Genomic DNA, 57,671 nt, shown 5'->3' on the forward strand with positions numbered 1-57,671 from the left:
TCCCGTGCGCATCTTGACCAGCCGTTCCCGCCACAACAGCCACCCGCGCAGCTCAAGCAACGCGCCCGAGGGCAGCCGGCTCGGGCGCAGCCGGTCGCGGAACCGCCAGCAGTATTCGGCCAGCCGCCCCGCATCAATCGGGTCGGTCTTGCCCCGCCGGATGCCCAGGGAGTGCTGGACCTCGGCCGCTGAGACCATCACATAGCAGGCCCCGGCCTGCTCAAGCATCGCTGCCAACAGCAGCCCGTAGGGGCCGGTGTGCTCAAAACAAATGATCATCTGCTCCAGGCCAATTCCCCGGCTGGTCCAGCCGCTCAACATCCGCGTGATACCCCGGGGACTGTTGGCTGCTAACCCCGCCCCCGCGGGCTGATTCCCGGAGGTGGTGATTTCCCAGTCCAGCTGCTTTTGTGATACGTCAATTCCTACCCAGTAATTCCCTTCCATCGGTTTTTCTCCTATATTACATCATTGATAGTAGACTGGATACGACCAACTCCTGGTACCTTTACTGGCTCCGGTGGAGCTTACATTCTAACTAGGGCTCTTGGTCGGTAAGCTGTCGGGGACGTATACCAAAAATAGCTCTTTAAGCTGGTTCGTTTTCTAGGTCACCCCGACAGCTCCAGTCTGTTACTTGTCCCTTCAATATAGAACGTTTTACTAACGGGAATCTAAAGGTTCGTTTTTTGGTCGTTCAAAAAATGAGCAAGGATGTTGGTGTCAATGGGCATAACTGCTTTATTTCGTTACATTTGGAACTAGTTGGAATAGGGGATTATTGCAAAACAGAAGGATCTCAATCTATCCCTTTTATAGCATTCTTAATATCCTGCTGACCTAAATGCTCATAAATTTGAGTCACATCTACAGTAGAGTGTCCCATAATTTTTTGAACAATATGGATCGGTACCCCTTTGCGTAAGAGGTCAGTAGCACAGGAATGCCGAAGACCGTGCAGAGTTACGGAGTTTGGGACTTTCTCGGCCAATTTGACAAACTTTTTAAATGACTTTGACAATGATCCAGCCGTCATCCCATGAAACCTGTTTAGCCCTGTAGAGCTTGGGAAAACGTATCCATCCGTTGGTTCACCTTGTTTCTTATGCCATTCCACCAACCAAGGCTTTAAAGGCTCTCTAATCGGAATTACGCGCTCCAGTTTTGACTTTGTGGTGTTATCATCTGAATTTATAATCAATATATGGCCATGATCATCTGAGTCATCGGGATTGCCTTCCAAATTAACCTCATTCCATTTGAGATTTACTGCCTCACTAGCCCTCATGCCGCAGTAGTACATGGTATTGATCATCGGTTTGAACCATAACCTCATTTGATGGGGTTTGGTCACATACCCTTTTTCTTTTTGTTCCTTATAAAACTTGTCGAAAGCTTTAAAAACCTCCTCCAGTTCTTTCCTGGAAATAGTCTTTTGAGCTATTTTTTGCGGGACTTTGGGCGGTTTAATATCGGCGGTTATATCTTCCTTTAGAATCCCCTTTTCGTGCATCCATCGGAAGAACACCTTCAGGTGCCGAAGGTAACTTGCCTGGGTTGCCGGGGCTATATCATCCCGAAAGCAAAATTCCCGAATGTCCTTCTCCAAAATTTCTGTCACGGGCATGGTGCGACCCAGCTGATCTTCCAGCATATTCAGATGTCGCCGGTAGTTATCTTTTGTCGTCTGATTTGCCTGGCTGCGTTCTTCAATAAATTGATCGGCCGCCTTGTGCAAAGGGATATATTTGCCACGTAATTTTTGTCGTTTTTTCTTGGCTTCTTTACGAGGCGTCCATCCATTAAAGGGATCGATTTCACCCCGCTGGTATTTATCCTCATATTCTATCAAAAGTTTCTGTGCTTCCCGCTTGATCTTCGTGCCCAGGCTCAGGGCCTTTTGCTTTCTCTTCCCGTTGATCTTCTTGAAAAACCGAATGTAATACGTTCCCTTTCTCTTTTTTAGACTAGCCATATGAGCAATATTGTGTATGAAAATTACGAGTTGGTACATAGTTGGTACACGATGTACCAACTCATTCATGTGCATTGGTTCGTGTCAATTGCTCCAATTAAGTAATTAATCTTAGTAACTGACTGTACCAATGTACCAACTTTTGTACCAACTATTTACATAAATCGTTGCAAAAAGTGAAATGTTTTCACGCAGGATTTTTTGTAGAAAAGAGTAGGAAAGGGCCTAAAAATACCGTTTAAATAGCTATATGGGCGATTTCGGAGGGGTCGAAAGGAGGGAAAAGAAAAGTGGGCCCGGCAGGATTTGAACCTGCGACCAATCGATTATGAGTCGACTGCTCTAACCGCTGAGCTACGGGCCCATATATTTTTTGTGCGAAAGTATCTGTTTCAAAAGAGCGCTAAAATTAACGGATTTAAGTACTCAAAACAAGAGAAATAATATAAACTCTTATTGATAAGGGCTTCTAATATTTATATTAGATTAGCGGTTTCCCTAAAATTTAATGCTTCAGTATGATCGTAGAATAGTGAGGTTACCATAGGAGTAGAATGCCCTAGTATTTTACTGACCTTATAGAGATCACCTCCATTTTCTAAAACGTGCGTTGCAAAAGAATGACGCAGACAGTGAAAGCTCAGTTCTTTTGGGAGTCCTGCATCATTCATCACCCTGCGAAACTTTTGCTGGATACTTCGTCGCGCATATTGTCCATGTCCACGTTCTTTTTGTAGTAGGAAACAATCCTCTTTTCGTCTGTTATTATAAATTTTAGTATTATTTTTCATTTTACTTTTTAAGACGCTGTTTAAAATATTTACGATGTTAAACGCCTTATCTCCAAGTGGGATCATTCGGTCTTCAGCGGTTTTAGTTACATGGGCTGGAATTGCTATTCGACGATTATCTAAGTCTACTTCTCCCCATGTCAGAGCACTCATTTCTCCAATACGCATTCCGGTGAAATAGGCCAAGCGAATAACTAGCCCAATCATCTTGCCCTCTGTATGTTTTAGCAGCCGTTTGACTTCCGATTTTTTGAATTCCCGTTTTTTGCTTTTTACATCAAACAGAAAGCCCAAACCCTTATAGGGATTATTGTCTAAGAAATCATTCTTGTAAGCCCAAGTGAAGGCGGTTTTAATAGAACGAAGTTCAATGTTGATGGTCGTTTTGCGAATACCCTCTTTGTCGTAGCGATGAAGTTTGTATTTATTAATATCACTACGTTTATACCCATCTAAGGGACGATTACTGCAAATCCTCGTGAAGTGATTTAAGGCTCCCTTATAACTCACGAGTGTCGATTCAGCACAATTGGTCCGTACACGAGGATAATAGTATTCCTCTAAGTAATCAGAGAGTACCATTGCCTGGTTTCCATTTGTTTGAACTTCAAGTTGTTCTTTGAAGTAGTTAAGAACTTTCTCTATTCCTGCTTGCTCAGCTTTGTCTTTGGCTTTTGAACGGGTTTGTTTATCTGCATTAAGCGAGCAATTTATGCCGGTGGAAAGAGTTTTAGGATTTCCATATTCATCCTCAAAGCGTACGTAGTATCGAATTTTTTTATATCGTTTAAATGGGTAGACGGCATACTTCATCTAAGTAGGATTAGGTTAAAAGTTGATTTGGAAAAGAGAAGTCGTTGCTGGTAGGACTTAGAAACCTGAAAATCGCTTTACGGATTTTCAGTGAAGTATGATATGCGATTGGGCATTTGGTAACAAACAGGTGACAAAATGAGGAAAAAACTCCACTTCGCTAAAATAATGTTTGTACCAATGTTTGTACCTAAAAAGGTAAATCCCTGTAAGCCAATGACTTACAGGGATTGTGGTACCCGAGGCCGGACTCGAACCGGCACGGAGGTTTAGCCCCCAAGGGATTTTAAGTCCCTCGCGTCTACCAATTCCGCCACTCGGGCAAGTATCGTAATTACTTGCTGGACAACGACTTATACCGATTTTATGTGCTTTCCTGTTTGCTGCCATATCGTACTTGTTACGGCCCCAAATGACCCTCATTTGGTAACGATTAGGTAACAACTAGGTAACTAAGTCCTGCCAACAATATTTAAATGAACAATGAATTTTCGAGACTGCAAATATAAGATATTAAGAATTACTTCTACAAAGTAATTTAGAATTTTAAATCGGATGGATGGGCTAGAAATATGTGGTAGTAAATTTAGGGAGTGAAACTGGGATAAGCTCTTATAATATTTAATTTGATAAAACCTATTGCCCAAAGGAAAGTTAATAGCGTAAAATTCTAAGGATGATTTAGCTCTATATGGGTTCCTAATATTTTTGGACTGTGTTAAAAAATAATCGATAGAGAGAGAGGTTGAATATGTCATATGAAAATAATTCAAAAGGTAAAGATGTTGTTCAGCGTGGTTATTCTGTTGAGAGTGAAAAGAAAAGTTTGAGACCCGGCTGGTGTAAGGAACACCAGATCCCTCCAAAAAATACTGGGGATGGTCCCCCGAAATACCTCAAAGACGTGCGTGAGGAACAATTGACTCTTTTTGGCCCAAACGATGAATATGTTGCAATTGCTACAAATAAGAAGATTGTTATCTTGGATTTTGACAATGTCGGTCAAACTGATGAGGCAAGCCGCCCCATAGCGGAAATACTGGTTAAAGCGCCTGCCACACATCTGGTCGCCTCGGGATCCCGAAATTATCTAGAAATTATTGTTGCTGATCAAAAGGGCAGGCTTTGGTCGTATGACTTTGCGGTCAAAGAATCTGCTATTACAGATAACCCGGATGCCACACTTCTGGCGGACGATATTGAGGAAAAGATCTATTGCTTGATCGCAACCCGCCGAAGCATCATAATACAGACCGAATCGTCGAAGGGAACCGGTTATAAACTGTATGAGCTGAACAGGCGAACACGTAGATTGCAATTCCTGGGGGATTTGAACCTGGATAAATCCCTTTCCCTGCTGCATCCAAACAATGACAAGCTGCTAGTGGGATTTGAGAAGGGAGAACTACGCCTGGTAGAACCGGATAGGACCGGAACTGGAGAAACGGCTAAGGTACACACGATGGATATACCGCGGGTAACTGCTGTAGCCATGCTTACGGGGCAACACGTCTTGGTAGCCCAAAAGGGTGGCTATATCACAAAGGTTGATGTGGCGAGGGCATCCTCGGCATCTTTCAGTAGGCAGCCCGAAGCAATCGCCCGTGCCTGCAAGCTGCTTTGTGAAATCCTAAGGCGTTGCGGCTGCTTGGACCCATGTGATTGCCGGGAGCCGGATGATGATTCTGGACGAGATCGGGATGACAACCTGCCCGGCGGTATCCGTGACGACGAACCATGCGAAGATCGTCACAGCACGAAATTGCAATGGACCCCCAAACGGCTTGCGATGGTTGGAGAGCACGTGGTCGCCTTTTCGGCCGGCAATCGCCGCATGGCGGTGATGGATCAGAAGTTAAACGTAAAGTTTGAGCGGTTTCTTGGACAGGGCGGGGTGGCCGTAGCCGCCGGGCAAGCCAAAACGCAGAAGATGATCCTTTATGATTCACGTAAACGCCGCCTGGAGACGTGGGCTCTGGCAGATTATGTTCCGACACTCCAGGGCTTGCTGCCAGACGATCTTACCTTCGAACCGGAGCCTCCATCTACTGTCACCTACTATGGAAGCCGGGTGCACCGGGCTACACCGAATCCGGAATTGAAGGTTTGCGTGTTCACAGTAATTGAACCAGGACAGAGTTTTACCGATCCGAACCAGAACAAGTTGATTGCACAGATAGAACCAAACGTTTTTGACATCGTAAATGATTATTATGATGAGAACAGCTATGGAGACTTGGATGTGCAGTTCTCAGCCTTTGGTTATGATTTCGGAGGAACACGAACACCGTTGGTATTGCCACAACCGATTTCCGACTATTTCTATGACGATTTTACTCCTGGGGGTGTACAGGCGGTGATGCCCGCAGATTGGACTAATCCGCTTGTGTTGGATGGAACGGAGTCGCTCGAGTTGCGTACAAATCCACGGGTGGGGACTGGTGAAGACTATCCTATTCCCTTTGCTGCACTTTGGACCGCTCGTGACCACACCAGCTATCCGGTAGTGGTGGATTTTGATGGTACCGAAACTCTCCAGTTAACAGTCGAAACTCAAGAGGGAGACACGCATGTTCTTGATCTGGAATTTGATGCTTTGTCACTCACGCACAATCAGGGCGATGACGAGTCTGCGTTTCTCGATGCCCTTGGGACTCATTTTACGGATGCTATCCGCGACGCAGAGAGTAGCCTGACTGATAGCCCAGTCACAATACAGGATGTTATCTTCCGCAGGATCCGGCTTAATGATGATGACACCCAATTTGGATTGCTTCAGGGACAGTTCAGGGTTTCAGAGGTAGCGCCTGCTGACTTTGTTCAAAAGGGAACGATCGAAATAACATCGATTGCTACTCCATTACCTGATGCATTTGAGGCGACCGGCTTCGGCACTTTTAATCGGGAGACTGGCGTACTTACGAGCAACAGCGTCACAAGAGATTATTTTGAAACCTGTCTCCGTGCGGCACAAGCCGATGCAGGAGAAGGGCCTGGCCAGGATGATCCACATTTTAATACAGCGGTCGACTCCTCGGAAGATACTGCAGCGCAAGAGTTGACGGTAACAATCGAGCTGACCAATAATAAGGGTGGGGCAGGTGCAAATATTGAGGTAATTAACAGCAGCGGACATAGTGAGTCTGGCTGGTCGGCAGCAATACCGTTGTCAGGTAGTGAGAGTAACGTCAATAATCAGAACACACTGCGATACTCCAGAAAATTAGCTGATGATGTATTTACAGCCGCAATGGATCATATTCGCACGCTGGGTCCGTGGAATCCTGATAATACACGAGCTATGTTCGAAGAGTTTGACGTTATGATGATCGGTTTTGTAGGAGAACCACCGTCATCCATCCCGTTGGCTGACCGGTGGGGAGCCGACGATCCAGCCGACTTTGGAAGACTGCGCATGTTCAGAAGAACGCACATTGCTGTTGATCTTAACAACCCGGATCCTGACGATACTCCGGTCAGTATGAATACCAGTGTTGTGATCGGGCAGGAGTTTAACGGTTTTTCGCCTGGTATAATGGCACATGAACTTGGGCATGCTATCGGGCTCCCTGATCTTTACAGTGCCTCTGGATTCAGAGATGATGTGCTTTATATCGACCGTTGGGCGATGATGGGGGGCGGTAACTGGCGCTTCAATCACTTTTGCGGATGGAGTAAATGGAAGCTCGATTGGATTGTTGAGGATGACGATGACGATCTGAACCGTGTGATCGAGGTCCCGATGCCGGCCCCTATGGACACCAGCGTTACCGAGGCATGGCTTGTGCCGGTTGAGTATTGGGATGGTAGCATGAAAACAGATGTAAGAGCGGTTGTAGGGGGTTCAGTACCGATTGGGCAACTGATGAAGATTCATCTGGGAAGTGACGGGGGTGTGATTAATTTTTTGGAGCTACATGCACCGGGTGTTCAATACTCGCAAAACCTTCCTCCATCTCCATCGGTAATCGCCACTAATGTTCTCGATCCGGAATCAGATCGGCGATGGGCAGTGAATGGGCTGTATCGCCGAAGTGTGCATCGACTTAACCAAGGGAACGAATTGATGTCAGCAGGTGACACTTGGGATTTCGCTTCGGGTGTCGAATTCCCTTTGAAAGGGACCACTGTCGAGGTAGTAGATGTACAATCTATTCGTGGGGGGAGTATTCCGGTATTTCATCTTCGGGTGGAACGAGAACAGGCAGAGTTCATTGACCTGCACTTTCAGGATCACGTGCCATCTTGGCGTAGTCCCGATATTTGGATTGACTGGCCCGGTGATAACCCAGACCCAGATGTGCCACGAGTATATCCTGAGGGAACACCGACAGATCAAGGAGAAACGGTACGATTTCCGTCCTCAGGATTTGAACGTCACTTCATGGTTGCACGGGTTCATAACGCAGGAAATATAAGAGCCGAGGACGTTAAAGTACGCTGGTTTATCTGTGATCCTCCCGGGTCGGGAGACGACGGGCGGTGGATCGAACGTGACACAATGACTATTGCTGAAGTTGGTCCAGATACGTCCGAAATAGCTCCTTTTGACTGGAATATAGACAACGCAACGAATGTACACCAGTGTCTTCGTGCGGAAATCATAGACTGGACAATCCCTTCTGAAGTTGATCCTTCAACTGGGGACACGATTCATCTTGCTAGCGATGATGTTAAACTCCAGAACAACAACGCGCAGCAAAACGTCTTCGACTTCGAGGCACTGGCTGCCAGTCCATATGATACAATTGAGTTTCAGATGCAAGTACATAATGACTATGTAGAGACAGAAGTTGCCGCACTGGTACCGGATGGCCTGCCATGGGGATCGAAATTAGAAGTTTCACCCGCAGAAGTCCATGTTAAACCTGGAACAAATCGGATATTTAACTGCAAACTTTCCTTGGATGATTCGATCATTCAGCCAGGTTGTGACAATGATAGTGGATTCTTGCTCACTATATGGCGAAGAGCTGAGGACTCAGATGAGAAATGGGGAAGTTGTTTCTATTTTATCCGGCCTCGTTACAAAACAGAATTAAGACTAGGCAAAGGGTATTGGATAAATAGAAGAATCGAACTGCACGGACAATGGAGGTTGTCTACTCAAGACAACATAGATATAACTGGTGAGTTTCCTCTTTTTGTCCGTATCCGCCTAGCGATACATACAGAAGGAGAAGATGAAATAATCTGGCGTACGGTCCAGATGGATAGTAACGGTAATTTCAGTATGAATATCGAACGGGATCTTGTAGCGAATGAGAATTCGCTCACAGCACAAGCGTGGTTCGATCGTACTGACCTTCTGGGTTCCAGTGTTTCTGAGCCTCTAGTGATTAATAGATCAGTTATTGAATGAATTAAATCTTAAGGTTGTAGCCAATCTGACAAATAGAACTACTGCCGGGATCACTGCAACCATGTTGCACTTGGGGAAGTACGTAACCTGCCAATGATTATTGGCGATAGTTTGAAGTTAGTTTAAAAAATATCAAATAAGTCTATATTTCCTTTACAACCCAGGCAGCAGCCAACTTTTTGGGCGTCTCACGACAGGATTTGGTCGATTTGCTGGAAGACGGTGAGATACCTTTCCACAAGGTGGCTAGCCATCGCCGCGTCTATTTCCGGGATTTAAAAGAATGCGCCGATCGTCGGGATTCGAAACGTCGCGAAACTCTGGATGATCTCTTTGATAAAGTAACTAAAGCTGATAAATAAGGGAGCGTACTATGCTTAAAAAAGTTTTTGCACCAGTTCTACGCTTCTTTACCCTTATTGCTAGTGCACTTGCGGGTATCAGTGCCGTTTGTACGGCGGTGGGATTCCTCGCTCACCGTGCTCATCTCAATATGCTGGGGGTCAGCAACATCCCTGTTGATTTGAACCAGTATATGTATACCGGTGCGCAATTCCTCGCTTATCTACCCTTTAAGTTAATTTCCATCATTGCGTTGAATATTCTGGATCTGGGGCGTACCTATTTTCTTGAGTTCTCCGTTACGTTAGTGGTGCTATTTATCATGTATTGGCTTCTACGCTTCAGATTGGTACGGCAATTCAGCCAGGAATTTCTTAATGACATTAAAAACTTTATTAGACATCATCGCAGCACCTTATGGTTAGTTATACTTATCGGTCAATTCATTGCGGTACACCAGCTGTTAAAAGCAAGCAGAATAACTAGTCTTCTTTTTGGCGACAATATACCAGCACCGCCTTCCCAATCTATTGAATTCCCTCTTTGGGCCGATGAAGGGGTACTAGCTTTTTGGATTTCTACCAACGAAAGTGGCGAACTTTTGCAGTTTTTGGGGTGGTTGGCATTGATCATAATTATTACAGCGGTCATCTTGTGGAAGATGATTGGCACCTACCGCAAGATTGAACTAAGAATGTCCCGTTTTTGGCAAACCTTTTGGCTCGGTGTAAATTTAATGCTTTTCTGTACTCAAATAATCCTGTTTCCAATCAATTATGGGATTCTACTTTTATCTAATGAGTATCCTCAAGTTGAGGTTGTAGTGGATGATTCTTTAAGGGGAAATCCGTTATGGCAGGGAGATGAGCGTTTGATATTAATAGATAGTCAGAATGGAAAGTTTTATTTTTATTCGAGATCAGAGAGACGTCTTTGGTATATTAAAGATAGCGATATCCATTCTATAAGCTACTTTGGGATGGTAGATATTTTCGAATCAGCTGATCAGGCTGATTTAAGGGAAAATTAAGGGGGCTCATATGTTAAAAAGGACAATCGGTGTTCTCTTTTCTCTGTTATTTGGGTTGTTATTACCGGAAGGATGGGCACAAGAGGAGGTTATAGGGCGTATTCAACGCATCGCTGATATTTCCAGTGCAAAGCCAGTTCTAATTGATGAGGAGACCGACAGGGTACAGATTCAACGGGAAGAATGGATAAACGCAAGACCTAAAATTGATTTGTTCAGGCGCGAGTTGATGCAAGTGAAAAAAAATATTCGTGCGGATCTTAGGATCAGGCTACCTGATCAAAAAGGTAACATTTTCTTGGTGCCTAACTCTCCCGATACCCTCCATATGATAAAAGAAGAGGGGATATATAGAATTACTGAAACCCCTGAGAAGCTGGGAGGATTTAAGCTTCTGGTTGTAAAGGGATCTCTGGTTTTTGATTGGTTATATGGTAAGCTCAGGGTCGATGCAGTGGGCGTTAGTATCGATATAAGTGGTACCAGTGCGGCAATCGTCGTGGATGATAGTGGTGATCAAGGCATCGTATTTCTGGAGCAGGGTACAATCAGTTTTCCAGAGTTCCCAAATATTCAAGTCAACTCCATGGAGGCCTTCCTCTTGCGGCGTGGTCTACCGCCAACGAAATTTGACCTGGGTGCACAACAGGCACAGCAGTTACAAGATTTTGTTCAATATAACGTGAAGGATGTATGGTCAAGATTCAGGCCCTGGTGGCAGAAACCAAAGTTTTATATCCCCGCTTTAGCGATTACAGTTGGAGGAGGGATAATTCTCCTTAGCGGGGACGGTGGAGGTAATGGTCCAGCATCTGGCAGTGTAATTATTGACATCCCACAGTGAACACAATTATTTGATATTTGAAAGGAGGAGCCATGATAATTCCCCGGTGGATAAACTGGTATTTTCTCATTAGTTGTTTTTTTGTAACATCCTGTGGTAATGAACAAATATCTGATTTCAAGGAAACCAGGCAGAGTCAGGTACAAATCGATCTTCGAGGATTGAAAACATTTTCAAATTCTGGAAACCTGCAAGACGTTGCCTCAGTTGTTGACTCATTGAACCTGAAGGTTCTACCGAGGGACGGGACAGATCAACTCCATTCAAGAAAATTGACACAGACGGATTCGATTATCACATTCGACATCGAAGTCGAGCGTGGACCAGTGGAGTTTAACGCTGAAATATTTAGCAATAATCAAACTTTGATCTATGCTGGAAGCGACGCTTTCGAAGTCAGAGAAGATGGTTTTGAGGTCCGAATTCAGTTAATGCCAGTTAACGCAATCCTAGCAGTTGAACCCGACTCTCTTTTTATGGGGGCAGATGGAGTGTTTTCAGTATTAAATAAAGGTACGAAGCAGTTGGAATGGTGGGTTGAGGAAATTATCCCAGAGCTAAAGTGCGGCAACGTTCTGTGTCTGCAAATTAGGCCTGAATCAGACTTTGTTCCTGCAAAAAGCTCGATGTCAGTAACAGCTATTTTTAATGGTGACACGCTGGGGACAAATTTCCTTGTGAGGTTAGCATCGCAAGTCGGACACGTGGAATTTAATGTACTAACTGCTGACTCAACCCAGTAATGGGCTACTATATTTTCTTTATTAAGGGCATATACAACCACATCCGCCAATCCCCCGCTGGTACTGCCAGTCGTATAAGATAATGCTATAATTTGCCCGGTAATCAGATACGGCTTCCCCAGAAATTCAAAGCTCTCATTTTTTATGATTTCATTTGCTTCTTTACCGTGCGGAACTGGGCAATGCCCTGCAAGTCGAGATCAAAGGCGATCAATTGTTACCGTTTTTTAAAAGCTCCATTGGCCAATTGCACTAGGCCACTTTCCTTATAGGAATGGCCTGCAGCGGTCAATCCCTGATCCACTAATTCTTTTGAGATCGCCAATGCAGTGGCTTCATCAACCACAAAATTATTGTCTACAGGTACCTTTAATTTCGCCTGCAGTTCACGCACCTTCTTGATGGTATTCTTTCCAGCAATGCTTTTGGATACTTCTTTCTGGGAAACAGAAAACCCCAAAGCAGCCAGTGCCTGATGCAGTAAACTTACGGTATGGTTTTGTTGGTTCCGGGTAATGGGTTTCAGTGGGGTTTTCATGATGTTGTTATTAAGTGTTACCGATAATAACTTTATTGGGTGTTAATTTGTTCTGTTGATGTTTTTTGCTTCAACTCAAACACCTTCTGAGTACTATGTGTGGAAGACTCGTGATAATTAAAACCGGATCGGACAAGTATGAATCGAATATCCTCGGGAATTCTGGTCACGTAAGAAAACTTCTGTACGATTCCAGGCTCTACAAACCATTCCCTCTTTTCATACCCCTCCTTGTCATTTTCTTTGACTTTCTTTTCCAGCACATTGGTTTTTACTATCTCCTCAGGGAAGCCGGCAATATTTATCGGTGATTCTGAATCCAGAAACAAACCGATATTTGTATTTTCTCTAATCCCTTTAATTGTTAGTAGAAGTTATTTTATTTTTTTCTTACCAGCCCCTTATTGGTTAGTACCATGATAATTTCAACGATATAATGGCCATTTTGCGGACCAAAATAATTTGCTGCTAATTCAAACTGGATACGATCTGCATGTAATCTGTTTTGCTCCGCCTGCTTAGCCTCTTCTTTTGCCGATAGCTCTTTCTGTTTTGCTACCTGTTCTTCCCTTCTCCGTTTATCCAGGCGATGTCCGAAATATAAAATCAAAAGAGATATGGTGGCGGCTATTAGTGTGTTGATTATATTAAGCATGGTTATAATTACTTAAGTAAATGGTCTGGACCCTATTAATATGAGTTTAAAGTTTCCTGTAACAAAGAATATCAAAAGGGATTAAAGTGTCTGCCAATATTGCCAGCGCTTTTCTCCATTTAGAAACCCAATTGGCTCATTTTTTCTTACCAGGATAACCCCATAGGCCGCTAACTTGACAGGTGCTTCTAAATACCGGAACGCAGCTGCTATGCACTAAAAAAAGACAAAGTCTGCTTCTTTATGCTGGATGTTTTTGAAAATATCGTCGGGCACAGTATATATCTTAGCCTGAGGTTATGGAAATTGATTATGAGTGAGATCATCAATCAATCTATTTGAAGGTACGGCGGAAATCCATCACTATTCGTTCAATAAACAGCTAATTTGATTCATTTTTTGAGCAAGAAGCTCCTAAATCATCAAAGATGATAAAGTGATTGAAATGTCAAGTCACTAAAAAAGGACGCTTCAAGTATCCACGAAACACCGGGAGTTCTTGATGTTTTTTAATGGCCAACTGTTGTTTATCAAACATGTAAGAATTGATCGTAAGTAACTCTCCAGACTAACCCAATTATACAAATATTAGTGTTAGATCCCCAAAAATAAAGGCAACTATTTGATTATATGAAATGTAAATTTCCAAAATCCACTTTCTTTTCATTCGCTATTTTACCAGCCTGTCGTAGCTGTATTCTCAGATAATCAGCACGGTGATAAATTTTTTCATTGTATTTGAAAAGATGCCTATTCTCTCCCAACCGATTAACAAGATATTTTGTTAGGGTATGATCTTTACCGATATCATCGAATAATTTAAGCCTTGGATCATTATGTGTACTTTCCAGTTTGATAACACCGCTTTTATATACTTTGGAAAATGTTATTGCCCAGAGGATGAATTCAAAATACCAAATTAATTGTTCTCTTGCAGTGTCCAGCGAAATCACCTCTCCTTGGTGACTTAGGGGGTGATGAAGTTCCTTTAACCGTTTAAAAATATCATTATAAGAGTCAGGATCGGAAAGAAGGTCCAACCTTATTACATTCTCTAGCTCATCGAACATAATATCATTTAGAACTTTCTGGTTCACAGCATACGCCATTGCTGAGTCTACAATTGAAATAGTTTCTGAAATTCCGAGTTTCCCTGAGCTGCTATTTTTCGATTTTCCCGCATTTGCCACTACTGCTCTTACTTTTGGAGCAAGCAACCCATTGTATGCCAGATTAGCCCCATACTGAATTCTTGAAATATTAGCCTTTTCAATTCGATGTGCTTTCAGAAAATCTGTGTAAGAATCAAAGTTAAGTCTCTTTGAAATACCGACGTTTTTATAAAGGATTATTGTATTAGACTTGTTACCTGCAGGAACAGTGTTCATGAATTTCCCTACAACAAATCGCGAGTTTACAACCCTACCTACCATTTTGCCTACCAATGACTTAACCAATGAGCTCCCAGCAGTATTAATTGCTATACCAACAAGGAAATCGAGAAAAATATCGATTGCTAAACTAGTCTTAGGTTGAGACTCTATTTGTCCTTTAACTTGCTCAAATTGCAAAAAAGCGATAAGAGCGGCGTTGGAGATTGTATCTAAATACGCATTTGAATTCCTGCGTGAATGTGATGTAAATCTCAGCAGATCGGCTTTGTCTTCAGGCGCTAAACTCATATATATTGAATTAACAATGGTGAATTTTTATACTAACTTGGGTGTATAATTTAAATCTGTCTTCCGGTTATTGGATCATACTCAACCTCCACCGGAACCGTCTGGTCCGTTGGCAAGATTTCAATCCACTGGTCAAATATCTCATAGTTTTCCCCAATGTTGGCCCTGAAGCTATCTTCCAATGGAAAAAATCCATGCTCATAAACCCGATCAATGGGTGTTGAAGTGACCCTGTTTTTATCATCTACTAAGGCAGGATCAGATACTTCACTTTTTTTAGGAAAATCATCTTTTTTGAGACCTTCTTTATGCTTTTTGTCTATTCTATTAGCAAGATCCATTAAGACATCCATCATCTTTTGACCATCTAAAGGATTACCATCCATATCCTTTTCCTCTGGATTGTTAGAATGATACAAGACATCTTCAGTAATGCCATTCATCCCCTCAACAGCTGTTAACCAATTGATAGCAGCTTTTTCTTTACCTGGCCTGATAGGCATAACTGCTTTGACCCAGGGAGAATTCAAAAAAGCGTTCCTTCTATTATCACCATCTATTTGCAGAAGCCAGCCCAAAGAACTGCCGAATTTTGCAGGAACAGAATCTTCAGTGATATAATAATTTTCACGCCTGGTTCCGATGGTATCCCCCCAACCCACGGTATTAGACACTAAAATTTTGGGGTCAACAATAGAAGGATCCTCAGCTTCACTTACAGCATCCAGTTCGTCGGTAAATTTGGCTGGAAAAGTACCTGCAAATGAAGTGCGAATAGCAGAAACGGAAGATGCTGAATTGTTTTGTAAAGATGAATTGCCAGAAGTTTCATAAAGCTGTTGTTTACTTTTGTGCAGCCTTGGCCGCCACCATTCGGGAGCAACGAAATACAGCATTTTGTCAACGTCAAAAATAGAATTGATTAATTCAGCTAACACGTGTCTGGTCTTGTCATCTGGAGTTGAGACTTTATTCAATAGCATCCCTTGTATTAAACGCCTGTAGATAACAATCCTTTCTTCTTCTCGTAACTCTTGAGTATTTCGTGCTGTAATATTACTTACGGCATTAATCCTGTCTTTAACAGTTTCTAAATACGCAGTTTCGTAGGCTGTTTTTTCTTCGGCTTTAAAATTTTCAACGTTGGCTTCGTTTTCTGCGTCAATTCGTTTATTTGCGATACTGTTGGGTTCCCAATGTAACGTCAAATTAACCTGGATGCCATTATTACCTTCAAAATTGACCGTATCCAAATGCAAGTCAAATGATGCTTGTCCGTCCATGCTGACCAGAGTGTCTTCTACTATTGATGCCGTTGCAACTTGGCCGAGTGCATCGAATTCCACCATTTTTAATTCGTGATTTGCAAAGGGTGAGGCAAAATTAAAAGGCCAAACCGCCTGAATAGTTTCAAAATTACCACTCCTTCCAAAACTACCTTCATTATTCCCATCACTTTCTTTACCATTTACATATACTTCATCCTTGTCGGCGCCTTCATCATTAGTTGCTCTAAAAGGGATGGTGACCGACTTCACTTCCTTGCTGGTTTGAAGTCTTGGTATTTCTTCCGGATGTTTTAATCCATCTAATTCTGGTGATTGTGCAATATGCATAAGATTCGCAAGGCCAAGATCTTGGCCAGCATCGTCTACATAGGTTTGCCAACAGAGATAAGTTCCAATATCCTGAACCTGGACACCTACTTGCCTCATTTTTCTTCTTAATTCGTAGTTGATTAATTTGTTGGTAGTATTGGAAAGCACATGTTCTGTACTACTAAATTCAGTAAGTTCTGTAACGGTTTTAAATGTGCTTTTAAAGTTTTTCCTGATTTCAGATGATAATTTTTGAGTTTGTTCTCGCATACTCTTATGCGTTTTTTCTCTTGCGTTATTTTGCGAGCTTTCGTAGTCAAAACTTGAAGTAGCTTCAATGTCAGTATATGAAGCTGTTACGCTTGCGCCAAAATTCAGAGTCTTTGAATTTTCACTACTAACCGCATCTGAAATTTCATCTTTAATTGTCGTTTCAGATTCTGATTTTGTAAATATGTCGAAGGAATTCTCTATTGTTTTTTCAACAACACTTCTTCGGGTATGTTCTTCTATAAGTGTTGCACTTGAACCGGGACTAAGCCAAACATGACTCTCAGGTGTGCCTAAAAAAGTATCTAGTTCAAAGAAATACTGCCTAAACAGATGCACAACACTTATTGGTGAAAGTGAGACTCCCTGAAGCTGTTCCTTTTCAGTTGGATCAAGGTTGTCAATATCAAGAAAAGCTTCGGTTCTATTATCCGAAGTAATCATTTTTATCAATGATTCTGCCTGCTCATGCCTATCCATTGATTTATAAAATAGTTCCTCCAAAATAGTATGTCTTTGTTCTTTTACTAAATAAAGCAATGCTCCAGCAATTGATGATTCATACTGTAATTGCTTTCTCAAAATTCCTATGGCTGCTGCTTCTGATTCAGCCGTTCTTTTTTCCCTAGGGAGATTTGAATATAGATCAGAATAAAATTTTGCAGCATCTTTTGTCAACATGGACTTAATGGACGAATTATTGATAATTCTGGGCCAAACTGATGAGTCATAGTCTTCAAATTTTGGAATAAGATTAGAAATTCTTTCAAGCACTAAACTTTTACTGTTTTTTAGTTCACCCCCCTTCAAGATACCTGGTTTGATATCTATAATGAGTTCATTTTTATTACTGAGTTTTAGGTTTACAAGATCTGAAAATTGATTCTGCAATTTTTTTAGAAGAACTGCTTTTTCTTCTTTAAACCCTTTATTAAATCTTTTTTCTAATCGCTTAGATCTCCACCCAAGAAGGGGTTGATAAACACCAAATAACTCACTGGCATATGGCAACACATTTGTGTATTTGGTTAAATCGGTAATTCGTTTTACTGTGCTCATGATCTTATATAAATGAATGATGTTTGAATTCCGGCGCGAAACCATCTCGTCCGGGAGAGACAGGTAAAGGAATGCTAAATCCAGCACTCCCAGTAGCAGAATTAACTTCGAATTTTTCGTCAATACCTTTTAATGCGCCACCACCTTTTGGCAATGAAATCCGGGGGATCTGGATGGCATTTGATTCAGAGGAATTTTCTTTTGTTAAATTAGAAATTCCTTTTTTTGACTCTGCTTGCTTCTCTGAATATTTTGGTTTAGTCCCGTGCATTGGAATCTCAGTAATGAGTGAATAACTATAGGACGTTACCTCAAGTAATTACTGATTTATTCCGAACGGCGATGCTGTTATATAAAATAGATTAAGATATGCTTGCTTCTCTTAATTGAATTTATCAGTTGTTTACTTTCTTCCCTTTGATATCATCTTAATCATATTTCCAATCACTTCCTATCTTTACTACCAAATTGTTTTATTTACATTCAATTTCTAATATTTTTTGCAACTTATTGGTAAGCATTCATAAATGAATCTAACAGGTAAGATTAGAAGTTAATCCCCTTCACCAGTGATACTCAAAGTTGGTACATTAGTGGGTACATAGCAGTTAATAATCGGCCTTATAAACCCGTAAATCCAGAAAAGGTGGGCGTCCGGCATTAGTGGATGCTGAAGGCAACAGGACGGAGTTGCCTGACGCCATTTATGGGATGATGGTTCACCTGATTTGTTCAATGAAGCAGGAGCGGTCCGTCATCATGATGCCAGAAGATGAAACCTTTACTACCCAAGCAGCAGCCAACTTTTTGGGCGTCTCACGACAGCATTTGGTCGATTTACTGAAAGACGGTGAGATACCTTTCCACAAGGTGGGTAGCCATCGCCGCGTCTATTTCCGGGATTTAAAAGAATACGCCGATCGTCGGGATTCGAAACGTCGCGAAACTCTGGATGATCTCTTAGATAAAGTAACTAAAGCTGAGAAATACGACACCTGATATATAGGTGATGAACGCTGATTATAAGGTTCTGATGGATGCCTGTGTATTAGTAAATTACGGTGTCTGTGATCTCTATTTACGTTTAGCTGAGAAACCCCGCCTTTTGCTTCCAAAATGGACGGACCAAATCCTTGATGACCAATGATGTGAAGGATCGTCATGTAGCAGCAGCGGCCGTTCGAGAGAAACTGGATATGATCATTACCTTTAATCTCAAAGATTTTGGTGATGAACACCTGAAAAAATGGAACGTGAAAGCCGTTCATCCCCAAGACTATCTACTCATCCTGTGTTCCATGAAACCGGCGGTATTTATGACCAAGCTTTCCATGATAGCTCAAAAACGAGGCGAGGATTTGGAGACGGTAGTGAAAAATCCTTCCCTATTCCATGGCTAATTCCTAAAAAGCTTTCAATTACTCACACTTCCATTTAATAGTTTTTTAACAGGATTGAGACGATTAGCATGATTAGCGCTCTACACCTTGTGTAATTCTATCTAAAAGTGCGGTTACCTTATCAGTGGTAAAAATTCCACCTTGTGCTATCAATTCAGGAATTCTTTGATGATGCTTTTTTGATAGGGAAAGAATATCCAGAATCCTATTTTTCAATGAGTTATTTGAAGCCAAAATAGGCTTTAACTCACGTCCTATTACATGGGCAGCGATATCCTCCAATCCTAAATCTTCATTATCAAATAGATCATTATGTTTACTGTAAATAAGCTTGTCCTCTATATGAAAATAGTGGCTGATTATAATGCCAACATCTTTGATGTCTTGAGTGCGTTTCTCTGGACGGTCATCAAAAGCGATTAGTTTTAGCAAAATAATGGAGGCAAGTGAGGCAATTTTAAAAGTAAGGCCCTCATCAGTTAAGATTGGTGCCAAGCCTTGTTGATAGATTTCCTTAAAGCCATTAACGTGAACCTTTGTAAGTCCGTCTCCCTCCACTTCGACTGCTTCATCAATTTCTACGGATCCAAATGGGAGCAGGTCAACGGGATAACCATAGGGAGTCAGTAAAGCAAAGGCATTCGTTGAGACTTCTTTAAAATCGTGTTTTTTAATTAGCGTAGACTTGATCTCTTCGTAATCTCCCGACTCCGAAATAAATACTGCTAAATCAACGTCTCTCGTAGCTCTGGTTTGGACTTCCTCCGTTGACAGCCACATATCTTTGGCTAAGGCTCCAATGACATAAAAATCCACATTAAATTTTTGAAAAACGGTTTCAAGTATTTCAATGACATCTTTTAAGCCTTCTTGATTGAAACTGGATAACTTAATCTTGTATGAACTCGCCATATATTTTATTAGCCACTTTAAAATTGCGTTCATCGCCCGTCAAGATTAAGTCTGCGTAGATAGCCAAAGGCGGGGCAGTCTCTTTCCCCTCTTCAGTATTCCAGAACGGCTCGTAAACCTGGACAGTACCATCAGGATCAGGCTTTAGTCTAAATTTATTCATTATATTAGCCTTAGTATGGGTTGTATAAAGAGTCAGATCCTGTGGCCTTAACATTCCAGTAAGTAAATCTGCACCAGCCTCACCACCCCAGACTGTTTGGTCATCAAGCTCCATCTTTTTCCAATCTACAGCCTCTTCTTTATCAATGAATACAAACGTACCTTTGTGTAGCTTTGGTTTCAGCTCTGTTTCATAAGCACCAATCCATTCATCAATCAATTCATCTTTACGTACTAACTGATAGTTCTTTTCGTCCTTTTTTATCAGATAATTTCTTTTCTTAAGTCCATTGATGACATAACCGATGGCTCCCAACGCTACATCGGCAGCTTCAGCAATTTCTCTATACGTTTTGTGAATCCAGGTTTCATCCAAAAGAAATAGGAAGACTACTTTCAATCCCGTTTTAGTAAAGGCTCGATCTCTATCAACTTTAACATGGAATGTCTCGTTGTGATCAACGAAGAGAAAGTGATCTTTGGTCCTGATATACATATTACCGGCTCCATCAATCCAGTTGATCCCATTGTTTTTTAGCTTTTCTTTTACATTCGGGAAAATTTGTCCACCAATCAGCAGAAATGGCTTATTGGTTTTGGCCAATTCATAAATTCTTGGAAGCTGGTGCGTCCTGACCTCTTTCTTTATTTCTGTAAAAAACTCTAAGGTCTCATCTGGAAGATGGAGCTTTACCTTTGTATCAACTTGATGCCCATCTTGGATATACGTCTCTCGTTCCTCAATCTCTAACTTAAATTGAGTGAGCTTCTCAAGGTTTTCTTGTGCTATGGGGAGTATACCAGGTTTCATTGTTCATTTTTTTATCATGTTCACGTTCCGTGAACAATTTAAATTAGTGAACAAATGGAATTATTCCAATTATCTCACAGTGAAAGTAATCATCAATTTTTACTGCAAAATTATCCATTCTTTTAGAACTAGGATGATCTAGGTTCAATACCTATGAATTACTCAAAAATCGATTTAATGGTCTTCTTAACAGGATTCAGTCGATCAGCATGATTGGTAGCCCAGTGTAGCCATGCTTTTACCTTGAGTTTTTCTTGCTTATTTAACTCAAGTTTCGATACTTCCTCTTCAACCTTGTTAATCAGATCGTAGATGTATTGGGCCTTAGTAAATGACGAGGCATGTTCTTCAAGTAGTTTTAATTGCTCCAACTCCTTGGATTTCTGTTGCTCGGCCTCTGCCCGTAATTGACGCTGTTTTTCCCTTATGCGATCTTCTTCCTCTTCCTTCTCCCTACTTACTTTCATTTTTTCAGCCAGCTCGAAAAGGGTGGGGAAGAATTCGTCCATTCTCTCTTCAAGCTTCTTATTTTTCCAATCCTTGATCGTTTTGTCCGGTGACCGGTACGAAGAAGAACACAAACTGAGTTTTAGTTTGCCGTTGGTACAATACTCATATTGACTGCTGTACCACCTCTTCGATGGATCTCGTTCTTTCTTCTTTCGGTATCCACCTTCTCGCATCTGAAGATAAATCTTCTCTTTGCCGATACGGACAAAAGATTTGGCTGAACGATTTACCTTTTCGGTCTCAACTTTAATGCCTTGCCGATTTAACTCCTTTACCAAAGCATCCAATATTCGCATAGCTCGTTTCACACTGTCAGGGCCAACCAATACATCCAAATAATTACTCCCATAAACCTGTACTCTGTTAAACTGGTTTAGATCACCCTCTTTCAATGCATTATATGTCTTTTTGATCAAGGGATGGGGATTATACAAGGTTTTTTTAACGACTATCGGTTTAACCTTTTTGGGTAATTTTTGTCTAAGGTCGATATCATTAATGTCTTCTTTCGAAATTTCGATTGAAGTTCTATCGAAATCAGGCAGTGGTGGTTGTTTTACTTTTTTATCATTTCGGATTTTTGACCAGTAACCCGATGGAGGAGTAGGAATATTTAGTTCTTTGCATGCTTTTTTAAGCTTAAGGTATGTAATCCCATACTTTTCTTGTATCTGATTCATTGGAACAGACCACAGCTCCTCATATAGTTTTATTCTTTCAAGAGTAATTTTCATGACATTAGATGTTAGTAAGTTTTCTAGCAATCATATCAACAAGGTTATTCGAGCTATTTTTATTTAGTTAGCACACTTTCCTATTTTGGCCTCGAATTTTGCAACAAATAATCATCTAAGATAGACTAATGAGTAAAAAAAAGGAAAGCACTAATGACGATGAAGCGAATGTTACAACAGTTAAAGTTCATGAGGGGAGACTACGAAAGCTGCTCCAATTTTTGAAAGAAAAAGAAGCCATAATCACGGTAGATCATGATATATATGGAAGATCGACTACAACACGCTATAGTGACAGCTCTGAAACAGAATACTCGATAAAGGATTTGGCTCTTTCCATATGGACAGATAAGACTTCTGCAACAGACTGGGTTTATTATGACTATCTAAAATCAGATTATGAAGTTAGCAGGAAGCGAACAGCCGGTAAATATCATCCATCCTACGAAAAGTTTATCGTAGGCATTACCTGTACGTTTATGGAGACACCCGGGATAGAAAACAGAGCCGAGAAAGAGCAGCTGTTTTTTTCGGGAGACCGCCCCGAACAGACTAACCTCCTTGCTACATTTCCCGATTTTCGGCAAGGGGTAAAGGACGAAATCAAGCAATTTGCAGCTCTTCTCCAAAACGGGTCCGAAGGATTTCCCTATCAGCAATTGCGTAACCACACCGCCCACCGGTGCCACCGGTATAAGAAACTGGAGAAAGATATTTTTCAATATTTAAAGGATGCAACTCCGTCAGAAGTGCAAGATATCGGTTCGAGGTTAGCTGAGGTAATGAGTGCGTACGGGGACCATTTAGAGCAGCTAGAAAGGGGAGGCACCAGTCATGAAAATCCCAAAGATGGACAGGTGGTTGAAGATCGGCTCCAGTTCAAGGAGTTGTCTGAACCGGAGGATATTGCAATCAGCTTGGAGGAAGAGCAACAGTTGGAAGATATTGGATTTGAAGATGCTTTTTCGGGAAAAGAGCATTGGTTGGACGGACTGCGATTCAAAAAGATTACCTATTGGAAACAGGCACTTGATGAGGTAGCTATCTCGGAGTGGCCGGACTATGTCCTTGAGCATATCCTGCTGGCCTATTTTGAACTGAATACGGTATGTTCCCAGATAGTAGATCTTCGGGACCAGGTGTATAACGAGGTGAGCTATTACGTTAAAAACTCTATGGATGGTAAGGAGATTTTTACTATTAAAGAGGTACTGACCCACCACGATTTGGCTTCGATGCTTTCACAGTATGAATATGAGTCCAATGCGTTTGTAGATGCTCTGCGGTCCGATGGGAACCTGCTGGATAAGCCACTGAAGCAGCTGCCACAAAACTTTGATGGGGTATCATCCCCGGACCGGCTTTTTTACTCGCGCATTGAAAAGCTGCTCTGGGAATATCTGCTGTTCCGTATGTGCGATAGTTGCCAGCTGAACAAAGATCACGTGGCCGAATTTTATACGCCATTATATAATCCTGCCAAATAAATGTGTTAAGGTGGACAAGAGTTATGTCCACCTTAACCTTTCTTCTCTTTTTAAAGCACGTAGAGGATGCACCGCTTTGATAGCGTGGTACCAGGCTTATCCATAGGCCGTTCTATCAGACTTACTATCAATATCGGGTGTAGTTACGGTAAATGCTCTTTCGGCAGTATGTAGCTCACGGCTTTCCTTGTATTTAAATTCAGCTTGTGCCAGTAAAATACTCCATGTAGCTGGAACTCTGGTCACATATGAAAAGCGTTGCTGTACGCCCGGTCGTACAAAAAAATATTTCATACGTTCGGGTATAATATTCTCCTCAAATTTTTTGTGAGGGAAATAGGCCAGGGGTTCTCGCCCCTGCCATTCGTTGATCCCCTCATCTGATGCAATACCCCGAATGCGTAGCGTGATACCATCGAATTGATGTTCTATGCGACCTTGATTAATGGCTTGCAGCCGAAAAGCTACAATATAGTAGCCTTGCTGAGGACCGTGGAAATCGCATTCCAAATCAAATTCAATACGTGGTTTATGGGCTCCTTCATGAAAGAATCGCCAATACGTCCAGATCGCACCCACTACTACCACCAGCGTTTGCAGCGTACCTAGTATCATTTCATATTGCAGCATATATTCCCTCCCTTTGTTTATTATGTAACAGTTTATACCGGCCCAACATGGCGGTAAAATCTAAGTTGATTCAAACCATGCCTGCACCTGGTTTGATAGCTTCATTTTATTCTCTGAGAACTGCCTTACCCTGTGGGCATTGGCCCCCGAGGGATGAGGAAATCCTGACAGAATCTGTTGTTTTTCTAGCTTGACACGCTTTCGCACGTAAAAAATACCTTCAGCAGCTTTTTTACCCAGGGGGATAATTAAGCAGTTTTTAAACTCGCGTAACTCTGAAACCAATACCGATTCCAGCATTGATCTCAAAAAAGGATGCGATAACAAATCAGGTTTATACCCATTGTAGTTTTTGCCACCGCTAAAAACCGGATATTTAAGGATGGAGCTGTAGGCCAATATCTTCGTTCCAAATAAATCGGCAAAGGAATCTACCTGGAAGTACCTGTGCACCCCCAATTCATCAAACATCTCAATCAAATTTTTTCGCATCGATCCGGCAAAGGCAATTGTGGACATCGCTTTTAACTTATCCCCTTTTTTGGGGCGCAATGCAATTCGATAAGCAATCTGCATTTGGGTCCAACCAGGTGTAATCCCGTATAAAGCTATCGTTGCTTTTGTGTTTATCTTGCCCAGAGGAGCATACCAACATTCTATTTTGTCATCACCAAATATTTCCAACTTAGGACTTAGATCCTCTATCCCATTTGGAATCTGGTCCGGCAAATAGTTCTCATATTTTTTATGATCGATTTTCATTGGGAATACTTTCTCTGCAGTAACCGGGTAACATTCTGTATCCAGGTTACAGAGGTTTGAGTATAGTGGATATAAATAGTATACAGATAAATCCGCATTTGAGGTAAAAACAGAATCTCCGAATCGGCCTTTACCGGAGAGTTGAAAAATTACTGTGGGAGTACCCGCACTTTCGTATGTGCGATAGCTGCCAGTTAAACAAAGATCACGTGGCCGAATTTTATACCCCCTTATACAATCCTGCCAAATAAACCTTTTGGGTGGACACGGTTTTTGTCCACCCAAACTATTCTCCTCCCATTAAAGGATTATTGAGTTGCAACGCCGGGAAAGCCCCGGCATCAATCGCAACTCAAATCCTTAGTTAGCTATGCATATCAAACACTATTTGACGTCTGGAGAAGCTGTTGAATACTTGCAACAGCAACTGAAACAAGAAGTTCACTATTACGACCTGGATAACCTCATACGAGCCGGTGACATAGACCCACCCGAAAAAATAGGTGGTCGCCGGATGTGGTCTCACAATGACCTGCGTGCGGCCGCCAAAGCACTTCGCATCAGAAGGGCCAAGCGACCAGAATTGACTGCCAAACGCTCACTGCTTGACTCGGAAAAGGAGAAAACAAGTAACGCATCAGGTTAAATTAAACCCAATAAATTTAAAAAGCAGTCGAAAAATGGATATCGAGTATCAAGTTAGATCCATCTACTCCGGAAGGTTGGTTTATAAATCAAATTCCAGGAAAGATATCATCAAATATTTGAACAAGCGGAATCCCAGTGCATGTGATGTGTACTGGGTCACACCGCGGTCAAGTAGGGTTCGCTGTATCTCAAGAGGGGACAGATTTGTAGTCGAAAATCATATAACTGTTTCAAATAATCCCAACCAAATGTCTCTAATCTAATTTGTGGGCCAGGCAAAAGATGCATTTAACATCCCAACAGAGCTCTCTGACTATTGCAGACCAGCTTAATATCGACCGTCTGTTCCAAGGGTTCCAGTTGGATTAATTCTCCCATTTCTTTGGGCTATAATTTGTGAATAATCTTCTCTTTTTCGGCTTTCTTATTCGGGGGTTTAAAGAGCTGGATTATTTGGCTGGATGTTGACCGATTTCCCTAAATTATTTAAGTGAGATTTTCTGATGTGTAAATGTAGCGCCAAGAATGGATTATGAATCTGACGTTGGCAAAAATGGAATGCTTATGTATTTGATATTTATACACTTAATTACCGTCAGAAAGTACGTCATATTTACGTCATATCAACGTCATAAACGTCAGATTTACGTCAGATAATTTGAGGACTATCTGACGTAGTTTCTAACGTAGAAACTTTTCAATAAAAACAGGGACTTAGGGCAAATTTTGGAGATACGTCATAAACGTCAGATTCCAAAAGCCCCCCCAAGAAAAACACACATACTCCACTTGCCCCGATTTTAATAATTTAGGTGAAAACGCCTTATTACTCACTCCTTGTCAGTTTCGTTTAAACGGGGTATTTAGGTCAAACTGAAACCTATTACCGCTGGCAAGATCGGCTTGTATCTGGCGTACCACGGGAGTGCTCATCAATAAATATTGACTTGCCAGTCGAAATGGTGAGGAAGAAACAGGTTTAATAGCGTGGGTAAGAGAGTTAAGTACTCCCAGTAGTATTTTCTGGACTTACTAACTTTAGCACTTAATACATATGGTTCGCCCGAAGTCCACGCTATAAAACTCAACGAAAATCAATCATCCTCGTATGTGTAAATCAGAAAGGAGGGAGATACTAAATAGGATTGAATTCCAACTCCTGGCCTGAAACGTTCTCAAAGGTGCTTTTTCTGTATGAAGGGTATAAAAGGTTTTTTAAATAATGCTATGAATGGACAACGGTAAATCAAGGTAAATACAGGATAAAAATAACCCAACGTGCCTAAATTATTTAACCGGGGTATTTTTTATCAGAAAACCCCTGAAAGTGAAGTTTCAAAGTTTCATTGTCCCATAAATAGCTATAATAGTCTATAAACCCCGATTTAATGAAACTTTTCCTTGAAACTTCTTTGAAACCTCTTGAAACTTTTTTTGCCGTTCGTGAAACTTTTGAAACCTGTCAAGTTTCAAAAAAGTTTCAAAAAATAAATGGATTAAGACAAGTAAAAACAGTGACTTATAAAAATAACTCAATTTCAATGAAACCTGCCAAGTTTCATGAAAAATCGCTGCCTGAAGCCTGTAAGCCTACAAAAATGGGGTATTTGGAATCAATGAAACTTTTTTCTAGGGGGTGTGCTAATTCCGGAATTTTTAAAAAGGCCGGTTAAATTATTTAGGCAAAATCGGCTAATAGTTTATTCCTTGTCAGAATTGGTTAAGCGGGGATTGGTCCAAGGCCGATTGAATGGTGCAGTTGAACAGGGGCCTGGTTCAAATGAGTGCAGGTAGCTCCACACCCTTGTATAGGGGTTCAGTAAAATCCCCTAAAATCCAATTTAATTGCGCTTAATTGTATAAAATTCCATTTAATTGGCGGTAAAATCCAGTAAACTCCATTTAATTCCGCTAAATTGTACACCTTAGAAAGATGGGGGATGGTATTACAAGTCAGAAAAAAACGAGCATTGGTCCTATTTTAACTAATAGAACATTACCTTTCATATCCTTATTAACCGGTTTAAGGTTTTTAAAATCAGATAAACTGGGATATAATCGAGTTCGAAACCAATGGAAGCCACCTTTTACCGTTAGGGGGGGAGGGCTAAAATGTTTATTTTCTTTAAATATTTTACCTTTGGCTCATAAATGTTCCACCAGTTGTATTTTACGCGGATTTTTTCAGTGCAAAACAGTTCTGCAAAGAAATGAATTTTTCAAAACGGGAAATCCAGTCAGATTGATTTGAATGGAGGTTTCCTGTTTAGCAAAGCTCTCTTGGTAGGGGGGAGGGGCAACCTTAAAATGTTTAAATTTTTCTTTTAAAAACCTCAGATATACTACTTTTAGAATAAAATTTGCCAACGTAAAGCCTGAATTTCTGATTTTCATAAACTATGATAGCTATGGTACAGGATCAGCCCTTAGGTTTTATTTTTTGAATTTGGCCAATATGAATAGAAAATTCAGTGCGTAATTTAAAAAATTAACTTGGTTAGAAATTTCGGGCGTTGGCAATGAAATCCTTATCGGTGCAAATAGACTCATTCACATCCCAACTTGATGAAATAAACCGGCAGTACCATGAGCACAATAAGTTAGAATTTATTGCCTGTGAGTCCGGTAAAAGGCTCAAGGTTACCTGTCAAACCCAAGCAAATGAGACTGTCGCTCTTACCGACTGGCTTGATCCCCAACAGGCGGTAGAATACCTTCAGAAATACAAACAAAAATATTGCCTGGATCCGAATAAGTTGGAGAGGTTCTTTTCTTTTTCAGATGCTGCTAAAATTATTTCTATTCACAGATTAAAACCTACCAGGGCGAGAAAAAAGGGGATACGCAATGCCTTTAAATACATGCGTGAAGCCTACCATGGGTTACGGTCCAAGCGTAAACCTATCAGCGTCAGGCCAAGTGGGAAATACAAGAATTGTTATGATATTTTGGATGGGAATTCTACCTGGCATGTGGCTAAAAAGATTGGGATGGAGGTTTTACCTGCACAGATTGTAAAGGGTTAATGAATGGTAATATGTAAAATCTATGAGCTTTTACCTCCTTTTATTCCTTTAATCTTACCAGACTTCTGTTATTTTAGATAAAAATTGTTTGACAAGATTTTAATCTGGGTACATTCGTAATAGATGGCTTCTCATTTTTTTACTAATCAAAAAGGCGATGAGCTTCAAAAGAAGTTCAAGGGGATATTCAATAATTACGTAAACTTATATGCCTTCCATGCAGTAGTCGGATATTTCCGTGCCTCCGGTTATCATGCAATACGAGAACACCTGCTCAAATTGGGTGATGTGAAAATTTTGGTCGGTATAAATGTAGACCATATGATTGCCGAGGCTAAGCGACGTGGGTTGATGTTTATGGGCGATCCCAAAAAGACGCGTGAAGAATTCGTAAAATGGATGCAGGAGGATATTAAAGATGCTGAGTATTCAAAGAAAGTAGAAGAAGGCATTCTACTTTTTATGGAAGATATTATTGACGGGAAAATTGAAATCCGCGCCCACAAGAAGAAAAACCTGCATGCCAAGATTTACATTTTTCTACCCGAGGACTTTCATGAGGATGCTCAATACAGTGTCATAACCGGTTCTTCGAACTTAACACATTCCGGCCTGGGTAACGGTGATGAAGATGCTAATTATGAATTTAATGTAGAGTTAAAGCGGTACGACGATGTAAAATTTGCTGAGAGTGAATTTCAGAAGTTATGGGCAGATGGAGAGGAAATTCTTCCGGAAGACATCCAAAAAGCTAAAAAGGATACCCATATTGGCAAAGAGTTTACCCCATTTGAACTCTACATTAAATTTTTGATTGAGTACTTTGGTAAGAACATTGACTATGACCCTGAGACGGTAGGTGATGTCCCCAAACAGTTTATGAAACTTTCCTATCAGATTGATGCCGTTAATCAGGGTTTCCAGATGCTGGAAGATTATAACGGCTTCTTTTTGGCTGATGTAGTTGGTACCGGTAAAACCGTGGTGGCAGCTATGTTGGCCAAACGGTTTATTATTGCGAACGGTACTGGCGATACCAAGATATTAGTCGTATATCCTCCGGCATTAGCCAAAAACTGGAAGCGTACTTTTCGACTATTTGGAATTGATAAGTATGCAAAATTTATTACCAATGGTAGTCTGCATAAGATTGTGGAAGATCGGGATTTAGATTATTGGCCAAAGGAAGATTATGATCTGGTGATTGTGGATGAAGCTCATAAATTCCGCAATAAGAAAGCGCAAATGTTTGAGAATCTTCAGATCATCTGTAAGGCGGGACGCTATAATAACGGTCTGATAAATAGTGAAGAAAAGAAAGTAGTGTTGGTATCGGCTACCCCCTTAAATAACCGTCCTGAAGACATCTATAATATGATTCAGCTCTTTCAGGATGCAAGGCGATCAGATCTTCCGGTGACGAATCTTACCTCCTACTTTTATCCCCGTATCAAGCGGTACGAGGAGATTATGAAAAGGAATGAACCTGATATTGAGGCTATTAGGGAGTTATATGCTGATATCAGAGAGAAAATATTGAAGCCAATAACAATCAGGCGTACCCGAAGAGATCTGGAAAATGTGGATCAATATCGAGAAGATTTAAAGAAGCAGGGAGTGGTATTCCCCGATATTGCAAAACCCCGAAAACGAGAGTATGAATTGGGTGATGAATTGCGAAGCTTATTTTTTGAATCTCTTGATTCCATTCTCGATGAGGATAAAATCGGTTATTATCGATACCAGGCAATAAAATATCTCGATGAAGAAATTAAAGACGAGTATTACGAAACAGCAGATTTGACATCTCGTCAACTGGCACGAATGATGACGACTTTATTGGTCAAGCGGCTGGAAAGCAGCTTTAAGGCGTTTAAGGATACATTGCATAATCTGCGCGACTCTACGGCCAACATGATCCGCACCTACGAAAACGGAAAAGTATTCGTAGCTCCGGATCTTGACGTAAACAGGCTAATGGACGAGGGATTGACAGATGATGAGATTGAAATGAAGATTTTATCGATCTCGGATGAAAAGCCCGGTAATCGAACATTTGAGCCAGACGATTTCCGACCGGAATTTATCGAAGGTTTGCGAAACGATTTACAAACTTTGGATGCACTCTGTGATCAATGGGACGATGTAGATCAAGATCCGAAATTTAACAAGTTCCTGGATATGCTCGAAAATGAGCTTCTTGACCGTTCCATCAACCCATCTGGCAAACTGGTTATCTTCTCAGAAGCAAAATCGACTATTGAAGACCTAACCAAAAAGCTAAAAGAACATGGTTACGATCGTGTACTAACGGTTTCGGCTGATAATCGAAGCCGCGTATTTGAAGAGGTACTGGCTAACTTTGATGCCAATTATGAAGGAGAGGTTAAAGACGAATATGATATTATTATTACCACCGAGGTGTTGGCCGAAGGTGTGAACCTGCATAGGGCAAATGTAATCGTAAATTATGATACCCCTTGGAATGCAACCCGTTTGATGCAGCGTATCGGTCGGGTAAACCGGATTGGAACACGGGCTGACACCATATATAATTATAACTTTTACCCTTCTGATGAGGGGGATATGATTATATCGCTTAAGAAAAAAGCACTGGTAAAACTACAAAGTTTCCATTCAGCTTTTGGAGAAGATTCGCAAATCTATTCTTTGGATGAGGTAATTGAAGAGTTCGAACTGTATAAAGAGGGACAAAAAGATGACGAAGACATCCGTCTTAAATACCTGGAATTTATTCGCAATTTTAAAGAAAACAATATTGAAGACTTTCGTCGCATAAAACGGCTTCCCCTTAAGGCAAGAACGCTCCGATTTGCTGAAGAAAATGACCAAGGAACGGTTTGTTTCCTCCGAACGGACGATAAGAAGGAGCTATATTATATAAGCAAAGATGAGCAGGTCGTAGGGCTAAACTTTGAGGAAGCCGTAAACCTTTTTGAAGCAACAGAAAAAGAAGAACCGCTTGGTGAATTACCGAATTGGCATTACGAGCATATTAATTGGGCTAAAGAGCAATATCAAAAGGATATTCAGGAATCAACCCCTGAAGGAGCCGTGACTGAAAAAAAAGACGCGAGGTATAACCGGGCGGCACGCTTTTTAAAAGATATCAAACGATATGTGGATTCTGATCAGATGGATGAGGTATATCGTCGGCTTAAGAAGCTGATGGACGAAGGAACCTACGCTAATTTACTGACGGAGATAACGCGTGTACTCAACAAAAAAGCAAAGCCTTCAATATCTTTCAGAGAATTAAAAAAGATTGCTGATAAGTATAGCAGTCGCCTCAAATTCTCTGATGAGAAAAAAGATAAAGAACAGGATCAGACGCTCCTACAACCGGAAATCATTATCTCTGAGAGTTTTAAATAAGTACCATGGATCAAGAACAACTGCAACAGATACTTTCATCTCACTATAGCCAGGAAGAATGGATTGAACTGCTTAAAGTAGTTTTCCATACTGGTGATGTATTTCAATCCCCTCAACCGTTGCCTGCCCTCCCCGGTAATTTGGCCAAAGAAGGTTTTCAGCTTGGACGTTTTAAAACATCGGACGGTTATGAAATCGGGGTATTTGAAGTCCACCTGAAAGAAAGTGTAGAACTGCACCGCAATCGCGTAGGTGTTCGTAACCTTTTACGTAGTTACTACAAGCAACTGGATGGTGTTTTTGCGGTATTTAAGCAGGGAAACAGTTGGCGATTTTCATTTATCTCCCAACTCCGTGACTGGGATGAGAAACAGGAAGAATGGGTACTCGATGAAACCGAACCCAAGCGTTATACCTACCTTTTAGGTAAAGGGCAGGCGGTTAAAACGGCTACTGATCGCTTTAACCGACTTGTTGAAAGCAATCGCGTAATTTTTGATGACATCAAAGAGGCATTTTCAGTTGAAAAGCTGAACAAGGAATTCTATAAAAAAGTAGTTTCCTCTTTTTATGATCTTCTTGGTGTAAAGGAACCAGGACGCGGAGGCGAGCAACATCCCCACCTGTTGGAACTGCCGAGTGTTTCCAAAGAGGATAAACAAACCCACCAGGAGTTTGCCGTTAGGCTAATCGGACGTATTGTGTTTTGCTGGTTTTTAAAGTTTAAAAAGTCCGAACAGGGAAATCCTATTATTACAGAGGATGCATTGTCCTCAGATGCGGTTACGGAGGACTATTATCACCAAAAGCTGGAGCGGTTGTTCTTTCAGGTACTGAATACCCAAAAAGAAGACCGCCGAGAGGAGCTGCCGGAAGAATACAAAGATATTCCCTTCCTTAATGGTGGATTGTTTGAACCGCACAGCCACGATTTTTTTGATCCCGATAATAATACCGGTATCTCGAAGTATCTGAATACATTAAAAATACCCGACAAATGGTTTCGTGAACTTTTTACGGTGTTGGAGCAGTACAACTTTACTATTGATGAAAACAGTGTAGAAGATGCGGACGTATCGGTAGATCCGGAGATGCTGGGACGCATTTTTGAAAACCTATTGGCAGAAATTGATCCGGCTTCAGGTAAAACAGCTCGTAAGGCGACCGGCAGCTACTATACGCCACGGGAAATTGTAGACTACATGGTAGACGAGTCACTCAATAAATATCTGAGTAAGGAAACTGGTATCGACGAGAGACGACTAATGCCCCTCTTTAAATTTGATACAAATGTTGAACATACCATCAATGCCGATGAAAAAGAGGAATTGATTCGAGCTCTGAACAATGTAAAGGTCCTCGATCCCGCTTGCGGTTCAGGAGCATTTCCGATGGGTATCCTGCAAAAGATGGTTCGCGTGCTTGAAAAGATCGATCCAGAATCAAAACGGTGGAAAGATCTGCAACTGGAAAAGATACCGAGTACTATAATCCGACGAATGGTCCGTAAACGCTTGGATGATGCCACGGTAGAGTATGCCCGTAAGCTGGGTATTATTCAGCACTCGATATATGGCGTAGATATCCAACCGATTGCTGCTGAGATCAGTAAGTTGCGTTGCTTCCTTTCACTGGTGGTAGATGAGCAAGTTGATGAGGCTAAAGAGAACTGGAATATCGAACCGCTTCCCAACCTTGAGTTTAAGTTTTTGGCGGCCGATTCCCTTAAGAACCTACCCCAGGAAGATTCCGGCCAAGTTGACCTGTTTGGGTCCGATGATCTGCTAACTCGTTTAAGCCAAATCCGTGATGATTACTTGCAGGCTTACGGTGAAGACAAAGAACTTCTGAAAGAAAAGTTTGCGAAGGTGCAAGATGCTATTATGGCTAAAGAGGTTGAAAGCGGCGGACCTAAAAGCGAAAGAGCCATTCAGCTTTCGGCATGGGAACCATTTGAAGATTCCGTAACCGATTGGTTTGATCCGCAATGGATGTTTGGCGTGGAGCAGTTTGATGTTGTGTTGGGGAATCCGCCTTACGGAGGCGATAAAATTGCCAATAGCCTTAAAAAAGAGATGGAGCTGGGCAGTAAAGATCCATATGGAGCTTTTATCGCCCGATTTTTGCCTGAAGGTACGGAACAAAGTCCGCTGGCAGATGAAGGCCTTCTTTGTCTGATTGTCAGCGATACTTTTATGACGATTAAAACGCATCATGAGCTGCGCGAAAAGATGATGGACAATTACATCCACAAGATGATTCGCGTACATAAGGATACCTTCGGAGCCACAGTTAACACAGCCATTATTTTATGCGAGCGCAATGAATTCCCAAGATCGGAAGATAACGATCAGCCTGAGCGCGAATTTGACGAGTCACACACTTGCCTGATGGCTGACCTTACCCAAGTTTCCATTCACAAGCAGCATGAGAAATTTTTGCAACTCCTCGAAAAAACTGTGCAGTACGAGCATCCCTTGGCCGAACCGGAGGAAGAACAGGCTGGAGAAAAAGACGGTGTTCTTTATATGGCCAATGACCCTTGGACAATCGAAAGCAGCGAAGAATATGCCATCTATACCTACCCACAAGCAATAATCAGCCATAATAGCAACAAGCCGTTTTTTGTAGCGAGTCCTAAGCTCTTTGCCCTAATGTTTGATGATGAGAGTATAACCACTAAACCGGTCTCTTTAAATGGAGAGGAATTTATAGCCCGAGAAGTAACTCTTAATGGTAAAGAAGTAAAGGTTGTTAAGCTGGGACAAATAGCAGATGTGAAGCACGGACTAACAACAGGTGATAATTACACTTATATATTTAGAGATGAAAATGGACGAGGTGGATACTCATTAGTTGATCGCTCTTTAGTTGTAGATCCCAAGAAATACGATTTGCTCACTACTGAAGAAAAAAAGTATGGATTTGATGAAGATAAATTTGATGGCAAATATTTGCTGAAATATGACAAAGGTGGTGAGTCAAGTAGTGGTGATGGTTGGCTACCAAATTACAATGTCGAAACGAGTTATTTTATTGATTGGCGCAGGTCGAGTGTTGAAAAGATGATGAAGCTTAAAGGACATCGACATGACAATCCACAATATTATTTTGAAAAAGGAATAACTTTTTCTTCAAGAGGTGTCTATTCTCCTACTTTTCGTTTTAATCATCCTGGTCCTTTTGATAAAGAAAGTTCATGTATTTTTTTAGCGGAGGATTTAATTAAACCGGTCATTGGTGTCCTCAATTCTAAAATAATACGCTTTTTCTTTCGGAACATTGTTATCCATACTGTATCAGCTGAAGTTGATACTATTAAAGAAATTCCAATAACGGTGGATAGGATGGTTCTTAAAGAAATTGAAAAAAAAGTGAATGAAATTTTAGTTAAGCAAGAAGATAATTCTAAATACGATTATTCGAGTAATGAACAGATTGAAATTGATAACCTGGTTTATAATGGTTTTGGTCTTAATTCAAATGACATTCTCGAAGTAGAAAACTGGTACGCCCGCCGCTATCCCCGGTTGGTAGAGGCCCAAAAAGAAAACCTGGTTGAGCAAGGGAAGCCTACCGATTATTTAGAGCTGTATAAGATGGTGGAGGAAGGGGAGAAAATCGCAACAGATTAGATTAGTATGTTAAATTCTGAAAGAGAAGAAGTAATTTATGCTGGTGATCAGGCTTTAAAAGATCCTGATGATGATAAGTTTAACAGAGCTGGATTTGCTAAGCGAGTCTCAAAAATATTAACAAATAAGCAAGATTCGGCCCCTCTTGTAATTGGGATTTATGGCAAATGGGGAGAAGGAAAAACAAGTGTTGTAAACTTTATCAAGCACTATCTTGATCAAAATGATGATATAATCTATTTAGATTTTAATCCTTGGCGGTACAATGATGAGGATGAGCTCTTAAATAGCTTCTTTAAGCAGTTTTCTCAAGGAATAAGTAAAAAGCTTGGAGTTAAAGGTAAAGAAATTGCAAAAGGATTACTTACCTATTCAGGTTTAATTTTAGCGTTTGCAGAGCCTATCACTGGTTTAAGTGTTTTGTCGAGTCTCGGATGGATAGACAAACTTAAGGCTTTATTTAGTAGTGCAAATAATTTTGTTTCAAGTAATGATCTGCAACCCTTGGTAGATTCAGTTCAAGAATCGCTTGAAAACTCTACTACTCTTGAAAAGCAAAAGGAAAATATAAATGAGGAATTAAAGAAGACAGGCAAAAAGCACGTTGTTTTCATAGACGATATCGACCGTTTAGACAATAAAGAAATACAGTTACTCTTCCGGATCATCAAACTCACTGCTGATTTTGAAAATGTGATTTATGTCCTCTCCTTTGATCCTGAAATGGTTGCAGCAGCACTGGATGAAAAGTATCCTGGTGATGAGAATGAATCGGGATTAAACTTTCTTGAAAAGATCATCCAAGTCCCTTTAAAACTCCCAAAAGTTAGAAGAACAGATCTTTTAAATGATGTCTTGTTTCCTGGAATCAACGATCTGTTGGAAACCTATTCTTTTAACTTAAATAATGAAGAAGAACGTAATATCGCAGATGCGCTACAAGGCAATTTAGAGAGAAGACTTTCAACTCCAAGAATGGTTAAACGGTATTTAAATGGCCTTGCTTTTGCACTTCCAATTCTAAAAGGAGAAGCTAATCCGCATGATATAATCTTGGTGGAAGGATTACGAATCTGCTATCCGGAAGCCTATGACTTCGTATATAGAAACAAAGGAGTTTTTATTTCTGATTTTAAGAAATCAGTATATCCATCTTCAGATGAAGTAAAGAAGGAACATGAAGAAATCAGGGAAGATTTTTTTAAGAGCAGAGATAAAGATTTAAGGATTTTACTTGGTAATTTATTTCCAAGGATAGGTAAAAATAATTTCACAAATATTTCAGATGATGAGTTATCAGAGGCTCAGCGTATAAGTTCTTCTCATTATTTTGAAAGATATTTTACCTATTCGGTTCCAAATCAGGATATAAAAGATCAAGATTTCCAAGATTTTTTAGAACGGTTTTCAAAAGGTGATGAAGAAGGAAGCATTAAAAAGGCCAGAATGCTAATTGAACAAACTGATAATGATGTTTTTATAAGAAAACTTGAAGAAAATGAAGAGAAAATCCTTAATTCTATAGATCCCTCCTTTGCTATACTTCTCTCAAAGTTAGGCCACTATTTTTCCAAGCGTAATGCAGGCATAAATTTTAGTTCCCCCCTTCGTCGAGTCTCAAAACTTATCAGGGATATTATTGTTAGCATCTCTAAAAGTAATAGATATGAATTGAGTGAAAAAGTTCTGGAGCATTGTAGCAATATTGTACTCACAGCAGAAATAGGAAGACATCTTCACAAACAAAATAATGACGAACGGATATTAACCGATGAAGAGCATGAAAAGTTGGTGAAATTTGTGTCCGGAAAAATTCGAGAAGATGCCAAAAAAAATGGGCCATTTTATGAGAGAGAAAATACGGAACAGGATTCTGTATTTCTTTTTAATATTTGGAAGGCTGGGTCTACTGGGAGGGAGGTGTCTAATCATATAAAACAAAAAATTGGTAATTCTCCAGATAGTGCTATTCAATTCTTACGCTCATTTATGGCTACAGTCCATTCTTCAGAGGGATACTTTCAACATGGGAAATTTGAAATTGACGAATATAATTATGTCAAAGATTTGATCGATCCAAAGTTTATTTATGATTTGCTGAAAAAAGAATATTCAGATGTAATGGATCAACCGAAGAGCATACGAATAATTAGCTATAATGATGACTTTGAAAAGGGTCTGGCGCAAAAGTTTGCTTATTATTATTTGAATGACGAAAAAGATAAATAATGAGAGAAAAGAAATTCAGCATTTGGAACATACTGATTGTACTAATTCTGATTGCCCTTGTAGTTATTTGGCTCATATCATTAGGGCAGGTATCATCAGATGAAATATCACGACCTGATGAGTTTAAAGAAGATCGGGAGCATGCAAAACGCAAACATAAATGGTATAAAACGAAATTAAGGAGTCAGAAGAAGTTAAAAGCCCAACTCGACAAGAAGTTCAAATTAATCCATTTTGGAATGCGAATGGGTTTATTCCTCTTGTGGGTCGGGACCATGTTAGGCTTGCACTTCTTGGGACTAATAGCTGGTTTAGGAGGAGTCGTGGCTTATACCGCTGGTATTTCTGGTTGTGTAATTGGAGCCAATTACTTGTCCACGGGCACTTATTATGATTTAAAGGAACTTGCCGATATTGTAAAAATCCGATCCGAAAACTGGGTTTATGGAAAGTTTACAGATTTGGATGAACGAATTGAATTCAGTCAGAATAAGGCCGAACAGCATATCTGATTTAGATATTGAGAGTACAAACCAGTATTAATTATTGATAAGCAGAACGAAAGAGCCTTTATGGCTTATTAAACGGGTTTTATTTACTTCAACAAAATTATTGGTTGTTATGAATGATGGGGTATTTCTACAAAAACTTAGAATCTGGAATTTTAGATCATTTGGGACAAAGGGTGATGATTTAGCGGTCAATAAAGAAAATCCAGGAATTGAAGTCACTTTAAATCCCAAATTAAACGTCTTAATTGGTGAAAATGATTCTGGGAAAACCGCTATAATCGATGCGATCAGATATGTTTTAGGAACCCGAACTTATGATAATCAGCGTCTTGATCAGAATGATTTTCACTTCAATAAAGTGGGAGAACAGGCTGAAGAACTTAAAATAGTATGTTTGTTTAAAGGATTTACGTCAAAACAAGCAGGAAAATTTTTAGAATGGATTCATACTGATGAAGATGGGAATTATGAGCTTCGAGTTTGGCTGTCAGCTACTTTAAAAGATCACAAAGTAGTCCAGAATATTAGAGCTGGTATCGATGAAGATGGAGCATTTTTAGAAGGTGGCGCTCGAGATTTATTGAGAACTACATATTTAAAACCTTTACGAGATGCGGAAACTGAGTTATCTCCGGGTTATAGATCTCGGTTAGCTCAGATTCTCTTAAACCATTCTGTTTTTATCAAAGAAAAGGATGAAGATGGAATAGAGAAAGAACATCCTTTAGAAGCACGAATCAGTGAAGCAAATGAAAAAATAAAAGAGTTTTTTGAGCACTTTGAAGTAGACGGTGGTGTTGAAGGCGGAAAAGAGATAACAGAAGCCTTAAAAAGGCATACAAAAAGTTTTCTACACAGTACAGATTCAAGGGAACCGATTTTCAATGTTTCTGAACCTTATCTACCAAGAATTCTACGAAAATTGGGGTTAGAACTTGAAGAGCATAAAACAGGGTTAGGATCCCTGAATAAGCTGTTTATGGCTGCTGAATTGCTACAGCTTGAGATTGAAGAAGGCCTACGATTGGCTTTGATTGAAGAATTAGAGGCCCATTTGCATCCACAAGCTCAATTGAGAGTAATCAATGCCCTTAGAAATATTGAAGCAAAAACTCAATTCATTCTTTCTACCCATAGTACTACGCTTGCCTCTAATATACCTTTGGAGAATTTGATACTTTGTTATAAAGAGCCTGATGGCTCAAGTATCTTTTCTTTACAAAAAGAGGAAACGGGACTTGAAGACGATGACTACGAATTTTTATATCGCTTTCTCGATGCTACCAAGTCCAATCTGTTTTTTGCCAGAGGAGTAATTATAGTTGAAGGAGATGCAGAGAACATTCTTTTACCTACTGTTGCAAGATTACTCAACAGAAGCCTTTTTAGATATGGAGTTTCTATTGTTAATGTGGGAAGTAAAGCACTATTACGGTATGTGAAAATATTTAGGCGTTCAAATAGTAAATCATTGCCTGTAAATGTTGCAGTAGTTACTGATTTAGACATTACTCAAACAAAAAATGATGATGGTGAAATTGTTCAAAAGAAAGAAGAATTAGACAAAGAAGAAGAAATAATAAAGTTAGAAAATGAGTATAATTCACAAGAGGATAGTAATATTAAAGTTTTTAGTTCACCTCTATGGACATTAGAGTTTGATATGGCGAAAGGTGAATTAGCACCATATGTAAATAAAGCAGTAACAATTGCACATAGAATTCAGAATAGAGTTAAACGAAAAGACTTTTCTGAAATTCCTAAAGTGAAATTTGTTGAATGGAATGAAGAAGCCAAAAGAAAATTGGAAGGTTGGAAGGAAGATGGTTTGACCCAGAAGGAAATTGCCTATGAAATTTATGATGAGTTAGATCGATTAGCATCCAAAACAGTGACAGCTCAATGGTTAACGAGGATCTTAAAAGAAAATGAAGAAGAGATAAAAGAGATAATAATGCGAGACGAGCAGCTTAAATATATACGAGACGCTATTTATCATGTAACAGAATTTCCTGATAATGAAGATAACGAATGAGGATATAGAGCGCGTTGAAAAATTATTTTTTCCAGATGGTGGGGATTTTAAAGACGAAAATGACGAGCGTTATGATTTTATCAAATGTTTGGATCAGTCGGTAGACGTCCATGCATGTCCCGGTAGTGGTAAAACAACCAGTTTGCTTGCTAAACTTTATCTGCTTTCTGAGAAGATGCCATTCCCAGATGGTAGAGCGATTTGTGTATTAACGCATACAAACGTAGCTATTGATACCATTAAAAATAGATTGGGTAGTAAAGCGAATCGTTTATTCCGATACCCTAATTTTTTTGGTACGATCCAATCATTTATTGATCGATTTCTAGCAATACCTTACTTCACTCAATCTACTAAGAGAAGAGTTCAGCAAATTGATACTGAAGCACAAATGCGAAGGATGAATAATACCTTTTGGTTGGAGGGTATTGCCAGACAGACATTTAATAATCTAAGATACTATAACCACAGAGCTAATAATGGAACTGGGATATTTGGCTATTATACTTACTACAAAAACGAAAAGGATACATTCCATTTAATTGATAACAATTCTAATAAAATAATTAATATAAGTAAACCAGGACGTGGTAGTTGGTCAGACTCAGAAAAAGAACAGATCAAAGCGGCAGCAATAAAATTAAAAAATAAGGTGGTTTTTGAAGATGGAGTTCTAAGTTATGATGATGCTTATCAATTGGCTTTGAAATACTTAAAGGAACAAGATGATTTGAATTCCTTATTTAGTAATAGGTTTGGATATGTATTTATTGATGAAATGCAGGATACCTACCCTTATCAATTAAAAATAATTGATCAACTTTTTGATGATTCAGTAATAGTCCAGCGTATTGGAGATCTTAACCAAGCTATTTTGGCTGGCAAAGACGGCGAAACTGCCTGGTCGAAAGATGATGAACATTTAAAAATAACAGGCTCCTGGCGATTCTCGCAATCTATAGCAGATGTTTTGCGTAGTGTTGCACTTGAGCCCCAAGAAGATTTAGTAGGTTTTAATGAAGCAGATATTCCACCCCATATCATTGTCTGTGATAATAATGACAGAGATGAAGTTTTGCAGAAGTTTGTAGAATTAATTGATAAGTATAATCTGACTACTAAATCCGATGAAACAGGTTATCCCTTTAAAGCTATAGGATGGGTGGGCAAGGAAAAAGATGGTCTTACAATAGGTGATTATTTCGAAGGATATAACAAAAAGCTAAATAGTAGCCGACGAACTTTCCCCAATTTTATAACATTGATTGCTTGCAGTTTAGAAGCAACTCCAAAAGAGTTTAGAGATAACATTATAAATGGATTGCTAGAAATATTATTTCTCGAAAATGTATATCGGGAAGATACCGAACAAAAAAGAAGACATTCTAAAACCAGTCTACTGAAATTTATTGAAGAAATAGATCAGGAGTTATTGAGTGACTTCCAATCTCAAATATCCATCTGGTATTTGAAGAGCAAAGAAATATCGATTGAAAATCTTCACGAAAAAATAAGCGACTATTTCCAAAATGTACTATTCCCAACATCGGAACTTGAAATAAATGGAAATGGGAAAGAGTACTTGATCGAGGAAGAAATCAAAGATATAAATCCTACACAAGCGGAAGCTTCTAATATTTATAGATCGTCCACAGAAGAATTGCAAGATATTGGTGTATATGTAGATACAGTTCATTCCGTCAAAGGAGAGACACATACAGCTACTCTCTACCTTGAAACAAAATATTATAATACGTGCGGCAATTTTCTTATAAATGAGTTGAAAGGGACTCCATATGATGGAACTGATGGCTCACGTAAAGAAATGTGTATAAAAGTAGCCCATGTTGGGCTCTCAAGGCCAACTGATCTTTTGTGTGTTGCTATAAGTCGGGAGTTGATAAATGAAAACAGAGAAGAGTTAGAAGATTTTGGATGGGAAATTATAGATTAGGTAAGTTATGGAAATAGAAAAGATCAAAGAATTCATTGTAGATGATACACTAAGAATTGAACTTCATGATCTGATGGCTAATGATCTTGAAACACTTCTGGAAAGCTTTGACAGTGAAAAGTTTTCCGGTGAAACCAAGTTTTCCTATGAAGAGTTTGAAAACCGTATTAAAAGATGTGAGGAGTTGGTAAAAGAACTCTGTCAGATTAGTGCGTTACTTGGTTATTGGGGATCAAAGAAACAGATTAATAACTATGTATTCCCAATAATGACACTTTCAAATAAATATAAAGGTTCAAAAGAAAGTAAGGGTTGGAAAGCTGTCAAGTGGCACTCAATCCGTCTATTATTTTATTATGGAGGTATCACAGCTTTGGCTGCAGGAAATTATCGTAAATTGTATCAGCTTTTTGATTTACGAATAACCGATTCCAGCCGAACGGTGCAGAAAATATCTATTTGTGAATCTTTAACTGCTGTTAATAGCCGAATGGATAGCCTCTATAACAAATTGATGGAAAACAAAGATCATACAACACCATTAAGTGAATATCTTTTTCACCAGATTAAGCCAATAATGAATGAAGTGATTTATCTTGGTCCAAGTTTTGAATCTTTATTTGATCGGTTTGAGATTTTGTATGCATTGGATTATATAAATCGTACGAATGATGAAATACCGGAAAAGGCATGGGCTCCAACAGGGAGATTCGTACTTAAACAATATGGAGATAATCCATTTCAAGAGATTATTAAAGAAGCTGAATTAAAAGAGGAGGATTGGGCTCTTTTAAGGTCTGGATTCTTTAGAGGAAGTTATTCTCGTTTCCAACAAATTTGCACATCGTTTCAGGAAAGACTTCAACGATTTCGGTTTTAGGTCTAAAATCAAATATTTCTGCTTATGTCTAAAGTATTCATGTCATATTCCCATAAAGACGAAGAGTTAAGAGATGAGTTAGAGATACATCTTTCAATGCTTAAACGGAAAGGACTGATTTCAACTTGGCACGATCGTAAAATTTTACCGGGAGATGATTTTAAAAATGAAATAGATGAGAATATTGAGGATGCAGATATCATTTTATTATTGATAAGTCCATATTTTCTGGACTCTGATTACTGTTTTGACATTGAGTTAGAAAGAGCTTTAGAAAGACATGACAATGGAGAGGCCAGAGTGATTCCAATCATTCTGGAACATTGTCATTGGCAGATTGCTGAGTTTAGTAAGCTGCAAGCTCTACCTGAAGATGGAAGACCAGTTACCGATTATCCCAATCAGCACAAAGCTTTTACTCAAATAGCAAAGGGAATAAGACAGGCTATACAAAAGAGTGGTGGGAAACCTTCAGGTTCATCCCCTTCTCAAAGTGATATTCAACAAGAAGATACATCCGCAGCTCAAAGAAAAGATCCTCAACGATCTTCAAACCTTAGAGTAAGGAAAAGCTTTTCAGACAAAGAAAAAGACGATTTTCTAAGAAATGCCTTCGACTATATCTACAAATTTTTCAAAAACTCACTGGAAGAATTAGAAGAACGTAGCTCATTTATTGATTCTAATATTGAGCGCATAAATCCCCAAACGTTCACCGTAAAAATATATAAAGAGGAGAAGCTGGTTAACAAGTGTAAAATTTGGAGAGGTGGCGACTTAGGAAGTTCTCAGGCTATCAAATATTCAAATTCTATTGGTAATCGAAATAGTTTCAATATGATGTATACTGTTGAAGATGATGGTTATACCCAATATTTGAAGTCTAGTGGACTAAGCTCAACTACATTTTTTGATTTTGATGAAAAAGAAGATTTAAGTGAAAAAGGAGCATCGGAGCAGATGTGGGCTATGTTGATAGAGCCTTTGCAACGATGAAGACTTATGGTTTGGTTAACTCATGAAGTTCTTCTTGGCCGTTACAGATGACGATTGGTTTCACTTTCTGGCTCATCATAAGCCGGACGAGGTGAACTTCTGGCGGGCCGAGCAGTACAACAAATTTTAAAGCTATCTCAGAGGGAGCTTTCTTTATTTTTAAGCTTCACAGCCCCAATGATTATGTAGTCGGTGGCGGTTTCTTCGTCCGCCACTCCATCCTTCCCCTCTCCCTGGCATGGGATGCTTTTGGTATTAAAAACGGTGCAGCTACGTATGATCGGTTCCGAGAACTGATAATCAAATTGAGAAATGACAACGTTTTAAATCCCTCAATCGGCTGTACCATTCTGACCGAACCATTTTTCTTTGATAGAGAAGATTGGATACCAGTTCCATCCAACTGGAGCAAAAACATTGTGCAGGGCAAAACCTATGATACCAATGATGCCATCTGTGATCGTCTTTGGAGTCAGATTCAGGAAAGACTGTCCAATAAAGAGACCGATTCAAAGGAACCGGAACTCGTTTACGAGGAAGGGGAACGATATGGGCAAAAGTACGAGATCCGTTCCCGTATAGGTCAAGGTGCCTTCCGCGTATTGGTCACAGATACCTATTCCCGAAGATGTGCTATAACTGGTGAGAAGACTCTACCTGTTTTGGAGGCCGCTCATATTAAACCCTACGCTGAATCTGGTCCTAACTTGACCAGTAATGGACTGTTACTAAGATCAGATATGCATATCCTTTTCGATAAGGGATATATGACCTTAACCAAAGATTTGAAGATGGAAATCAGCCAACGTATCAGAGAAGAATATGAAAATGGAAGAGAATACTCCGCCTGGTATGGAGAGCAGCTTTCACAAATACCGGAACCAACGAATGAGCGACCTTCAGCGGCGTTTTTGGAATGGCATCAAGAGAATGTATATAAAAGCTGATTTCATTATTATTAAATTTTGAAACATAAATATTTCTGGGGATGGCGAAAGATGAACAAAGAGAATTATTCAAATGGCAGTGGCCTCCTGCTGCCCAATATCCACTGAACAACGAAAAGGGAAAAGTTGGAACTTGGGTTAGCAGAGATCTGAAAGCCTCGCAAAACTATTTAATCCTAACCGGTTTTAGTTCTCTTGAATATCTAATCCAAGAGATTGGAGATGAAGAAATTTGGCGGGATAGAAATATCACCATTGTTTTAGGCAATGAGCCGATTATCCAGGAAGAACTCATCAAAAAGCGCCTTACCCAAAGAAAAAACACCCTATCCCGCCACATTGCTGATTATTGGCTTGAAAAAGGGATATCAATCAAGTTAAATGGTCCCCTGCTGTCACTGACAAAGGCTATCGAGGACAATGAAATTCAGTTCAGGCTTCATCCCACATTACATGGGAAGGTATATGTTGGGGATCACCACCTGGTTATGGGATCCAGCAATTTTTCCTATTCGGGAATGGAAGATCAGGCCGAAATCAACGTGCGGTACGGCAAAGAAAAGCCCGAGTACGATGAGCACAAAAAAATTGCGGAACACTACAAATCTAAAAGCAAGGGGTACAATCAAGACTTACTGGAGCTACTTAAAAAGCTGCTCCAACTTGTAAATTGGGAAGAGGCACTGGCTCGGGCAATAGCAGAACTGTTGGAAGGTGACTGGGTAGAGAAATACTTCAAAAACTTACATCCAGGGCAAGAGTTCGCTTTATGGCCGACGCAGCGGCAAGCGATTGGGCAAGCGTTGTATATTTTGGATAATGAGGGGAGTGTACTAATTGCTGAGCCTACAGGTTCTGGTAAAACGAGAGTTGGGGCTCATCTTCTCGCGGCTTTATTGAACCGTTTTTGGCAGCAGGGACGGGGTAGCAGAAGTAAATATAAAATTATTGCTCCACCGTTGGTACTGGTCAACTGGCAGGAGGAATTGGATAATCTAACCTTTACCGTGGCTAACCCAATATCTCATGGCATTCTGAGTCGGTTGGACAGCTCTAAGAATCAAACCCATTTAGAGGATATCCAGGATGCCACCGTGCTCTTAGTGGATGAGGCCCATAACTATCTGAATATTTCGTCAAACAGGACACAGTCGATTCGAAATAACAAGGCTGATCATGTAATCCTATTTACAGCTACTCCAATCAACAAAAAATGGAATGACCTGCTTCGGATGGTTGAGCTCCTGGGGTTAGATAATCTTTCTGAAGAAGCCTACAAAGCGTATAAGAAATTAAAACGAACTAGAAGACGTAGCAGGGCTAAACCTAGTGACCAGATCCTTGGCCATCTGAAAAAGTATTCCCAAAAGTTTATCGTCCGACGTACAAAAAGGGAGATAAACGAGATTATAGATCGCAGACCGCATGCCTTTCAGGATGGTGACGGAAACCTGTGTCGCTTTCCCAAACATGTATGTAATACGTATCCCATCGATCAGGAAGAGCGAGATGTCGAACTGGGAAGAAAGATTGACCGGTTAAGTAATGATTTGAAAGGAATTCTCTTTTTGAAGCGGATCAATATGCCAAAAGAACTACTCGAAGAGGGCGTTGATCCACAAGATTTTGTAAATGGGCGAATAAGATCGGCACCTGCGCTATCACGATATAATATTAAGAACTGCTTGCGTTCCTCCAGGGCGGCGTTAATAGAACATCTCTTAGGTACTAAAGAAGCTTGCAAGTGGGCCGAAATTGGGGCTCTGTCAAAAACCTCATCTGGTAATATCATTGCCTCATTAGAAGATATCGACGGCCTTCCCAGGGTTAAAAACATTGACAAAAAGTATTTGCCTGACTGGCTAACCGATGAAGAGTTGTATTCTGAAGCTGTTCAGCAGGAAATAGATTTACTTAGCAGAATAGCAGATTGTGTAAAACAGATGAGCGACAGTCGGGAGCGATCCAAAGCTTATTTTTTAGCTGATTTGCTTGAAGAGCACAGCCATATATTGGCCTTTGATGAGATTGTTATTACACATTCGGTTATAAACAAGCACATACAAGAGCGTATATCGGATGGCACCCAGTTAGTGATTGCAACCGGTGGTCGGAATGATGGAGGAAAGGAGGAATTACAAGAGTTATTCCATCCTTCCTCTGAAAGTTCATCGGTTATTGGTCTTTGTACAGATGCGTTGTCGGAGGGAGTAAACCTACAGAAATCATCAGCAGTCGTTTTTCTGGATATGCCTACTGTTATACGCAAGGCTGAGCAACGGGCGGGACGGGTAGATCGGTTAGATAGCCCTCACGACAAAATTGATATTTATTGGCCCAGGGATCACAAGGTATTTCAGCTTGAAGCTGATAAAAAATTTATCGAACGGCACGACTTAGTTAATAATGTGATCGGTTCAAATATTAAAGTCCCGGACGAATTTACCGTGAATGGGAAAGAGAAAATTGACCCAGAGCTTATGGAGGAACTCTATAAGAAGCGCCAGGAAGAGGATCGAGAGTGGGCTGGTGTTGATGATGCGTTTAAGCCGGTTCGTGCCTTTATTGAAGAAGATGGGTTGATAGATCAGGATCTATACGAGAAGTTTAAAGAGGTTACAGCAAAAGTGCTTTCCAGAGTTAGCATTGTGAAATCTGATGCGCACTGGGGCTTTTTTGCCATCCGGGGCACTAAGAAAAGAGCACCAAAGTGGGTACTAATCAGAAATGGAGATCTTTTCAGGGATCTACCTGAAATCTGCGGATTTTTGCGAGAGCGACTACCCCAATGTACAAATATCACTGACCGGCTTAAGGAAGCTGATAGATATGTTCTTGATATGGTGAGTCGGCTTAATGAAGGGAGGATAGAACTGCTTCCGAATAGAAAACGACTCGCTTTAAATACGTTTGAGGATTTGATCAATAAGTGGATTAAAAATGTAGGAAATCAAGAAAATCCAGACAAAAACCGTTTAAGTATCTATAAAGACTTTTATGGCTTGTTCCAGAGTCACTATAAACTCCAAAGCTATTCAATCGATTGTTATGAGTTTAGTCAGCTTCTGCTTGACGTCTATCATCCATATTTTGACAAAGCTGAAGAGGATTCGACCTACAAGCGAGGCAGAAATATTAACAGCCTCAGAGAATTGAAATCGTGGCTGATAAAAAATCCGATTGCAAAAAAGGATTTGAAGTACTTATGGGAAAACCTGCCAACTGAGGAGCCATTGGACAAACAAGTTGCTGCCGCAATAATTGCAATCCCTAGAGAAGCAGTTTGATTTCATATAATTTTCAAACAGCAATATTAGGTATTGACTTAGTTGTAAGTATATAATTAATATTGGTTTATATTATGCATGACCTGCGCTAAAATCAAAAGTCACAAACTATTTTATCTCATTTATTTAGGGAGTTATGGTATGAAAACCTCATCTATTTGTCTGTTTGTACTTCTGTTGCTGACTTTTTCCAGTGTTTTCGGGCAGAAGAAAACGCTGGTATTGGGAGATACACTTGAAAGTTCCATCTCTAAAGGAGAGCAACATACTTACCAGGTGTGGCTGGAATCCGGGCAATTTGTGCATATTACCGTCGAACAGTCTGGCATTGATGTTGCAGTTACAGCAGTTAATCCTATTGGTGAAAAAATAGTCGAGCTTAATGCTCCTACAGGAATCCAGGCCACGGATCATGTAGAAATAGAGGCAAAAACTTCCGGAAACTACCAACTGGATATATATCCTTTTGAATCACCTGCCGACAGCGGGAAATACAAAATCCAGGTTATGGAGTTGCTTTCCCCTGCGGAATATAAGCAGCGGCTTATAACCGAACGTGTTCAGCATGAAGCTACAATCCAAGCCCTTCAGGAGCATCTTCAGCAAAATGCAATACCGATCCACCACATTGAGGCTGGAAATGATTTCAATGACTTGCGGCTTTTGAAGAAGATTTTGCAGGACGTCAAAATAGTTGGACTTGGTGAAGCAACACACGGTACCCGAGAGTTCTTCCAATTCAAACACCGACTGTTGGAATTTCTGGTTACAGAAATGGATTTTAATGCGTTCGCGCTCGAGTCTAGTTATGCGGCATGCCAACCCATCAACGATTATGTCCTTTATGGGAAGGGCGATCGTGCAGCCGTATTGTCTGGTCAAGGCTATATTGCCTGGGATACCGAAGAGTTTTCGGAAATGCTCGACTGGCTACGCAGCTATAATGAAGGGCTTCCGGATGCAAAGAAGGTTCGGTTTTATGGTGTGGACCTATGGAACAACGATTTGGGCAGGAAAAGTATCATAGCCTATTTATCGAAGCACGACCTTAATAAAGTATCTGCCGCCGATTCCATTTTCCAGATTCTTTCGAAATTAGAGCCAGACTGGCCTATGTTGCTGGATGATAGCGATAGAAAAATAATGATAGATGTTTTACCTCGGCTACAGAGTTTAATCAGTCATCTAGCCGCCAATAAAGACAAATACATTGCTGCCTCTTCGCCGTTGGAATTCGATCAAAATTTGCAATACATCAAGGTTATGGAACAATGGATATTGGCTAATACAGCAGAAATTTCAGAACGATCTAAATATATGGCTGAAAACCTAATGTATTTGGTTGATCGTTCAAGTCCGGATGAAAAATTTATTATTTGGCAACATAATGCCCATATAAGGGTGGATGAATCCGATGGATATTCCAAGTTCGGCTATATGCTACGAAAGCAGTATAGTGATCAGTATTATGCTTTCGGCTTCAGGTTCAACGAAGGTTCTTATCAGACGAGGATATTGAATTATGGAGAGGCCCCGGGAGATCTCAAAGTCTTAACTCTTCCTCCGGCTCCCGTCGGATCACTTGAATGGTATTTGTCGCGTACCAACATTGGGAATATGATACTAGATTTCCGGATACCTTCGGATAATCCAGCCGTTGAACAATTTTTAAATACGCCTCATCAGGTACAAATTGCCAATTGGGGCTACCCAATGTCTTCTAACTATGTAGATGAGAATCCCAAGAAACTCTACGATGGTATCATTTTTATTGAAAAAACCACAGCCACACGTCCAACAGCCCATGCCCGGGAAGCAGCCGAAAAAAGAAAAAGATTTTAAGGTCAGTATAACTAACTATGAAGAAATGCCAACGATCAATCCGAAAAAATATTAAAAGTAATTCCTGCAGATGAGTAAATAATGAGGTACAAAAGGCTTCATGAATTTTAGTAGAAGTTTACGTCTCACCTGTGAAACACTAATCATTTTGTGTTTCACATACGAAAAAATATGCAACACAAATAGGTTTGTGCTGATCTAATAAGGCGCAAATATCGGTGTTCAGACCTTCTATTTAACTCTAATATCATTTCATTAAATAAGTTAGTCTCTTATTTAAGAATTGTCTCATTTTTTTAAATAGTGATGTGCTTAATTAAATTGAACACAGCATTGAAAGATAAAACTAATAGCCCGTTGAATATTTTATGAGTCATCTGCTTTTAGGCGAAAGTCAGTTTACAATGCAATTTAGGCCTTTTACAGAGCAGGAATCTTAAATTGAACCCTGCGAGGAGTAACTCGCAGGGTGTTAAATTAAGTTTGATTATATCATATCAGCTATTTCTCGATAATTAAGTGCCGTGGTATGATCATAGAAACTAGCAGTCACAGTCGGGGTTGAGTGTCCCATAATTTTACTCACCCCATAGATGTTAGCTCCTTCTTTTTCCAGCACATGAGTCGCAAACGAATGACGGAGGCAGTGAAAGGTAAGCTCCTTGGGCAAGCCTGCCGCGTTCATGCAGCGCCGAAACTTTTGCTCAATGCTACGGCGAGCGTAATGCCCATGGCCCCTTTGTTTTTGCAGAAGGGGATAGTCGGTCTCATCCATACCTATATAGAAGTCCGGATCCTTTTTGATCTTTTTCGCCAACACGTTTTCGAGAATTTTCACGATGTTGAAGGCCTTCTTTCCCAACGGGATCATCCGATCTTTACCTGTTTTTGTTATTTCAGCGGGCAAGTGCAGGTAGCGCTCTTCGAGGTTGACCATGCCCCAGGTGATCCGGGTCATCTCCCCAATACGCATGCCGGTATAATAGGCCAAGCGAACGACGAGTCCGATAACCTGCCCCTCGGTCTGTTTTAGCAGGCGATTGATCTCTTTCTTTTTGAATTCACGCCGTTTGCTTTTGGCATCAAACATGAAGTCTTGCCCCTTGTATGGGTGTTTGTCTAGATAATCATTTTTATAGGCCCACGAGAAGGCGGCTTTAATCGACCGTAATTCAATATTAATCGTGGTCTTTCGGACGTCCTCCTTATCAAAGCGATGCAGCTTGTATTCGTTGATCATCTGTCTATCGTAGGAATCAATGGGGTGATCCCCGATGATTCGAAGGAAATACCTTAGCCCTTTCTTGTAGGTCGTGAGGGTAGTCTTTGCACACGAAGAGCGGACATGAGGGTAATAGTAGTCCTCCAGGTAGTCGGAGAGCAGCATGGCCCTGTTCTTCTGCTCCTGCTGGACCCGGTAGTCTTTAAAATATTCCACTACCAATTGGGTCGCTTTCTTTTCGGCTCGCTTTTGGGCCTGCTTTCGCTCCCTTTTAGAAGCATCCAGCGGGTAGGTGACCCCGGTCGACAGGTGCCTGCGGTTGCCCTGCTCATCTTCGAAGCGCACGTAGAGCCGGTATTTGTTATTTCGTTTGAACGGATAAACGGCGAAGTCCATAATGGTTCCTCCTGCTAGTTGGTTTGCGGTTAACGTCGCAGGATGAAGTACCTATTTTACGAAGGGCTTTGTTTGGGTGAACCAGATTTTCATTCGCCCAAACCGGGGGAGAAATACGATATGGGACCCGATTTTAGGTAACAAACCGGTAACAGAAAAGCGAAAAACGGGCTTCAGGCGTTGCAGGGGGCGGTTCGGAAAGATTTTAAGTCCCTCGCGTCTACCAATTCCGCCACTCGGGCAAATGCGTGATAAAATTTAGAGACTGCAAATATAAGGTATAAAGAATTACTTCAACAACATACTTTTGGATTTTCTTTTGCAAGCAAGGCAGAGGTAAAAACGACCAAGTAAACATGACAACTGCTTAGATATTTTAATAATTTAGCGTTCCTTTACAGATAAGTTCGTGTCAGGAATCCTTAGTATTGAAACAGAAAAACTTCAATTTTGCTTCAAAATAGTACCTTATACTTCTTGACATGAAACTGTTGGTTGTAGAAGATAATGAAGATCTGCTGGACAACATCCTGACCTACCTCGAGAGGGAAGGGTATATCTGTGAGTCAGCAAAAGATTACGAGCAGGGTTTCGATAAGATAATGTCATACAGTTATGATATCGTGCTTATCGATATAATGCTGCCCGAAGGGAATGGACTGCAGCTATTGCAGGAGTTAAAGTCCGTCAACAAAGAAACAGGTACCATCATTATTTCTGCCAAAAACTCACTGGACGATAAGGTAAAAGGCCTTGAACTGGGAGCTGACGATTACCTCACAAAGCCATTTCACCTTTCCGAACTCCATGCACGCATAAAGGCCGTAAACCGGAGGAAAAACTTGGGCGGCGATGAGATTATCCGGGTGAATGAAATTAAAATCAATACCGACACAATGGAAGTTACGGTTGATGGAGAACATGTCGATTTGACTCCCAAAGAATATGATCTGCTGGTCTATTTTTCTGCCAACAAAAATCGTGTACTCTCCAAGCAGACTATCGCCGAGCACTTGTGGGGCGACTATGTCGACCATCTCGATAACCTCGATTTCGTTTATCAGCACATCAAAAACTTACGCAAAAAGATGGTCAATGCCGGGGCCGGGGACTACATCGAGTCGATCTACGGGATCGGTTACAAATTTAAGATTTTATCCTGATGAAGCTTGTCAACAAATTCCTGTTAATTTATCTGCTGGTGACTATTATTGTCTTGTCGGCTGGGGGGATCATATCCTATTACCTGATTAAGGATGAGATCGACACCGAGCTCCGCTGGCGATATATGGATCGCATCGATCGCATAGGCTATCTCATTGAAGAAGGCCGTGATTTCGGGTTCGACAGCACACAGACGATTGAAAAATTCCAAGACCGAAATTTGATAATTCGAGAGCTTGAAGGGCAGGTCAATGAACGCGTGATTGCTACCGATACAATGGCTTGGCATCCCCACCTTCGGCGAATGGAGCACAATGTGAAAGTCTCAGCTTATCGACAGATTAACGACCGTTCCTACTACATTTCTACATGGGGTGCTATTGTGGAATCAGACGATATTATTGAAGCTGTGGTAAAAACATTGCTATGGATTTTAGGCCTCCAGGTGGTAGGAGCGCTGGGAGTTGGTTTCCTGGTGTCAGGGAGACTCTTTAAGCCATTTCGGGAGACCCTTGAAAAAATACGCGATTTCAAACTGAATCAGCGGGAACCCATTAAGGCGGAAAAAACCAGTGTCAAAGAGTTTGACGAACTTAACCGGTTTGTCGATGAGATGACTACCAAGGCCGTTAAGGACTATCAGAACCTGAAAGAATTTGCTGAAAATGCTTCCCATGAGCTTCAAACACCTCTTTCAATCGCCCAGGGTAAACTGGAGCTGCTGACCGAAACCGAGTTGAAACCGGAGCAATTTCAATATGTGGAGTCAGCCCAGGCTGCAATTCGCAAGCTTTCCAAATTGAGTGAATCGCTGGGCTTGCTTACAAAAATTGAGAACCACGAATTCAGTAACTCTCAACAAGTAAACTTTACCAACCTGATCAAAGACAGTTTGAGTACCTTTGATGAATTAATTACGCTCAACGGTCTGCGCGTGGAAGCAAATCTCCAGGATGATGTCCAGGTACAGATGCACCCGGTACTGGCCGATATACTGTGGACCAATTTGTTACAGAATGCTATTAAACATAATGTTGCCGAAGGTTATATCGATATTAGTTTGGACAGCGAAAAGCTGGTGATAGCTAATAAAGGAAAGGCACTGAAAATCGATCCCAACGATCTTTTTAAACGATTCAAAAAGGCTGATCAAAGTACCAGCTCCATCGGGCTTGGTCTCTCAATAGTGAGGCGGATTGTTAACCAGTCGGATCTGGAAATTTCGTATTCTTATGAAGAGTCAGATCGACAGCACACTGTGCAAATAGACTTTGCCAACAATGCACACAGCGAGTGAGCGGGATTGCCCTCATGGTACATGACCTTTTTCTTTGAGATTTTTTTCAAAGACACACCTTGCCCGTTAAATCATTATTTTATTTTTTGCTCTCACATTTGGTGCTACCCACCAGGGATTGCGTTTTAGACACAAATATTAATTGTCGGGTTAAAATGGCTCTCTCCCGTCTGCAGATACTTGTTTTATATGGAAATAAAACGATACAAAAAGGTTCTGTTGCAAACCGATCACTTTTTCGGATTACTACTTTTAATATATCTTTTGGTTCCTTCTCTACTATTTGCCCAAGGGGAAAAGCAACGAAAACAAATTGAGGCCTATCAACTTAGTTCCGATGAAAATGTTGTTTTTGACGGTCGTGTGGACGAACCATTTTGGCGCAAGATAGAGCCGGCCACCAATTTTCGCCAACAGGAACCGAGGGAGGGCGCCATGGCAACGGAGCGGACAGAAGTACATATCGCTTTTGATGAGGAATATATGTATTTGGGAGTAACGCTGTATGACAGCAATCCCTCAGGGATCAAGGCATATCAAAAAAGGCGCGATGTGCGTATCGTTTCTGATGAACGCTTTACCTGGATCTTCGATACGTTTAATGACCAGCGGAGCGCCTATTTCCTGGAAATCAATCCCAATGGACTCCGAACCGACGGGTTAATAAGTACGGGGCAGGGGAATGCAATTAATTTCAACTGGGACGGTATCTGGGATGCACGAACAGTGATCGGTGATTTTGGATGGTCCGCCGAGATAAAGATTCCGTTCAGAACTTTTAATTTTGATGCGGAAAGTGACCGTTGGGGTGCCAACTTTATGCGGGTGATACGTCGTAAAAACGAAACTGCTCTTTGGACCGGCTATCACCGTAACCAAGGCATCTCTCGACCGCAGGATGCCGGTGTCCTGACGGGATTAAAAGGGGCTTCCCAGGGGTTAGGCCTGGAAGTTGTGCCGTTTGGGATTGTAAACGCAAGTGAAGATCAGGCTGCCTCTCCAACAACTACAGACACCAACGTTGATGGTGGTTTTGATGTGAACTACAGCATAACGCCCAGCCTGAAGGCTTCAGTAACCTTTAATACCGATTTTGCCGAGGCGGAGGTGGACCAGCGGCAAGTAAATCTCACCCGCTTTCCACTACAATTTCCCGAGCAGAGAGATTTCTTCCTTGAGGGTGCCAATATTTATGAGTTTGCACCGACTAGTAGAATAAATCCCTTTTTTAGTCGCCGTATTGGCTTGCAGGGTGGGGAACCGATCCCGATTACCTACGGTGCGCGTATCCTGGGCAATGCCGGCAAGTACAACATGGCACTTCTGCATGTTCGCACAGGGGAGAAAGGGGCCGTGCAGCCAGAAAATTTTTCCGTGGCCAGGGTCAAACGTAATATTGGCTCAGAAAGTACCATTGGTATGATCTATACCCGTCGTTCCACACAGGATAGTGAAGAGCTGACACCAGCACTGCAAGACCGACACACCTTTGGAGCCGATCTTGAGCTTGGGACCTCCAACTTTATGGGGTCCAATAATCTGCAGTTCCAGGCCTTTTTTGTATTCCACAACTCCCCCTTTCTTTTGGATGACGGGACGAACCTGTGGGACCGCTCCTCCCGCGGAATCCGTATCAATTATCCCAACCAGCCGTGGGCCGGGCACGTATCGTATCGTGAATTCGGTCGCGCTTTCGATCCAGCCGTTGGTTTCACGCCACGTAATGCTTTTCGCCGCCTGCAGCCTTCCGTCGAATATTCCCCCCAGTTCCCCGAGAGTAATATCGTTCAGCAAATTGACTGGGAATTTCGGTTCGAGCATCTTATGGACCTCGATTTTAAACTGTTAACGCAGGAGGAGCGGCTTACACTGTTTGATGTTACATTCATGACCGGGGACGTTCTGCAAGTGGATGTGTTCCGAAATTACGAACGCCTACAGGAACCGTTTGACATCAGAAGAGATGGGTCGATCATCATTCCGGTTGACGAGTATGTGACATGGGGTATGGAATCTGCTGTTGAAACCGCTCCCTATCGCCGGATTTCGGCCGAACTGAATGTTAGGACCGGTGGGTTCTGGTCAGGAACAAGTACAGAGTTTGGCGGTGAAGTGACGGTCAGGCCGTATCCCGGCATTGAACTGGCCCCTGAATATATTCATACCAAAGTAGATCTCGCAGAGGGAGACTTTTCTACCGATCTGTTTCGTTTTGAGGCGAATATAGACCTGACAACTTCACTTTTCATCACTACAAATGTCCAATACGATAACTTGAGTAAGCTGTTGGCCATGAATAACCGCTTGCGATGGATTATCACGCCCGGCTCAGATGTGTACCTGGTGTACAATCACAACTGGATCGAAAACCCCATGCAGCGGTTCCGCACCACCCAGCGGGCCGGTGCAATCAAGGTAAGCTATACCCACCGTTTTTAACAGGTGTGATCAGATACAAAAAAGCATTATCCAGTAGTAGTGGAATTACTGTGGAACGTAATCGTTTTGTCCTTGTTTAATTATTTGGAAATCTAGCGTAGTGAACTTAAACTAACGCCAAATCAACAACTTTGTGCACTAATTTAAATAAGGAAATTATTCTATGGACAATTTTAAGAGAGTATTAATGGTATTAGCAGGTGTAATCCTCATAGGCTCCGTTACCCCAAATCAAGCCGCCGCACAGTGGGGCGTGGGAGCATCGTACGAGATCCGGGATGAAGAACCTAAAAATGGGTTTGGAGTACGCATTGAAAGAGGAATTCTAAACAAATTACCAATTGTGCAGCTGGGCCTGCGCGCTCACTTTAGCAACTTTAGTGAAGAGAATGATGTGAGATCCAATGGTAATTTATACGCAGATACAGAGGTGAAAGATTATGATTTCGGAGTAACTGCCCTTGGAGGAGTTTCCATAGGTTTATTGAAGCCGTATGTTGGTTTAGGTCTCGGTTCGAATACCGTTGATCTGGAAGGTAGTGACCTGCCCGATAATTTAGACGACAGTGAAAGTAAAATATACTGGAATGCCCTTGTCGGTGCTGAAATAAGTGCAATACCAGTACTAAAACCTTTTGTCGAATACCGTTATTCTG

Annotated in this window: 41 protein-coding genes and 2 tRNA genes (1 of these 43 running past the window's edge); 26 read left to right on the top strand and 17 right to left on the bottom strand. The window is 40.9% G+C overall.

Annotation, left to right across the window (positions count from 1 at the left end):
- The 5 genes from NC796_RS13890 to NC796_RS13910 all read right to left on the bottom strand — a co-directional run.
- Positions 1-447, bottom strand: a 447-nt coding sequence (locus NC796_RS13890; protein ID WP_310685217.1) for a transposase, incomplete at its 3' end; no start/stop codon positions are given.
- Positions 448-799: 352 nt separating this feature from the next.
- Positions 800-1,975, bottom strand: a complete 1,176-nt coding sequence (locus tag NC796_RS13895; RefSeq protein WP_310685219.1) for a tyrosine-type recombinase/integrase — start codon at positions 1,973-1,975, stop codon at positions 800-802.
- 291 nt (positions 1,976-2,266) lie between these two features.
- Positions 2,267-2,339: transfer RNA gene (locus NC796_RS13900), tRNA-Ile, on the bottom strand.
- A gap of 112 nt (positions 2,340-2,451) precedes the next feature.
- Positions 2,452-3,579 carry a tyrosine-type recombinase/integrase gene (locus NC796_RS13905; protein WP_310685221.1) on the bottom strand — a complete coding sequence of 376 codons (1,128 nt, stop codon included), beginning with the start codon at positions 3,577-3,579 and terminating at the stop codon, positions 2,452-2,454.
- 233 nt (positions 3,580-3,812) lie between these two features.
- A tRNA-Leu gene (locus NC796_RS13910) sits at positions 3,813-3,902 on the bottom strand.
- A 428-nt stretch (positions 3,903-4,330) separates the two neighbouring features.
- On the opposite strand from NC796_RS13910, the gene NC796_RS13915 reads away from it, so the two are divergent.
- From NC796_RS13915 to NC796_RS13935, 5 genes are all read left to right on the top strand, one after another.
- Positions 4,331-8,941, top strand: a complete 4,611-nt coding sequence (locus tag NC796_RS13915; protein ID WP_310685223.1) for a hypothetical protein — start codon at positions 4,331-4,333, stop codon at positions 8,939-8,941.
- A gap of 146 nt (positions 8,942-9,087) precedes the next feature.
- Positions 9,088-9,303, top strand: coding sequence for an excisionase family DNA-binding protein (locus NC796_RS13920; protein ID WP_310685335.1), 216 nt, complete (start codon positions 9,088-9,090; stop codon positions 9,301-9,303).
- Between the two features lie 11 nt (positions 9,304-9,314).
- The gene (locus tag NC796_RS13925) at positions 9,315-10,313 is read left to right on the top strand and encodes a hypothetical protein (RefSeq protein ID WP_310685225.1); all 999 of its coding nucleotides are present in this window, start codon (positions 9,315-9,317) and stop codon (positions 10,311-10,313) included.
- Positions 10,314-10,323: 10 nt separating this feature from the next.
- Positions 10,324-11,157 carry a hypothetical protein gene (locus NC796_RS13930; RefSeq protein ID WP_310685227.1) on the top strand — a complete coding sequence of 278 codons (834 nt, stop codon included), beginning with the start codon at positions 10,324-10,326 and terminating at the stop codon, positions 11,155-11,157.
- A gap of 17 nt (positions 11,158-11,174) precedes the next feature.
- Complete coding sequence (locus NC796_RS13935; protein WP_310685229.1) at positions 11,175-11,900, top strand: hypothetical protein; 726 nt, start codon at positions 11,175-11,177, stop codon at positions 11,898-11,900.
- Positions 11,901-12,117: 217 nt separating this feature from the next.
- Here NC796_RS13935 and NC796_RS13940 read toward each other — a convergent pair whose 3' ends face one another.
- From NC796_RS13940 to NC796_RS13965, 6 genes are all read right to left on the bottom strand, one after another.
- Positions 12,118-12,438, bottom strand: a complete 321-nt coding sequence (locus NC796_RS13940) for a hypothetical protein (protein WP_310685230.1) — start codon at positions 12,436-12,438, stop codon at positions 12,118-12,120.
- Between the two features lie 32 nt (positions 12,439-12,470).
- Positions 12,471-12,767 carry a hypothetical protein gene (locus tag NC796_RS13945; RefSeq protein ID WP_310685232.1) on the bottom strand — a complete coding sequence of 99 codons (297 nt, stop codon included), beginning with the start codon at positions 12,765-12,767 and terminating at the stop codon, positions 12,471-12,473.
- A 50-nt stretch (positions 12,768-12,817) separates the two neighbouring features.
- Positions 12,818-13,093: a hypothetical protein gene (locus tag NC796_RS13950; protein ID WP_310685233.1), complete on the bottom strand. Its 276-nt coding sequence runs from the start codon at positions 13,091-13,093 to the stop codon at positions 12,818-12,820.
- A 626-nt stretch (positions 13,094-13,719) separates the two neighbouring features.
- Positions 13,720-14,775 (bottom strand): hypothetical protein, encoded by a 1,056-nt coding sequence (locus tag NC796_RS13955; RefSeq protein WP_310685235.1) that lies wholly within the window; start codon positions 14,773-14,775, stop codon positions 13,720-13,722.
- Positions 14,776-14,825: 50 nt separating this feature from the next.
- Entirely contained in the window at positions 14,826-17,702 is a 2,877-nt protein-coding gene (locus NC796_RS13960) for a hypothetical protein (protein WP_310685237.1), read from the bottom strand.
- 4 nt (positions 17,703-17,706) lie between these two features.
- Positions 17,707-17,973 (bottom strand): hypothetical protein, encoded by a 267-nt coding sequence (locus NC796_RS13965; protein WP_310685238.1) that lies wholly within the window; start codon positions 17,971-17,973, stop codon positions 17,707-17,709.
- Positions 17,974-18,392: 419 nt separating this feature from the next.
- Here NC796_RS13965 and NC796_RS13970 point away from each other — a divergent pair, with 419 nt between their 5' ends.
- Together NC796_RS13970 and NC796_RS13975 are read left to right on the top strand one after the other, a co-directional pair.
- Positions 18,393-18,701 carry a helix-turn-helix domain-containing protein gene (locus NC796_RS13970; protein ID WP_310685239.1) on the top strand — a complete coding sequence of 103 codons (309 nt, stop codon included), beginning with the start codon at positions 18,393-18,395 and terminating at the stop codon, positions 18,699-18,701.
- Positions 18,702-18,835: 134 nt separating this feature from the next.
- Complete coding sequence (locus NC796_RS13975) at positions 18,836-19,102, top strand: hypothetical protein (RefSeq protein WP_310685240.1); 267 nt, start codon at positions 18,836-18,838, stop codon at positions 19,100-19,102.
- A 72-nt stretch (positions 19,103-19,174) separates the two neighbouring features.
- Here NC796_RS13975 and NC796_RS13980 read toward each other — a convergent pair whose 3' ends face one another.
- The 3 genes from NC796_RS13980 to NC796_RS13990 all read right to left on the bottom strand — a co-directional run bounded on the left by NC796_RS13980 (position 19,175) and on the right by NC796_RS13990 (position 22,231).
- Positions 19,175-20,014: a hypothetical protein gene (locus tag NC796_RS13980; RefSeq protein WP_310685241.1), complete on the bottom strand. Its 840-nt coding sequence runs from the start codon at positions 20,012-20,014 to the stop codon at positions 19,175-19,177.
- Positions 19,992-20,987: a type IV toxin-antitoxin system AbiEi family antitoxin gene (locus NC796_RS13985; RefSeq protein WP_310685242.1), complete on the bottom strand. Its 996-nt coding sequence runs from the start codon at positions 20,985-20,987 to the stop codon at positions 19,992-19,994. The genes NC796_RS13980 and NC796_RS13985 overlap by 23 nt, the downstream gene beginning before the upstream one ends.
- Before the next feature lie 158 nt (positions 20,988-21,145).
- Positions 21,146-22,231: a hypothetical protein gene (locus NC796_RS13990; protein ID WP_310685243.1), complete on the bottom strand. Its 1,086-nt coding sequence runs from the start codon at positions 22,229-22,231 to the stop codon at positions 21,146-21,148.
- A 128-nt stretch (positions 22,232-22,359) separates the two neighbouring features.
- Here NC796_RS13990 and NC796_RS13995 point away from each other — a divergent pair, with 128 nt between their 5' ends.
- Positions 22,360-23,718: a hypothetical protein gene (locus NC796_RS13995; protein ID WP_310685244.1), complete on the top strand. Its 1,359-nt coding sequence runs from the start codon at positions 22,360-22,362 to the stop codon at positions 23,716-23,718.
- Between the two features lie 96 nt (positions 23,719-23,814).
- Here the strand turns inward: NC796_RS13995 and NC796_RS14000 are convergent, their stop codons facing one another.
- Positions 23,815-24,348 (bottom strand): hypothetical protein, encoded by a 534-nt coding sequence (locus tag NC796_RS14000; RefSeq protein WP_310685245.1) that lies wholly within the window; start codon positions 24,346-24,348, stop codon positions 23,815-23,817.
- A gap of 60 nt (positions 24,349-24,408) precedes the next feature.
- Positions 24,409-25,110, bottom strand: a complete 702-nt coding sequence (locus tag NC796_RS14005) for a hypothetical protein (RefSeq protein ID WP_310685246.1) — start codon at positions 25,108-25,110, stop codon at positions 24,409-24,411.
- Between the two features lie 370 nt (positions 25,111-25,480).
- Between NC796_RS14005 and NC796_RS14010 the strand changes: the two genes are divergently transcribed.
- The 14 genes from NC796_RS14010 (at position 25,481) to NC796_RS14075 (ending at position 50,497) form a co-directional block, all read left to right on the top strand.
- Complete coding sequence (locus NC796_RS14010) at positions 25,481-25,756, top strand: hypothetical protein (protein WP_310685247.1); 276 nt, start codon at positions 25,481-25,483, stop codon at positions 25,754-25,756.
- Between the two features lie 1,390 nt (positions 25,757-27,146).
- Positions 27,147-27,431 carry a hypothetical protein gene (locus NC796_RS14015; RefSeq protein WP_310685249.1) on the top strand — a complete coding sequence of 95 codons (285 nt, stop codon included), beginning with the start codon at positions 27,147-27,149 and terminating at the stop codon, positions 27,429-27,431.
- A gap of 846 nt (positions 27,432-28,277) precedes the next feature.
- Positions 28,278-28,784, top strand: a complete 507-nt coding sequence (locus tag NC796_RS14020) for a hypothetical protein (protein ID WP_310685250.1) — start codon at positions 28,278-28,280, stop codon at positions 28,782-28,784.
- A 123-nt stretch (positions 28,785-28,907) separates the two neighbouring features.
- Complete coding sequence (locus tag NC796_RS14025; RefSeq protein ID WP_310685251.1) at positions 28,908-32,180, top strand: helicase-related protein; 3,273 nt, start codon at positions 28,908-28,910, stop codon at positions 32,178-32,180.
- Between the two features lie 5 nt (positions 32,181-32,185).
- Complete coding sequence (locus NC796_RS14030; protein WP_310685253.1) at positions 32,186-35,815, top strand: Eco57I restriction-modification methylase domain-containing protein; 3,630 nt, start codon at positions 32,186-32,188, stop codon at positions 35,813-35,815.
- Positions 35,816-35,821: 6 nt separating this feature from the next.
- Entirely contained in the window at positions 35,822-38,044 is a 2,223-nt protein-coding gene (locus NC796_RS14035) for a P-loop NTPase fold protein (protein ID WP_310685254.1), read from the top strand.
- Positions 38,044-38,556, top strand: a complete 513-nt coding sequence (locus tag NC796_RS14040; RefSeq protein WP_310685256.1) for a hypothetical protein — start codon at positions 38,044-38,046, stop codon at positions 38,554-38,556. The genes NC796_RS14035 and NC796_RS14040 overlap by 1 nt, the downstream gene beginning before the upstream one ends.
- Positions 38,557-38,665: 109 nt before the next feature.
- Positions 38,666-40,591: an AAA family ATPase gene (locus NC796_RS14045; protein WP_310685257.1), complete on the top strand. Its 1,926-nt coding sequence runs from the start codon at positions 38,666-38,668 to the stop codon at positions 40,589-40,591.
- A complete protein-coding gene (locus NC796_RS14050; RefSeq protein WP_310685259.1) occupies positions 40,575-42,545 on the top strand; it encodes a UvrD-helicase domain-containing protein in 1,971 nt (656 codons plus the stop codon). The genes NC796_RS14045 and NC796_RS14050 overlap by 17 nt, the downstream gene beginning before the upstream one ends.
- A 7-nt stretch (positions 42,546-42,552) precedes the next feature.
- Entirely contained in the window at positions 42,553-43,425 is an 873-nt protein-coding gene (locus NC796_RS14055; protein WP_310685261.1) for a hypothetical protein, read from the top strand.
- Between the two features lie 24 nt (positions 43,426-43,449).
- The gene (locus NC796_RS14060) at positions 43,450-44,421 is read left to right on the top strand and encodes a toll/interleukin-1 receptor domain-containing protein (RefSeq protein ID WP_310685263.1); all 972 of its coding nucleotides are present in this window, start codon (positions 43,450-43,452) and stop codon (positions 44,419-44,421) included.
- Between the two features lie 305 nt (positions 44,422-44,726).
- Positions 44,727-45,368 (top strand): HNH endonuclease, encoded by a 642-nt coding sequence (locus tag NC796_RS14065; protein ID WP_310685265.1) that lies wholly within the window; start codon positions 44,727-44,729, stop codon positions 45,366-45,368.
- A gap of 41 nt (positions 45,369-45,409) precedes the next feature.
- Complete coding sequence (locus tag NC796_RS14070) at positions 45,410-48,655, top strand: SNF2-related protein (RefSeq protein WP_310685267.1); 3,246 nt, start codon at positions 45,410-45,412, stop codon at positions 48,653-48,655.
- A 141-nt stretch (positions 48,656-48,796) separates the two neighbouring features.
- Complete coding sequence (locus NC796_RS14075; protein WP_310685268.1) at positions 48,797-50,497, top strand: erythromycin esterase family protein; 1,701 nt, start codon at positions 48,797-48,799, stop codon at positions 50,495-50,497.
- Between the two features lie 487 nt (positions 50,498-50,984).
- Here NC796_RS14075 and NC796_RS14080 read toward each other — a convergent pair whose 3' ends face one another.
- The gene (locus tag NC796_RS14080) at positions 50,985-52,115 is read right to left on the bottom strand and encodes a tyrosine-type recombinase/integrase (RefSeq protein ID WP_310685269.1); all 1,131 of its coding nucleotides are present in this window, start codon (positions 52,113-52,115) and stop codon (positions 50,985-50,987) included.
- 482 nt (positions 52,116-52,597) lie between these two features.
- Between NC796_RS14080 and NC796_RS14085 the strand changes: the two genes are divergently transcribed.
- From NC796_RS14085 to NC796_RS14100, 4 genes are all read left to right on the top strand, one after another.
- On the top strand, positions 52,598-53,278 hold the full coding sequence (locus NC796_RS14085) for a response regulator transcription factor (protein ID WP_310685270.1): 681 nt from the start codon (positions 52,598-52,600) through the stop codon (positions 53,276-53,278).
- Positions 53,278-54,576 (top strand): HAMP domain-containing sensor histidine kinase, encoded by a 1,299-nt coding sequence (locus tag NC796_RS14090; protein WP_310685272.1) that lies wholly within the window; start codon positions 53,278-53,280, stop codon positions 54,574-54,576. The genes NC796_RS14085 and NC796_RS14090 overlap by 1 nt, the downstream gene beginning before the upstream one ends.
- Before the next feature lie 189 nt (positions 54,577-54,765).
- Positions 54,766-57,015 (top strand): DUF5916 domain-containing protein, encoded by a 2,250-nt coding sequence (locus NC796_RS14095; RefSeq protein ID WP_310685275.1) that lies wholly within the window; start codon positions 54,766-54,768, stop codon positions 57,013-57,015.
- A gap of 163 nt (positions 57,016-57,178) precedes the next feature.
- Positions 57,179-57,671: the 5' portion of an outer membrane beta-barrel protein gene (locus NC796_RS14100; protein ID WP_310685277.1), read on the top strand. 95 nt of this gene lie beyond the right edge of the window; 493 of the gene's 588 nt are visible here — the first part of the coding sequence; its start codon is at positions 57,179-57,181; the stop codon falls past the right edge of the window.

The sequence above is a fragment of the Aliifodinibius sp. S!AR15-10 genome (assembly GCF_031569985.1).
In the GTDB taxonomy this organism is placed as follows: Bacteria; Bacteroidota; Rhodothermia; order Balneolales; family Balneolaceae; genus JAMQKA01.

What these genes read in the sequence shown, in the direction of transcription:
- NC796_RS14025 (WP_310685251.1), top strand. Translation starts at nt 28,908, where the DNA reads ATGGCTTCTCATTTTTTTACTAATCAAAAAGGCGATGAGCTTCAAAAG.
- NC796_RS14035 (WP_310685254.1), top strand. Translation starts at nt 35,822, where the DNA reads ATGTTAAATTCTGAAAGAGAAGAAGTAATTTATGCTGGTGATCAGGCT.
- NC796_RS13995 (WP_310685244.1), top strand. Translation starts at nt 22,360, where the DNA reads ATGAGTAAAAAAAAGGAAAGCACTAATGACGATGAAGCGAATGTTACA.
- NC796_RS14050 (WP_310685259.1), top strand. Translation starts at nt 40,575, where the DNA reads ATGAAGATAACGAATGAGGATATAGAGCGCGTTGAAAAATTATTTTTT.
- NC796_RS14080 (WP_310685269.1), bottom strand. Translation starts at nt 52,115, where the DNA reads ATGGACTTCGCCGTTTATCCGTTCAAACGAAATAACAAATACCGGCTC.
- NC796_RS13985 (WP_310685242.1), bottom strand. Translation starts at nt 20,987, where the DNA reads ATGAAACCTGGTATACTCCCCATAGCACAAGAAAACCTTGAGAAGCTC.
- NC796_RS13940 (WP_310685230.1), bottom strand. Translation starts at nt 12,438, where the DNA reads ATGAAAACCCCACTGAAACCCATTACCCGGAACCAACAAAACCATACC.
- NC796_RS13905 (WP_310685221.1), bottom strand. Translation starts at nt 3,579, where the DNA reads ATGAAGTATGCCGTCTACCCATTTAAACGATATAAAAAAATTCGATAC.
- NC796_RS14085 (WP_310685270.1), top strand. Translation starts at nt 52,598, where the DNA reads ATGAAACTGTTGGTTGTAGAAGATAATGAAGATCTGCTGGACAACATC.
- NC796_RS13960 (WP_310685237.1), bottom strand. Translation starts at nt 17,702, where the DNA reads ATGAGCACAGTAAAACGAATTACCGATTTAACCAAATACACAAATGTG.
- NC796_RS13895 (WP_310685219.1), bottom strand. Translation starts at nt 1,975, where the DNA reads ATGGCTAGTCTAAAAAAGAGAAAGGGAACGTATTACATTCGGTTTTTC.
- NC796_RS13955 (WP_310685235.1), bottom strand. Translation starts at nt 14,775, where the DNA reads ATGAGTTTAGCGCCTGAAGACAAAGCCGATCTGCTGAGATTTACATCA.
- NC796_RS14090 (WP_310685272.1), top strand. Translation starts at nt 53,278, where the DNA reads ATGAAGCTTGTCAACAAATTCCTGTTAATTTATCTGCTGGTGACTATT.
- NC796_RS14055 (WP_310685261.1), top strand. Translation starts at nt 42,553, where the DNA reads ATGGAAATAGAAAAGATCAAAGAATTCATTGTAGATGATACACTAAGA.
- NC796_RS14015 (WP_310685249.1), top strand. Translation starts at nt 27,147, where the DNA reads ATGAAACTTTTCCTTGAAACTTCTTTGAAACCTCTTGAAACTTTTTTT.
- NC796_RS13980 (WP_310685241.1), bottom strand. Translation starts at nt 20,014, where the DNA reads ATGGCGAGTTCATACAAGATTAAGTTATCCAGTTTCAATCAAGAAGGC.
- NC796_RS13965 (WP_310685238.1), bottom strand. Translation starts at nt 17,973, where the DNA reads ATGCACGGGACTAAACCAAAATATTCAGAGAAGCAAGCAGAGTCAAAA.
- NC796_RS13925 (WP_310685225.1), top strand. Translation starts at nt 9,315, where the DNA reads ATGCTTAAAAAAGTTTTTGCACCAGTTCTACGCTTCTTTACCCTTATT.
- NC796_RS13950 (WP_310685233.1), bottom strand. Translation starts at nt 13,093, where the DNA reads ATGCTTAATATAATCAACACACTAATAGCCGCCACCATATCTCTTTTG.
- NC796_RS14070 (WP_310685267.1), top strand. Translation starts at nt 45,410, where the DNA reads ATGGCGAAAGATGAACAAAGAGAATTATTCAAATGGCAGTGGCCTCCT.
- NC796_RS13915 (WP_310685223.1), top strand. Translation starts at nt 4,331, where the DNA reads ATGTCATATGAAAATAATTCAAAAGGTAAAGATGTTGTTCAGCGTGGT.
- NC796_RS14045 (WP_310685257.1), top strand. Translation starts at nt 38,666, where the DNA reads ATGAATGATGGGGTATTTCTACAAAAACTTAGAATCTGGAATTTTAGA.
- NC796_RS13930 (WP_310685227.1), top strand. Translation starts at nt 10,324, where the DNA reads ATGTTAAAAAGGACAATCGGTGTTCTCTTTTCTCTGTTATTTGGGTTG.
- NC796_RS14030 (WP_310685253.1), top strand. Translation starts at nt 32,186, where the DNA reads ATGGATCAAGAACAACTGCAACAGATACTTTCATCTCACTATAGCCAG.
- NC796_RS13990 (WP_310685243.1), bottom strand. Translation starts at nt 22,231, where the DNA reads ATGAAAATTACTCTTGAAAGAATAAAACTATATGAGGAGCTGTGGTCT.
- NC796_RS14095 (WP_310685275.1), top strand. Translation starts at nt 54,766, where the DNA reads ATGGAAATAAAACGATACAAAAAGGTTCTGTTGCAAACCGATCACTTT.
- NC796_RS14020 (WP_310685250.1), top strand. Translation starts at nt 28,278, where the DNA reads ATGAAATCCTTATCGGTGCAAATAGACTCATTCACATCCCAACTTGAT.
- NC796_RS14060 (WP_310685263.1), top strand. Translation starts at nt 43,450, where the DNA reads ATGTCTAAAGTATTCATGTCATATTCCCATAAAGACGAAGAGTTAAGA.
- NC796_RS14010 (WP_310685247.1), top strand. Translation starts at nt 25,481, where the DNA reads ATGCATATCAAACACTATTTGACGTCTGGAGAAGCTGTTGAATACTTG.
- NC796_RS14040 (WP_310685256.1), top strand. Translation starts at nt 38,044, where the DNA reads ATGAGAGAAAAGAAATTCAGCATTTGGAACATACTGATTGTACTAATT.
- NC796_RS14000 (WP_310685245.1), bottom strand. Translation starts at nt 24,348, where the DNA reads ATGCTGCAATATGAAATGATACTAGGTACGCTGCAAACGCTGGTGGTA.
- NC796_RS14005 (WP_310685246.1), bottom strand. Translation starts at nt 25,110, where the DNA reads ATGAAAATCGATCATAAAAAATATGAGAACTATTTGCCGGACCAGATT.
- NC796_RS14075 (WP_310685268.1), top strand. Translation starts at nt 48,797, where the DNA reads ATGAAAACCTCATCTATTTGTCTGTTTGTACTTCTGTTGCTGACTTTT.